Raw genomic sequence first — 57,671 nt, 5'->3', positions numbered from 1 at the left:
TCATTTAGGCTAAGCTTTTGAAATTATTCTTATTTCAATATAAAATAAAGTGAAACTTTAATCCATGGAATGGTTCACCCCATGGATTATTGGTTGAACCAATCGGGCATTTACGGGCAGTTATCTCCAATCTAGCTTCCGCGCATTCGCTGGATTTTAAAGTTGGAGTCTACTGCCCGTTAATGCGGGGTAAAGATACATTTGTCAAAGATTTGGAGGGTGATATAATTGGATATCCATGTATTAACAAAAGACGAAGCGGAAATTTACTTAGAACTTCGTGTAGAAGGATTAAAGCAAAACCCTGAAGCTTTTAGCTCTTCTTATGAAGATATTATTAATAAAGAGTGTGCGATTGAATATAAAGCACAAAAATTAGCACAAGATGAAAACTATACGCTAGGCGCATTCAAAGATGGAAAATTAATCGGGGTTGCAACACTGGAAACGAAACCATATGTAAAACAAGAACATAAAGCCAAAATCGGTTCTGTATATGTATCTCCAAAAGCACGCGGACTTGGAGCAGGAAAAGCACTTATTAAAGAATGTCTTGAGCTTGCTAAATCTTTAGAGGTGGAACAAGTTATGCTTGATGTTGTTGTTGGCAACGATGGAGCAAAAAAACTTTATGAATCATTAGGATTTAAAACATTCGGTGTGCAAGAACGTTCATTAAAATATAACGGACAATATTGGGACGAAGAGCATATGGTCTTATTCTTAGATGAAAATAAATAATAAAAAAACATCCTCATGCTTGGAGGATGTTTTTTTATTTTCTTGTATACCATGCCTTATGCAATAATTGAATCGCTTTCGCAATTTCTTCTTCTGATAAAATCGCGAACCCAAGTAAAACTACATTTTCAGGTGCAGTACCATCTTTATAGTACGTAGAAACAGGATATATTTTAATACTATATTTCGCAGCTTCTTGAATGAGTTCCTCTTCTCGCATTCCATTATGCACTTTTAATAAAATGTGTAATCCCGAATCTTCCCCTATCACCTCAACACAATTAGAGAAATATTTCTCTATTTCAAAGACGAGCCGATCCCTCTTTTTCCGGTAGACGACACGCATTTTATGAATATGTTTTTCCCAATAGCCTTCATTTAAAAACTTTCTAATCACTTCTTGGTCCATTCTTGAAACACTTTGTGTATAAAATAAATATTGCTGTTGATACTTTTTAATTAATTTCTTCGGCAACACCATATAGCTCATCCGTAGCGATGGCAATAATGCTTTAGATAGCGTCCCCATATAAATAACTTTCCCCTCTGTATCTAACCCTTGCAGCGCCGGTATAGGCTTTCCAGAATAGCGAAATTCACTATCATAATCATCTTCAATAATATACCTGTCTTTCGCTTTCTTCGCCCATTGTAAAAGCTGCGTCCTTCTCGTAATAGGCATAATCATTCCATACGGAAACTGATGGGAAGGTGTAACAAATACAACATTCGCATTGCTATTTTCTAAATCTGCCATACAAATGCCGTCCCTATCTAAAGACAACATTTGAACATTCTCTTCTCCCTGTTCAAAAACGACCATTTTCCTATGATACCCTGGGTTTTCCACTGCATAATTGCTTCCCTTTAGCAATTGAAACAATAGTTTCACTAATATTTGTGTTCCCGCTCCTAATACAATTTGACTAGCTGAGCAACGTACACCTCTAGATTCATACAAATAGTTCGCAATTTCCTCCCTTAAGCTCAATTCCCCTTGAGGGTGTCCAAGAAAAAGCAACTCATTATTATGTGGCTGCCATACATCATTAATAAGCTTGCGGTACGTAGTGAACGGAAAAGTATTCGTATCAACCCCTGTTTGTGTGAAATCAAATGTATAGTTCTCCTCCCGAAACGATACTTCTTCTACTTTCGCTTCGCTTCCTTCTACATCAATCATTTGTTCAACTTTACATACAAAATAACCTTTTCTCGATGCCGACTCAATATAACCTTCTGCAAGTAATTGCTCGTAAGCCGCTTCTACTGTATTCTTACTCACTTGTAAATAGCTCGCCAGTTTTCTTTTTGCAGGTAATTTTGTAAAAGCCGGAATCGTTCCATCTTTAATTTCTTTTTTTATATACTCATACAATTGCACGTATAACGCTATTTTACTTTGCGTATTTAAATTAGGCGTTAATTCTAACATAACATCTGACCCCTTAATAAAACTGAAATCTGATACTTTTTACAGTGCCAGATTATATATATAATTCCTTTTATCATGTCACACATAAAAAATCAAATACTCGAGAGGAGATGCATGATTATGAACAATAGTAGACGGATTGGACTCATTATGATTATTACAGGAGCTACCTTATGGGGGTTATCTGGCCCGATGATTCAGTGGCTATTTCAACATACTAACGTATCATCAATTGATTTTTTAACAATTCGATTACTGCTTGCAGGAATATTTATTTTATCTTTTTTACGGATAAAGAAACAAAACATTTTTCAAATTTGGAAACACACTAGACATTCTATACAACTTATTATTTTCTCTATTCTCGGCATGCTCGGTGCACAATACGCCTTTATCGAAACAGTTCATATTAGTAATGCGGTCACAGCAACATTATTTCAATTTCTAGGTCCTGTTCTCATTACCATTTATGTCGCATTTGAACAACGAAAATTCCCTGCTTCTATGCAACTACTCGCAATTATAACTGCACTAACGGGAACGTACTTTATTATTACAAACGGTTCAATTGAAAATATTGTTTTATCGAAAGAAGCCATTATTTTTGGCCTATTAACAGCAATTGGATTTGCATTTTATACTCTCCATCCAGCTTCTCTTATTAAAGAATGCGGAACAACCATAGTAATTGGCTGGGGGATGTTAATTGGAGGAATTGCACTGCTTATTTGTAATCGTTCGTTTGAATGGGATCAGCTTTCACAAACTTTTACACTAAAAACTTTTTCTATGCTTATTCTTATCATCATAAGTGGCACCCTTTCTTTCCTCCTTTATATCGGTAGTCTGAAATATTTAGCAGCAACAGAAACGAGCATTTTATCTAGCATTGAACCACTTGTAGCAGCTATCGTTTCAATCGCTTGGCTAAATGAATCATTTGGAGCGTATCAATTACTAGGCGGCGTATGTATCGTTCTTTCTGTTATTTTTTTGACGATGCCACAAAAAGAACGAGAACCAGCCTTTTCAACTGAACAAATATAAAAAATGTCAAAAGAGGTCGTACAAAAATTACGACCTCTTTTTATACTTTAAAGGAATTGTCCCTCTTTCTGGCAAATACAATTACACTAACAGTAAAAATTAGGAGTGTGACACCATGAAAAAAATTGGAACTATGCTACTTTTCTCCTTTCTCATCGCTGGATGCTCGCAATTGCAGCCTGATTCAGAAGCACCTAAAAAAGAAGCTATCGCCACGTCATCCACCCAAGTTAATGCACCTTCCTTCTTTCATCTTAGCGTTTTAAAAGATGTAAATTGGGAAGAAACACCCTCCTTCATACAAGAAAAAACACCTTTAAAAGGTATCGAAGAAAAAATCGCAATGGCTGATAGCCCTATTATCGCAAATGAAAAAAATGAAATGATGTGGTACTTTTTAGATCCTGAAATGCCAACTGGAAAACTATCTATTATTGCACTAAAACAAGGATCAGTAACCCCAACACCCGTACTCTTTCAACAAGAAACTTCTAGACCAACTTGGACTACTTCAAATACAATTGATTCTACTACAACCGAACTCCCACTCACTATGTCACTACCTTCATCTGGATTATGGGTATTAAATATATACGTGAATAAAAAATATTATGATCAGTTTGTAATTACTGCTGAGTAAAGTGACAAAGCTAAAACACTTCCTTACAACAATGTAATTTCTACGTCATGTACTTCGATAGTTGAAGTAACTCTCTTCTCTTATACTTAAAATAAGAAATGACACGAGGAGAGATAAGAGATGAAAAAAATGATAGAAGTGATCGTAGCAGTAACTGAGGTTTTAGTAAATGGTAAACAAGTTGCAATGGAATTAAATAAATAGTGAAGAAACATAAATAAATAATTTTACACTTCTTCATTATTTTGATTTCTTATCTCAAAAAAGCAGTGCCTTTTAGGCACTGCTTTTAGCTATTAATAACTTGGTATTTTCGTAATTTGCGCCACACCTGAATCAATGGCTGCTTTCGCTACAGCTTCCGCAACACTTGGAACAACTCTTTTATCTAATGGATTCGGGATTACATAATTCGCATTACGTTCTTCGTCCGTAATGATGTTAGCGATCCCATATGCTGCCGCTAATTTCATTTCTTCTGTAATATCAGTCGCGCGCACATCTAACGCACCGCGGAATATTCCAGGAAACGCCAATACATTATTTACTTGATTCGCATAATCCGAGCGCCCAGTTCCTACTACAGCTGCTCCAGCCTCTAACGCATCCTCAGGGAATATTTCTGGAATTGGATTTGCCATTGCAAACACAATTGCTTTCTCATTCATCATCTGTACAAGTTCTTTCGTTAATACGTTAGGGGCAGATACACCGATAAAGATATCAGCCTGATAAATCGCTTCTTTTAATGTTCCACGCACATGTTCTCGATTTGTCTTTTTTGAAACTTCAATTTGCGCTTCGTTCATCCATGCTTCACCTTCACAAACAATACCTTCTAAGCTAACTAATGTAATGTGCTTTGCACCAGCCTTTAATAATAATTTTCCAATTGCAATTCCTGCCGAACCAGCACCGTTAATAACAATTTTCACATGATCCATTTGTTTGCTAACAACTTTTAATGCATTAATAACAGCTGCTAAGACGACGATAGCTGTTCCATGTTGATCATCATGGAATACAGGAATATTCGTTTCTTCTTTTAATCGTTTTTCAATTTCAAAACAACGCGGTGCTGCAATATCTTCTAAATTGATCCCTGCAAATGTAGGCTCTAAATTTTTCACAAGGGTAACGATTTCATCCACATCAGTCGTACCTAAACATAACGGGAAAGCATCTACATTCGCAAATTTTTTAAATAATATACTTTTTCCTTCCATAACAGGCATAGCCGCTTTTGGTCCAATGTTTCCTAAACCAAGTACCGCTGTTCCGTCTGAGACAACTGCCACCATATTTCCACGTGCTGTATAGTCATACACTGTTTCTTCATCTGCTGCGATTGCTTTGCAAGACTCCGCTACACCTGGTGTATATGTCAGACTTAAATCATCCGCTGAATTTACTTCTACTTTACTTGTAATCTCAATTTTTCCTACTAATTCTTTATGCAATAACAATGATCTCTCATTAATTTGATTTTCTAACATACTTATAATCTCCCCTTAATTTGACAAGCTAGCTATATTTATATAGCTAGCTTGTTTGATCATGAAAACATTTTTAATAAAATTGTCGCTGTTACAACCATTGCTGCCCCGCCTAAACGAGTCGAAATTTGCGCGAACGGCATTAATTCCATTCGATTTGAAGCTGATAAAATAGCAACATCTCCAGTTCCGCCTAAACCGCTATGACATCCAGTTACAATTGCTGATTCAACTGGATACATTTTCATCACTTTCCCTACAAGAAAACCTGACGCTACCATTGTAAGAACAACCGATGCGCACACGACAACATATCCTACTGAAAGAACTGCTGCTACGTCTTTTAGTGGAATATATAGCAATCCTAGTCCAACCATTAACGGCCAAGTTAAATTCTTCGAAATAAATTTATATAAATGGAATGCTCCTTGCTCCATTTTTGCGGGCATTAATTTAAAGTATTTCACAAGTGCTGCTGAGAAAATCATAATGATTGCCCCAGGGATACCGATGAACTTAGAAGCAAATCCTCCGAAGATGAAGAACGTACACGCGATTAATAAACCTGCTCCCATTAATGAGAAGTCAATTGGCTTCTCTGTATTTTGTTCTTTTAATAACTCGGCTTGATTATCTGTTTTTACTAATACACCGTTACCACTAAGCTCCGGTTTCTTCTCACCTAAACGCTTCATATACCCTGCACTCACAATAGCGAACATATTTCCAATAATAGCCGCTGGAATAAGCTGTGATACAAATGTTGCTGATGATTCGTTTAAAATATCACTATAAGCTAGCGATAATGGTAAAATCCCTTCCCCGATACCACCACTCACAATTGGTACGATGATAAAGAAGAATGTCTGCTTCATTTCAAATCCAAATAATGAACCGACCAATAATCCTACCGCTACAGAAGCTAACGTTCCTACCACTAAAGGAATAAACATGCGAACGAAACCTTGTACTAACACTTTACGGTTCATTCCTAAAATACTTCCGACTACTAAACAAGAAATATATAAATATAAAAAGTTCGATTTTTTCATTAACATAGTCGCAGCTTCCATTGAAGCTGGATTCATCCAGTTAAAAAATACAAGTAATGATGGAATAAATAACGAAAGTATTGCTGGACCACCGATATTTTTTAAAATTGGAATTCTCATCCCAATGTCGCCTAAGAAAATACCCATGATCATAATAACTGCAAATCCACCAATCATATCTGCTGGCAATTTATTATATACAGATGCCCCATAAATAATAGCAGCCAATACTACATATAACGGTAAAGGTATAACACCGATTTTCACATTCATAATTTTAGAAGCGAAAGATTCTCTTTGTACTTCATTTCCTTCAGAAAATGATACCGCTTCCACATTCTTTTGAATTCCCATATGGCACCCCCTTATTTTCTTAATAACAATATTAAAACGCTTTCAATAGTAAAAATAGTTTTTGTAAGTTTTGTAATTGATTTTGTAATTAAAAAAAGTATAAGCGACTTATAATAAGTCGCTTATACGTAAAACTCTATTTTCTTTTGATCAACACATCTTAGTTTACTTACAGGTCTCCCCACATGTTGGTACATCATTTCGTTTTCTAACACTCCAATGTCAGTTAAAAACATTACATATTTCCGAATAGAAACTCTTGAAATCCCAACTAATTGTGACATTTCATCTGTTGTAAACGCTCGTCCATTCAGCGACTCGATCTTCTGCCAAATTAATTGCAACGTTTGCTTCGTTAATCCTTTCGGAAGCTCTTTAGTAACAGTAGGCTCTCTTTTTTCCTTTTGCAAAATTAACGAATCTAATTCCGATTGACTAATTTTTTGTTGTTCTTTCATGAAAGTAAGTTTTTCTCGATATATAGTTAATGCTTCTTTGAATCGTTCAAATGTAAATGGTTTAATTAAATAATCTACTACGCCATATTGTAATGCTTTTTTAATACTCCCCATATCATGTACAGCTGAAATCATCATAATATCGATTTCTTTTTCTTGATTCCGAATATACATTAAAAGCTCAAATCCAGTCTCTTCAGGCATAAAAATATCAAGTAATACTAAATCTACTCTTGATTCCTCTAATACTTCTATCGCCGATTTTACCGAATTAACTGCTTGAACAAGTTCAAACCCTCCTACTTGCTCTAAATAATGCGTATTTAACATTGCTACCATCGGGTCATCTTCTACAATTAAAACTTTAATCATATTTGCCTCTCATCCCTACCTTTAGGTATTTCAATTGTTATCTTTGTTCCCTTTCCTACTAATGAATGCATATGAATTTCCCCATTTATTCGCTGTATACTTTCTTTTACAAGATACAAACCATAACCACGGTTATCTCCCTTTGTGGAATAACCTTTCGTAAATAATGCCTCTATTTCTTTTTCTTGTATACCTTTTCCCGTATCTTGCACTGTAATAATTAATGTATTCCCATATCGTATCTCAACTTCAACTTGCTTCTTTTCACAATTCGTCACTGCCTCTAATGCATTATCAATTAAATTTCCGACAATCGTAATTAGTTCATGAGTAATACTTTCATCATCTATTTCTGGCATGTAAGAATCTTCACTTATAATTAATTTTATATTTTTCTCTCTAGCATAGCTCAGTTTTCCGAGTAAAAAACCAGCAAATACTGGACTTTTTATTCTTTTCATAATCCCACCAATTTCATATTGATGCTCTGATACCATACCACTTATATACTTTTGTAATTCTTCATACTGTTTCATATGTGTAAGCCCTAATACGACATGCATTTTATTCATAAATTCATGCGATTGTGCCCGTAATGCTTCTGCATATAACCTAATACCAGTTAATTCTTCTGCTAATTTTCTAATCTCTGTTTTATCACGAAATGTTGCAATCGCGCCAACTATTTCTCCTTTTACATATAAAGGAACACGATTCGTTACAATCGTAATTCCATAAATATTTTGTTCTTCGTTTAATTGTACCTCTCCAGTTTGTAATACTTCCTTTATACGCGAATTAGGCATATACAACTCAACGTCTTTACCGATAAAATCTTCTTCAAGTCCACTTTTCTTAAACAATCGTTTTGCCTCATTATTTATTAAAGTTACATTGGCCTCTTTATCTACAGCAATAATACCTTCCTTTACAGATTGTAGCATCGTATTTCTTTCTTCAAGAATTTTCGCTATCCTGTGAGGTTCAAGACCAAATAAACTTTTCTTTATATGTCTAGCTAGCAATATTGCTCCTATCATTCCGACTAGTACCCCAACTCCAACTCCAATATAAATGATATGTCTACTTTCCTTAACTCTCTCTTTTACATTATCTGCTGAAATACCAACGGCCACCGCTCCAAGTTGTTCACCTGTTTCAGAAAATATAGGTACAAACACTCGCATTGAAATACCCAAAGTTCCTTCTGCCAGCGATACATGTTCCTTTCCTTTCAATGCAGGCCCTTCATCTCCCCCAATAAAATGATGACCTATTTTTTGAGGATTTGGATGTGACTTTCTTATTCCATTCATGTCCATAACTACAATAAATTGAACACCTGTGTTTTTTAATATTCTATTTGTATACGTTTGGATTGCAGCAGTATCTGTTTTCCCAATTAAACCATCAATTACAATTGAATCATTCGCCACAATGTGTGCAATTGTTTTTGCTTTCTCTGCTTGGCTATCCTCCGTTGTCCGTTCTACATTGTGACTAATTAATATATCTGTCACAAGTAAAGAAAAAATTACAACTGTACAAACTAACAATGTAATCGTTTTCCATAAATTCCATAGTCTTTTTCTTTTTTTCATCCCGTTAATGACTCCCCTAATTGCTGAATAGAAAAATAAGTAAGGTGATATTATTCTCACCTTACTTATCTGCTGTTATTATACTTTAAATTTACTAGTCATCGCTTGTAGTTCTTCGGCCATCTCAGCTAAGTTTTGTGAAGCTGAACTAATTTCTTCCATTGAATTCACTTGTTCTTCTGTTGAAGCAGCAACACTTTGCATACTAGCTGTATTTTCTTCTGCAGCCGCTGCAATTTCATCAATAGCATTTGTCACTTCATTTGCATCTCCAGCAATTCTCTTCGTTGTTTCTACCATTTCATTCACTTGAGAAACAATATGTGTAGTAGAACTTAAAATTTCCGTAAAACTTACTTTCGTTTTTGTTACAACATCAAGACCTTGTTGAACTTCCTCATTCACATTATCCATCGCTTTAACAGTATGTTCAATATCAGCCTTAATTTCTGCAATTAAATTCGCAATCTCTCCAGATGATTCTCCTGATTGCTCCGCTAATTTTCTAACCTCATCTGCTACAATAGCAAACCCTCGGCCCTGTTCACCTGCTCTTGCTGCTTCAATAGCCGCATTTAAAGCTAAAAGGTTCGTTTGAGTAGCGATATTTTGAATTGCTTCAGAAATAGCTCCTACCTGCTTTGATTTCTCATCAAGAAGTTTAATAATGGCATCTGACTCGGATACCGACCTAGAAATAGACTGCATTTGTTTTGCTGTTTGTTCAACCAATTCCTCCCCTTCTTCAGCTCTTTCTCTCGCATGCAATGAGGAGATAGAAATTGATTCTGCACTTCCAGTTACATCTTGAATTGCTGTATTTACTTGTTGTAATGTAGCCGCACCTTCTTCAACACCTTGACTTTGTGATTCAGCCCCACCTGATACTTGTTCCATTGCAATTGTAATTTGATCTGTCGCATCATTTGCTTGCTGTACGCTCGCTGTTAACTCTTCAGCCGATGCCGCCACATGTTCTGCTGAAAAACTAATTTGAGTAACCACATCTTGTAAAGAGGCAGACATTTCATTAAAGGAATTCCCTAATTTCCCTATGTCATCCTTGGAATAGATTGTAATTTTCTCTGTTAAATCTCCCTTACTAATTTTATGTGCCGAGTCAGCTATTTTTCTTAATGGTCTTGTAATAGACTTTGTAATGAAATAAATTAATACACTACCAAATACAATAGCGATAGCAATAACAATAAAAGTCTTATAAAATACTGGATTCGCAGCTTGGGTAATTTCTTCATCAAACATAACTCCAACTACTTTCCAGCCCGTTTTCTCATTTGTTGCAAAGATTAAATTCTTTTTATCATCTTGTTCTGTATAAGAGACATTTCCTTGTTTTTCTTCATAAATCGGTTTAATCCAAGGGTCAGTAACTTTTGCACCTGGTTTTCTAGATGGATGACTAACAATTTGCTTATTTTGATCTAAAATAACTGCATAACCTTTTTCACCAATGTTAATCATTTTGGAAATTTTCAAGATGTTATCTAAATTCAAGTTAATTCCTATAACACCTTTACCATCTTTTACTTCTTTTGCAATTGTCACTACCATATTTTTTGTAGATGCTGATTGATATGGTGCAGTAACAATTACTTTCCCTTTATTTTCATGTGCTTCTTTATACCAAGATCTATCTGTTGGATTATACCCATCATCCATTTTGATAAATGGTTCTCTTATAAACTTTCCTGTCTGCGTTCCAATATAAATACCTTCTACTTCTGGATGAAGTTTTATATATTGCGCTAACTTCGTTCTTACTATTTCTTCTTGTCCGTTTGGATATGTATCCTCTGTTAAGATGTCTGCAAAGTATGCTGCATCAACAAATTTCTCTTCTATATTTTGAGAAATAACAGTATTTAAAATCGAAATATTTTCCTTTGCTTTACCTGTGATTTGTTGTTCAAAATTTGTTTTGGCAGTTTGATATGAAACACCACCGATAATAAGTCCTGGTATAGTTAAAATTAGAAAGAATGAAATGATTAATTTTTTCTTGATACTCATACATTTAACCCAGCTAAATATTTTTTGCATAATAAGCCTCCTTTATGGAATGTGAATACTTGTGTAATTTTATACAAGTAACATATATAAAACAATATATAATGATAACATGTAATTTTTTTGTCAATTATGCATTTTTACATATTCACTACTTCTAAAGATGTAATCATAAAAAATAAGAGAACTTCAGCTTATTATATATGCTGAAGTTCTCTTATTTCGTAACAAAAAGCCCCCATAAAAACTCCTCTTACAATTCCTTACATCCCTTTCCTTACTAATTGCTTTTCACATAACTAATCGCCTGACTCCCCATTTGCACCCATGCCTGTTCAAAGTTTTCTCTCGGTACTTTTACATCTAAACTATCACTTAGAGGATCTCGAATGTATACAAATTCCTTATCATATCCAATAAGTACTACACAATGTTCATTATACGTAATAGAAACATCTCCAGTATTTGTTTCCCATGTAGTAAATTCATCTTCATCTAATGGCGCAAATGTTGCATTTGTAATCATAACTACCGGTTGTCCTGATTTTACACTCTTATAAAGTTCTCCTATACTCTTCCCCGTTAAGTCCACAGCTTTATTAGGTAAATACTGTTTCGCTAATTGAAATAGCGGTCCATGATATACACCATATCCAGATTCAGAAAAGGTATAAATATTCCCTACAAATCCTTCATTTGGGTTCCCACGTATACCATCGTTCATAAAATCAACTTTCTTTATTTCGTTTGCTAATTTCATCTTATCCACTGTAATACCTGCGTATTGTAACATCATCGCTAAGCTCGTCACTTCACAGCCTCTATCTAACTCTGGTAACTGCTGAATGAAAGGTACATTTGATAAGATGACCTTTTCATCACGATCAAACTCCACTTGTTTTCCGCTTCGTATATGGAAGAATGTTAACTTCTCCACATACTTTGTAATTCCATTTGTATATACGTTCCATACTGCTATAGCTAGTAATGCTATGCATATATACCACTTAAACCTTCGTATCACTCTCACGCCCTTCTTAGTTCGTTAAATAAGAATAAAACGCGTCAGCATCCGTGCGAATTACCGGTACAAAATTTAGTTCTTTTCCTTTTTCAGGCTGATCTTTTTTTATTTTTTCTGCTAGTTCTTGAGTGTTCATATTCGTTTTATCCATATTAAGCTCATCTGCCATTTGTAACACCTTTTGTTCATTAATTTCGCTTAATACTTGATATATATCTTTACCATACAAATCGATATGATATTCTTTTGCTTCTTCCTGTACTTTTTGTTCATACACTTCTTGTGCTAACATTTCTATTTCTTTTCCTTTTTGGGAAATCCCTAACTTCCTTGCTTCCTCTCTTACTTTCGTTCCATAGATTTCTTCCTCAATGTCCTCTATTTCTTTTCCATTTGTCGAAATACCTAATTTATCCGCTTCATCGTTAATTTTAATCGTATTAATTTGATTAATTAAATTTACAATCGTTGTATTCTCTATAGATATGCCTAACTTTAACGCTTCTTGCTTTATTTTTGTTTCATAGATTTCTTCTGAAAGAGTTCCAACGTCTTTTCCTTCAATCGAAATTCCTAACTGTTCTGCTTCCCTTCCTACTTCTGTTTCATGGATTTCTTTTTCTAGCGTAATTTGTTCTTTCCCTTCCGTTTCAATCCCTAAATTCTCCGCCTTTTCTTCTGTATGCACCGCATGTATCTTCCCATTGTTTAATTGTTCTTTGCTACGCTGCGTGTAATCTGTCTTTCCTTTTGATGTTTCAGAAGGAGAGGCACCCCCTAATATACTTAAACTCATTACTCCAATAGTGAATACCATCATCATTTTCTTTTTCAAAATTAATTCCTCCCTCTTACACTTTCTTTTCCATCATTCCCTATTCATACTCGAAATAACATTATGATCGATGTAATCTACTCAAATACCTTTTTATAATCGCTTCTTTATAGGGCGAACTTTCCGTATACAATACATGTTAAAAATAGTTTCTTAACTTTCCCTTAAAAAAAGACGACCTTGTAAAAACAAGATCGTCTTCTTACTTATATTTTTTGGTTTTTAGGGAAAATCACTTCAAAACAAGTAGCATCTCCCCATTTGCTCTCTACTGATATTTTTCCGTAATGTTTTTCTACAATCCAATTTGCGATTGAAAGACCTAATCCAGCTCCTTCTGACGTACTTCTCGCTTTATCCCCTTGATAAAAACGATTAAATAGTTTGGGGATATCCTCATCTTTCACTCCTATCCCATCATCTTTCACTCGTATACGAATTGAACTGTTCATTTGCGTACAATCGATTTGAATATGACCACCTTCATTCGTATACTTCATCGCATTATCTAACAGTATGACCATCATTTGATGAATCCGCTCTCTATCACCCATAAAAGATACGCCACGTTCTACTTTTAATATCATTTCTTTTTTTTGATAAGAAGCAATCTCCTTATATGGAGCTACTATTTCTTCTAACAATTTATCGAGTTCAAATGTTTTCTTATCCATCTCAATTTGATTAGAATCAGAACGCGCTAGCAATAATAAATTACTAACGAGTTTTGATAACCGCCTACATTCTTTTGAAATTGTAGAAATATCCATCGCTTTTTCTTCTATCGTAGCGGATGGTGACTGGAATAAAACATCTGTTTTTGATTGAATAACTGCAAGCGGTGTCCTTAGTTCATGTGATGCATCAGAAACGAATTGCTGCTGTTTTTCCCATGAATTTTGAATGGGTACGAGTGCCCTGCCAGCTAAGAAAAAGCCAATTCCTATTGCACATAAACTTCCTACGCTACAACCTATCACAAGAATTAAAAATAAAGTATGTAACATTTCTTTTTCAGCTGTTATATCCCTTGCAATTTGAACTATTTTTGCATCTTTCTGAAATGCAAATATTCTAAAATATTGTCCTTGTACTTCTATATCTTGTAAAGTTCCTAATTTCTTTGGAGAAAATTTTTCCAAATTATCTTCAAAGATAAAACGACGTTTGCCGTTTTCAATATCTATCTCCACCGTATTTCCAAGCCAAGTTAACTCCATTATCCTTGGATCCCCAATTGGAGGATATCCCCTAATTTTTTTAGGTAGTTTTTTATCATCTTCATTCTTTCTATGTTGAACGGCTTTTTCTATCGATTCATTTACTCCACTATAAATACGCTTATATGTGTACGAATAAATGATACTACCTAATACACCTATCAAAATGATAAATACTAATGAATTCAATATAGTCAATCGAACGCGCGTCTTCTGAAACATACTCCCCTTTTTCATTGTTCTTTTAATATATATCCAATACCTCGAACGGTTTGAATATCTTTCTGATAACCGAATGGCTCTAATTTTTTACGTAAATGATGTACATACACTTCTACAATTGCCACTGTCGTATCTGAATCAAATCCCCAAACACGATCAAAAATTTGTTCACGCATTAAAATTTTTCCGCTATTTTGAACGAGGTACTCTAGAAGCTCATATTGTTTTAATGTTAACTTCATACTTTGTCCATCTACTTGAACATCTTTATCTTTTCCGAACAGTTCAATCCCTTTATAGCGAATAGTCTGCTTTGTTGTTAAACTACCGCTTCGTCGTAATAAAGCACGAATTCTCGCTTTTAACTCTGGAGCCTGAAATGGCTTAACGATATAGTCATCCCCGCCAAAATCCAACCCTTTCACGCGATCTTCTAAAGAATCTCTCGCTGTTAAAAACAGGACTGGTGTTTCAATCTTTTCATCACGTATTTTTTGAATTACTTCAAAACCGTCCATTTCTGGCATCATCACATCAAGCAAAATAGCGTCATATATATTTTGTAATGCTAGAAATAATCCATCTTCTCCATTCAATGCTGTATCTACTTCAAATTCGTCGTGTAATATTTGGACAATAGATTCTAATAAAGAAGCATTATCTTCTACTACGAGTAAGCGCATATTCTCACCTTCCACCATATTGTTCAATTCTATTTATAATTACATTTTAACGTTTTTCTCGCCATAAAATTTGGAAGACTTATTATACAAGCTCTTCCTTAAATTTAGCTTAATAAAAAATTGAAAGAAATAAGATTCCTCTTATCTCTTTCAATTTTTTACTACGTATACCTTTTTGCTCGGCAATTCTAAACAATTTAGCTGGCCGCCATATACAGCACCGCCATCAATTCCTATAATACGATTGCTCCCAAAATATACGCCACAATTCTCACTACCATGAAGCGTTTTTGTTTCCGTATGACCAAATATAACAACCTTTTCACCACTATACCCACTATGAAACTCATTACGAATCCACATTAACGTATATGGTTCACATTCCGAAACATGCTTCAATGGCTCAACACCAGCATGTACAAATATATATTCTTCTGTTTCAACGTAATGATCTAATTCTTGAATAAACTTTACATGTTCATCTAATACACGAGATTGTAAAATCGGTTTTTGGAAATTCCCCTCATTAACCACAATATCTTCTTCTACAAATCCATAGCTGTATAACGTCTTATCTCCACCATTCCTTTTTACCCAATGGTTCCATGAACGTTCCTCATCTGTCGTTAACGCCTTAATCATCATCTCTTCATGATTGCCCTTTAGAACGAAGGCTCCATCTTCTTTTAACTCTTTTACTTTTTCAATTACTGCACGCGCATTTGGACCACGATCCACATAATCTCCTAGTAAAATTAATTGATCCTGCCTTACATCGTATTGAGCCTCTACCAATAACTGTTCGAACTTTTCTATTTCTCCATGAATATCACTAATAACAAGAATTCTTTTCATATTATCCCCTTCTTTCTCAACCACTCTCTTTCTAATTATATTTCAAAACAACAGAATCCTTTGAACTTATATTCAAAATCACATTTATTACAAATACAACGATTATCCTTACAACAATGTAAGTCTCTTGTCATCCAATTCGATAGTTGCAATTGCTATATTTCCTTATACTAAAAGTAAGAAATGAAACAAAAAAACAAGGAGAGATGAGAAATGAAAAAAGTGATGGAAGTTATGGTAGCAGTGGCAGAGGTTTTCGTAAATGGCAAACAAGTTGCAATGGAGTTAAACAAATAATGAAAAGGACAAGATTCATTCTAGACCCTTTACTCATATAAAAGAGATAAGACTTCTTCATTTTTTTGATCCCTTATCTCCTAAAGAAAGCCGTATCCTTTTTCGGATACGGCTTTCTCTTATTTTTGACTCGTACGAGCTGAAATACTAATTGCTCTATCTGTCGCTTTGGCAGCTTCATCTAACGCTTCTTTACTATTCTTTCCGTCATACATTGCTTCTAATGCTTTTACAACTGCATCTCGTGATTCTGGGAATACGCTAATTAAAGCACCTTGTGTTGCTGGAGATTGTTTCGTCGCTTGCAATTGATCTACTGTTACTTTTAACTGTGGATATTTTTCATATTGCTCTTTTACTAATGGTTCATTATATGCATCTGGATTAATAGAGAAATAACCTGTTGCAGTATGCCATTTTGCTTGTACGTCTGGCTTCGTTAAATATTTCATAAAGTCCCAAGCACCTTGTTGTGTTTCTTCTGAAACCATATTCGTCATCCATAATGATGCTCCACCAATAACAACACCATTTTGTTTCGAATCCTCTGGATATGGAATATATGACACGCCTACATTAAACTTAGATGCATCAATTAAGTCGCGAACACCAGCTGAAGAATCTAAATACATAGCAACTTGTCCAGACTGGAACGCGGCACGAATATCATCCCAACTTGCTCCATACTTTCCTAGTGCACCAGCTTTATTTAACTCATCTAGCATCCCAAATACTTTCTGTCCTTCTTTACCGTTAAATACAGCTTTCTTTGCAGCATCTTTACGACCATTTTCATTATCTACATATAAAGCGCCTTGTGTCGCTAACAATTCTTCAAAGAACCAACCATAATTCAGCATTGAAAATCCATATTGTTTTACATTTCCGCCTTCTTTAATCGTTAACTTTTTCGCTGCTTGTTGCAATTCCGCATATGTTTTTGGAGCTTTCTCTGGATCTAAGCCCGCCTTTGCGAAAGCATCTTTATTATAAATTAATACTGGTGTAGATGAATTAAATGGCATAGAATACATTTTTCCATCAACTGAATAATAATTTGTAATTGCTTTTTCCAGCTTTGAAGTATCGTACTTATCTTTTTTTATCCAACTATCAATTGGCGTAATCTTTTTACTATCAATCATATATTTTGTTGTAATTTCACTCGACTGAACAAGAGCTGGCGCTTCTTTCGTAGCAGACATCGTTTTAAATTTCGTTAAAGACTCTTCATATGTCCCTTGGAACTCTGCCTTTATCTCATATTTATTTTGTGACTTATTATAGTCTGCAACAAGCCCATCTAGTACACCTTGTGTTTTTCCACCCATCGCATGCCAAAAACGAATTACAGTTTTATCACCATTTTTTTCAACTGGTGCTACTTTTGCCTGTGCTTCAGGTTTTCCCTCTGTTTTACTATTTGAACAAGCAGCACTAGATAATGCCATTGTTGCTACCATTAATAGAGCAGCACCTTTTTTAACTAGACTCATTTTAATCTCACCTTCTCTTAGTTATTTAATTGCACCTTTTGTTAATCCTTGTTGTAATTGCTTTTGTCCTAAAAATAATAGAATCAATGTTGGTATAACGATAACCGTAACGCCAGCCATTACGCTTCCCCAATCAGTTGCAACTTCTTGAGATTGAAGCTGCTTCACACCAATTTGAACTGTTCTTACCTTTTCATCAGTGGTCACTAAAAGTGGCCATAAGTACATATTCCATGTTGTTAAAAAACTATATACGCCAAGCGTAATAAAACTCGTTTTACAATACGGAATTACAACGCTGAACAAAAATCTTACATTTCCAATCCCTTCAATAAAAGCAGCTTCTTTCAGTTCATTCGGAAGTGTCATAAAATGTTGGCGTAACAAGAAAATACCGAAAGCTGTTGCAAAAAACGGCACTGTCATCCCAGCGAAACTATTGATCCAGCCAAAGTTTTGAATCGTTAAAAAGTTAGGTACCATCGTCGCTTCCCACGGAATAAGCATCGTTGAAATAAACAGGAAAAAAATAAGATTTCTTCCCTTAAACTGAAGAAAGACAAAAGCATACGCTGCTAAGCTTGACACGATAAGTTGTCCAATCATAACAACTATCGATACAACTAAGCTGTTATATAAATATGTAAAAAGTGGTACTTTCTGAAAAATATTAATGAAATTATCAAAAGTAAATTGAGTTGGAAATATCCTTCTCATTTGAATATCGTCTGGTGTCATAAAGCTTATTAAAAACGCATACAGCACAGGAAAAAATACCATTACTGCACTAATTATGAGCAGCATGTATAGCAGGAAATTTTGTTTCCACTGTTTAACGATCATTTATAATGCACCTTTCTCTCAGCAAACTTAAATTGAAGTAATGTAGCAATGAAAATGAAAACAAATAGTACCATCGCTTGTGCACTTGCTGTCCCAAATTGATGATTCACAAATGCCTCTTTATAAATCGAATATACAATTAAATTTGTTGCATCATTCGGTCCACCGTGCGTTAAAATATCAATCTGTCCAAAGCTTTGGAACGCACTAATTAACGTTACTGTCACGATAAAGAATAAAGTTGGTGATAGCATCGGTAATGTAACACGACGAAGCTTATATAAATAGCTAGCACCATCTATAGATGCACTCTCATATAAAGACGTATCAATATTTTGTAAACCACCTAATATAACTAAAAATGCAAATCCTGTATTCACCCAAACCGTTGTAACTGATACAGAGAATAGTGCCCAGTCCGGACTCGTTAACCATGCAATTGCAGGAAGATTCATAGAAGCTAATATATTATTGAATAACCCGACACTTGGATGAAATAAAAATAACCAAATCACTGCACTAGCAGCTACTGATATTCCCATTGTCGAAGAAAACAGAACTCGAAATAACCCAATACCTCTTACCTTTCCGTTTGCAATCAATGCAAGAAATAAAGCGAGTATAATACTCGTAGGCACTGTATATACAACAAATAATAAAGTTGACTTTATGCTTTTGTAGAAAGCAGGATCAGAAAATAAGTATTGATAATTTTCTAAGCCAACGAAAAGATTAGCTTCTCCGTGTATATCTGTTAAATAAAAGCTATAGTAAATCGTCCTAAATAATGGATAAAAAAGAAAAATCGAGAACAATAAAATAGATGGCGCTAAAAATAATAATCCTATTCTTAAATCTTTCGTTCTACTCCATAAATTCTTGTTTTTTGCCACCTTTGCTTGGGCTGGTAACTTGCCTACTTCAATCATTATTTCGCCACCACTTTCAACTCTTCTTCAGCTACCACTTTTAATCGTTCATTCGTATTTTGATGAAAGAAGCATAACTTATCTTGTGAGAATAATAATTTTACTTTGTCACCTTTGTTCAGGATTAGCTGTCCAATGACTTTTGCACTCCAAGTTGTTCCATTTATTGCGAAGTTTAATATAGATTCGTTGCCTAATACTTCTACAGATTGTAGCGTAACTTCTTGTCCTTCCTCAGACAGGGCAATATGATCAGGACGCATGCCTATGCGAATTATTCCTTCTGGTAATTGCTTTAACTGTCCAATAGATAACGGAATTTGCAATTGCCCTATATGTAATACACCTTTTTCTTTGTTTACTTCTCCATCATTTATATTCATCGAAGGAGACCCTATAAAACTTGCAACAAATTCATTTGCTGGTTCGTTATAGATGTCAAGCGGTGTTCCAACTTGCTGTATGCTTCCTTTATTTAAAACCATGATGCGATCTCCCATAGTCATCGCCTCTATTTGATCATGAGTAACGTAAATCATTGTAATTCCTAAACGCTGCTGAATTTCTCTAATTTCAATTCTCATTTGCGCACGTAATTTCGCGTCTAAATTCGAAAGTGGTTCATCCATTAAACAAATCGGTGCTTGGCTCACAATCGCTCTAGCAAGCGCAACACGCTGTCTTTGTCCACCTGATAATTGACCTGGTTTCATTTTCACATACTCTTTCAGCCCTACCATTTCAATAGCTTCCATTAATCTCTTTTGCCGCTCTTCTTTTTGTACTTTCCTTACCTTAAGTCCAAATAAAATATTTTCTTCTACAGATAAGTGTGGGTATAGTGCATAATTTTGAAATACCATTGATAGATTACGATCTTTCGGCTCTAAATCATTTGCAACACGTTCATTAATAATTAAATCCCCCGAAGAAATTTCTTCTAGGCCAGCGATCATTCGTAATAATGTGCTTTTCCCACATCCTGAAGGCCCAACTAAAACAAAAAACTCACCCTTTTTAATATGAACCGATACACCCTTAACCACTGTCTCTTCTGCATTTTTATATACCTTTGAAACATTTTTCAATTCAATCACAAAGTTGCACTCCTTTTTTCTTCTTGTATCCATACTTCATAATGACTCGTTGAAATTGCACTTGCGCCTGCACGAATAGCAATTTCCGCATCTTCTCGTGTTTGAATCAGTCCGCCTGCAATGATAGGAAATTCTATTTCCTCTGCTAACTGCTTAATAATGGAAGGCATAATACCAGGCATAATCTCTACTGCATTCGGTTTAGTCGTTTTACAATTTTCAATTGATTTTGTAAGAGATAAAGTATCGACAATAAAAATACGTTGGATCGTTTTTAATCCAATTTTATTGGCATTTCGAATTGTCGATCCTTTTGTTGAAATAATGCCTTGTGCTCCGATAACGTCTTGAATATACAAAAGCGCTTCCTCTGTATTCGTATTTAAACCTTGTATAAAATCACAATGAAGAAAGACATCATGTCCATGTTTCTGTAATTCATATACACGCTCTGGTAACTCCAGCATTGAACCCGTCATAAGAAAAACTGTTTTCGGTAATTTTTTGTATGTGTTGTATCCTGTCCAATCTTTTATCATCGCAATATAAGGTTCTTCAAACATTCATTCCACCTAGCTTTTCTGTTTTTATCCAAACTAAAAACACCTACTTACATAGAACACCTTTCTCCTTATTTGAACTCTAGGGAATAGAGCACACCTAAGAAAGTGGCACGTTATATGTAAGCGGGTGTTCTCAAATGTTCTCTACCCTAGTTATTTTGTTACCTTTACTATAGTATGCATTTATTAAGTCAGTTTTGATAGATTGTTAATTAGCTGTTAATCGAATGTTAATATTCACCTATTCCTTTTTACACTAATCATTACATAGGAATAGTACAAACAAACTCCCAACTACCTTTCATATTCTATAATTAAGGTTGTTTAATTTTCTTATCACTTTTTGAATTAAAGTTATTTTCAGAAGTATGTTTCTTTTCTTATTAATATTGTCCATAATGCAACAATACCTGCACTATTACCTTAAAACTCCTTATCTATCCCTCTCTTCAAATGATTTTTCCCAAAACAAAAATCCCATTCAAATACACATTACTGAATCCATCATGCTAACTGATTTCTTCATTCTGTCTATCTAAATGGGATTATTTTTCGTTTTTTATTCTACTGGTTGTTGTGGCTGTACTACTTCATTCGCTCCAGCTGCCCTCAACATATTTGCAATATCTTTAAAACCTCTTTTTTCAGCATATTGCAGTGGCGTAATATTTTCCTTATTGGCCATATTTACATCTGCCCCGTGGTCAATAAGCATTTGAATTACTTTCTTATGGTTTTCACTACCATTTCCTAATACGATTGCTTCTACTAAAGCTGTTCCACCACGAGCATTTTTATAATTCACATCAATATCTGTATGCTCTAACAATTCTTTTACGACCTCTACATGGCCACGCTCAGATGCAGAAATGAGTGCTGTTCCACCTGATTTAGTCGTTTCTTTCGTATTAACTCCTGCATTAATTAGTAGCTTTACAATGTCTGTATATCCTTCTCTACTTGCATAAAGAAATGGATTACTTTGTTTCTCATCTTTACTTTCAATATTAGCACCTGCACCAATTAATGCTTTCACTGTCTCTACATGATTTTGATACGTTGCTGCAAGGATAGGTGTTTCTCCGTTGTCACCTTCTACGTTTATATTAGCCCCATCTTGAATCAGCTTCATAGCTGTTTCTGTGTCTCCAAGGGTCGCAGAAAGTAGTAACTGTTTGTCCATTAAATTTATACTTTTTTCTTCTTTAGATTCTTCCTGTTCTTTATGCTGTTCTTTTTTCTTTTCGTTTTTCACATGAACCGGTTTCGATTCTGGCTCCTCTTGCTTATCGCAAGCCACTACCGTCATTAAAAGTCCTAATAACATACATAATAAAATTTTTTGTTTTCTCACAACTACAGCTCCTATGAAAGATAATGTTTTCTTAACCATTCCTCCATCACATACAATAACTCTTCTTGAGTACATTTATCCATAAGCCCTTTATATTCCTTCTTTAATCGGATTATCTAAACTTATACCTAAGTTTCTCAACTTATATTAGCGAAGCAATTAGTTTAGCACGATTTTACCGCATTTGTATACATTTCTAAAAAGTACATAAAGTGAAACTTTAATCAGTGGGAGGGTTCACCCCACTGATTATTAGTTGAACCAATCGGGTATTTACGGGCTGTTGATCTCCCACCTAACTTCTTTGCTCCTGCCTAATTCTGAGGTGGGAGTTTTACTGCCCGTTAATACGGGGTAAATGATTGCTTTAGGTTACTATATTCCATTGTAACCGTTCTTCTAAAAATTTTACACCTTTTCTATATTTGCACCTGAATAATACTAGAAAAAGACAACTATGCAGTTGTCTTTTTCTAGTATTAATGATGCCCACCGTGATTTCCCTTTTTCGGGTTCCCCATCATTTCTTTATTCATTTCCCATTTATGCTCTGCTAACTCTTTATACGAGAGAACTTTCCCCTTATAGTTAGATACAAAGCTCTCTGCATCTTTTTTGTTTTTAAATGAAATGACATTATAAGCCATTGGTGTTGTAATTGTTTTATCATATACATAAGTAGCGTCTTCTAACGAAACCCAATCTTTCGAATCATAATCTCGAACAAATTTTTCTTTTGTCTTTTCGCCCGGATTAATCTCCATCCATTTATACATACAACCAATATCATCAAACTTTAACGCTTTTCCATTTTCTAAAATAATTTCCGTTGCAAATTGATTATCCATTACCCCAATTTGGCAAATATCACACTTATCATGTTTCTCATCGATTGCTACTGCCTCTGCTTGTTTCTTACCACATCCTACTATTGTAAAGACAAAGAATAAGCATATAGCAAGTGTCACATACTTTGTTCTCATTTTACTTCCTCCCTAACCGTATCTTCCACAAGGAGCATATCAAAAAGTTGTGTGAGATTTGTGAAAAAATAATGTACTTTTTGTAATATAAAGGCCAAAAAAGATGTGTAGCCATTTCTACACACCTCTCATCATTCACAACCTGTAATTAATAAATCATCTTCCAACCTAACTAATAATGTACCTGTATAAATTTGCTGCCCAACAACTACATTTACTAATCTTATATTTCCACTAATGCCGACTGCAACCTTTTCAAGCTCACCGTTAGTTTTTCGGATCATCATTAATTTTTCCCACTCATATACGTAAGAAGATTCATTAACAAAAATCTCTTCTACTTTTCCTTCATAAGAACTACAAATCTCTTCCATTCTTGTTTTCATATAAAACCTACTCCCTATTTCACACTTCAATATTTTCATCTTATTCTACCATTCTTACGGAGAGCAGCTTACTTTTTAAAAATTCAAATTAACTACCGTGAACAAAATGACCAAAATAAAAATTATGCTTCTAATGATGTTATTTTTCAAATTATTTACCATTTGGATGGATACTTTTATGATAAACAAAAAATCTTTTTCTGAATTTTCATTCCATTTTGAAAGCGCAATCATTTTTTGAGGGGGAGATTACATGTTAGCACTACTTGGATTTGCGATGGTATTTGTCTTTATGTTTTTAATTATGACGAAACGTATGTCTGCACTAGTCGCATTAATATTAATTCCAATTACTTTCGCATTAATTGGTGGTTTTTATGCAAATATGGGACCTATGATGTTAGAAGGAATTCAAAAACTAGCACCTACTGGTATTATGCTTATGTTCGCTATTTTGTATTTTGGAATTATGATTGATAGCGGTTTATTTGATCCTGTCATTAGTCGGATTTTGAAATTTGTAAAAGGAGACCCTTTAAAAATTGTTGTTGGTACAGCAATTCTTACGATTATCGTTTCATTAGATGGAGATGGAACAACAACGTATATGATTACTGTTTCCGCAATGTACCCACTATATAAACGCCTTGGAATGAATCCACTTATATTAGCTGGGGTTGTTATGTTAGGTGCAGGGGTGACAAATCTTACACCGTGGGGCGGACCGACAGCTCGTGTTATGAGTGCACTTGGACTAGATGCATCAGAGCTCTTTACACCACTTATACCAGGAATGATTGCTGGTGCACTTTGGGTCGTTTTCGTTGCTTACTATCTTGGAAAAAAAGAAAGAAAGCGTTTAGGAATTATGGATATACAATATTTAAAACAAATGCAAACAACAGATGAGCAAGCTGCAACAGTAGAAGCTGCTGTTCATAAGCGCCCTAAACTTCTCTGGATTAACTTTTTATTAACTGCTACTTTACTTGTCTGTCTCATACTAGAAGTTATGCCGTTACCTGTTTTATTTACAATCGCTTTCGCTATTGCTGTTATGATTAACTATCCGAACTTAGAGCAACAGAAAGAACGTATTGCTTCTCACGCAGGAAACGTATTAGCGGTTGTTTCTCTCGTATTTGCCGCTGGGATTTTCACTGGGATTTTATCAGGAACAAAAATGGTAGATGCAATGGCTAAAAGTGTAGTAACTCTTATACCAGACGCTCTTGGACCACAACTACCAATTATTACAGCTCTTCTTAGTATGCCATTCACATTTTTCATGTCCAACGATGCTTTTTATTTCGGCGTATTACCTATTTTAACGAAAGCTGCCGCTGCTTACGGAATTAGTGCAGCCGAAATGGGACGCGCTTCATTACTCGGGCAACCTGTTCACTTATTAAGCCCTCTTGTCGCATCCACTTATTTATTAGTCGGAATGGCCAAAGTTGATTTTGGTGAACATCAACGCTTCACTTTATTGTGGGCAGTTGGAACGACAATGGTGATGTTGATTACTGGGATAGTAATTGGGATTATTCCAATATAAGACAAAAAGAGAGTAGAGGACATATATCCTCTACTCTCTTTTTTATTATGAAGAAACAAGAAAATACCGTCTCTCCGGTCTCCCTACACTCCCATATGTAAGTTCCGCATGTACTTTCTTTCCTGATATTAAATACTCTAAATAACGCCTCGCTGTCGACCTACTTACTCCTACCATCGCACTTAACATTTCTGCTGTAATTCCTTCTTCATTCACTGTTAACATATGCTTTTTTATTTTTGCTAAAGTTAAAGGGTCTATACCTTTCGGAGCATATTCTATTTCATTTCCCTTTACCCCTCTTTGAGACCATAAATGTTCAATTTGTTCTATAGATAACTGATTATTTTTCTTTAACTGTACAAGCTTTTTTTGGTAATTTTCCAAACTTGCCTTAAATCGATCAAACATAAGTGGCTTTACGATATAATCTGTTACTCCGCCCCGCAGGGCGTGCCTCACTACATCTGTTTCCGATGCAGCTGTAATCATAATAATATCTGTATCATGTAAATGATGCCTAATATACGTAACAAGTTCCGTACCTTGCATATCAGGTAAGTACACGTCTAATAAAACGAGCTGTGGTTTCACAAGATCTAACCATTCTTTCGCTTGTTCCCCAGTCGTTGCTGTTCCAATTACTTTAAACCCCTCAACCTTTTCAGTAAAACGACGATGAATGTCCGCAATTCGAATATCATCCTCTACAATCAATACTTCAATCTCCTCACCCATTACAATTCGCCTCTCTCTTTTGGTAATGCGATAATAAATAATGCGCCACCTAAATCCCCTTTTTCGATTGCAATACTTCCATTTAAATCTTCTACTAACTCTTTCACTTTTGCTAACCCATATCCTCGCTTCCCGCCTTCTTTCGTCGAGAAGCCTTTATAGAATATGCTAGTAATGACTTCATCATGAATTCCTTGCCCCGAATCTTCCACTTCAATGACTATTTCTTCTCCGATATCAGTTACAAACATTCTTACTTTCTTATCATGTTCTTCATTTCTTTCAATCGCTTCAAATGCATTTGTAATTAAATTCCCTAAAATAGAAACGACATAATTACTCTCAATGTGCGGGCTTAATTTGTCTAAGCTACTTTCTCTATCTAGCATAAAATCAATCTTCAACTCTCTTGCTCTATTATAGAATCCAATTAAAATCCCACCTAACCACGGATTTTGAATTCGCTTCATAATAAATTGAACAAAATCTTGATAGACCGCCGTTTCCTTATGAATAAGCTCTAAAGCATCTTCATATGATTCTAACTGGATAAGGCCTGAGAGCGTATACAATAAGTTATTATATTCATGCGTTTGCGCTCGTAATGCCTCTGTATATTGCTTTGTCTGAGATAATTCTGCTGTTAACTGATCCATTTCAGATTTCAAACGTAAGCTCGATACAACACCCGTTACTTTATTCTTTACTTTAATAGGTAGACGGTTCGCAATAACAGCCTGCCCTTTTATATTTAATTGACGATCAAACTGTTCTTCCCCAGTTTGAAGTACATCTAGTATCGTTGAATTAGGAATTACATCTAAAATAAATTCTCCAATAATATTTCGTTGTTCATCTAATGAAAGAATGTCATAAGCTGCTTGATTGACTAATCTAATCATCCCATTTTGATCAATGACAATAATCCCTTCACGTACAGATTGAATCACTGTACTATGCTCTTCATATAAAGATGAAATTTCTTCTGGCTCCATACCAAACATCATTCTTTTTATACTGCCTGCTAAATATATAGAACCAATTATCCCAATTAAAAGACCTGCTATTGTAATCCAAAATACACGCTTTCCATACACTTCTACTGCACCATGAATATCATCCATTGAAAATCCAACAGACACCACGCCAATAATTTCATTTTCCTGATTACGGATTGGAACTTTTCCGCGTAATGAAGGGCCTAATGATCCAGTTGCTCTCGAAACATAAGATTTCCCTTCTAATAGAACCCCTTCGTTATCTCCACCAACCATTGCTTCTCCTATTTTATCTCGCTTAGGATGTGCATATCGAATCCCCTCTTTATTTCCAACTACAATAAAATCAGCATCTGTATCAATTCGAATTTTTTCTGCAATCGGCTGAATGATAGAAGCTGGATTTTCTTTTTGAAAAGCTTCCTTTATTTCAGGTATAGCAGCAACTGTTTTCGCAACATGCAAAGCCCGTTTCCCAATTTGCTCTTCTACCGTTTCAGATAATATGTAATAAAATAAGTAACTCGTTAACAGAAGTACAACTAAAATTAGTGTACTAATAGTTAATGTAATTCTCGGTTGTAGTTTTAATTTTTTTAATTTCAAAACCATTCCCCTAACATGATTAAAGATAGAATTTAAAGAATATACAGTCTCTTTAATTATACTTAATCATAACATGGTTACTCTATATTTCTTTTTCTATTCATAAAAAAGAAACGAAGTAAAATTATTACCTCGTTTCTTAGCATTCGTTATTACACTTTAAACTTACCAATCATCTCTTGTAATTCTTCTGCCATTTGTGATAAATGGACTGCTGCTGCATTTATTTCATCTACTGAAGCTAATTGTTCTTCAGAGGAACCAGCAATATTTTGAACGCTTGCTGCATTTTCTTCAATCGTAGCTGCAATTTCATTAATAGATGCACTTACTTGTCTTGCATCTACCGTCATTTGCTTCGCTACATCTACCATGTTATCAATTTGTACAACTGTATCATCTGTAGATTTCAATATTTCAGCAAAGCTTTGCTTCGTTTCATTTGCAACTACAAGCCCTGATTGTACTTCTGTTCCAACTTGCTTCATAGAACTTACCGTTTCTTTTATATCAAATTGGATCTCTTTCACTAGTTTTCCAATTTCCGTAGAAGACTGTCCTGATTGCTCAGCTAATTTTCGCACTTCATCTGCTACAATTGCAAATCCTCTTCCTTGCTCTCCAGCTCTCGCAGCCTCAATTGCCGCATTTAATGCTAATAAATTTGTCTGCTCTGCAATGTGTTGAATCACCTCAAGAATTGCTCCAATTTGTTTTGATTTATCATCTAACAAAACAATAACTTTATCTGATTGTGAAACAGACTCATGGATTAATTGCATTTGATTCACAGTTTGTTCAACTAACTTCCCACCATCTTCAGCCTTTTTCTTCGTATACATAGATGCTGTGGATACTAATGAAGAACTATCTGCAACACGCTGAATTCCTTCTGTAACTTCTTCTAATAATGTTGCGCCTTCTTCAACTTCTTTCGTTTGTATTTCAGCCCCACTCGACACTTGCTCTATTGCTTGTGTAATTTGTTCCGTCGCTTCACTTGTCTGCTTCATACTAGCTGTTAATTCTTCTGAAGATGCCGCCACGTGACTTGCTGAAGTATTTATATTGGAAATGACCTGATGTAATGATGCCGCCATCTCATTAAAACTTTCTCCTAGCTGTCCAATTTCATCTTTAGAATGAACTGTAATTGTTTCTGTTAAATCGCCTTCACTAATCTTTTTCGATGATATAACAAGTTGTTTTAACGGACTAATGATAGAAGCAATTATGAAGTAAATTAAAATCCCACCAATTATTAATGAAATACCAATAACAGTTAGCGTTTTATAGAAAATAGGATTAGCTGCTTCAATAATTTCTTTTGAAGGCATAATTCCTGCTATTTTCCATCCAGTCTGCTTATTTGTTATAAAGGTAACATTACGATCATCACCATCGAGTTTGAATTTAAAATCGCCTGTTTCCTGTTTGTACAATTCCTTCTCAAGTTTTTCTTCTATTTTGTCACCCGGTTTCATCGTCGGATGTGCTATTACATGTTTAGATTGGTCGAAGATTGCTACATATCCTTTTTTACCGATATTGACCATTTTTGAAGTATTTACAATATCATTAATAATTAAATCAATACCGAGAACACCGCTTTTATCCTCATTCTGTTTTGCTATTGTAATAACAATATTCCCTGTTGTACTTGACTTATATGGAGCTGTGATAACCACTTCTCCGCTTTTTTTCGCTGCTTCTTTATACCAATCTCTTTCGGTAGGATTATACCCATCCGGCATTTGAATAGACGGTGATTGAATAAATTGTCCCGTACTAGATCCTGTATAAATTGCTTCTATTTCTGGATGTAATTTATTATATTCTTCTAATTTATTTTGCACATTTTGAAGCTGATCAGTTCCGTAACTTACTCCGTTAAATAACTTTGTAAAATATACTGCGTCTACCTTTTTACTGTCTATCTCTTTGTTAATAACATTATTTAAAATCTTTACGTTATCTTCCGCTGATTGTAAAATTGTTTCATTAAAATTTGTCTTCGCTTGTTGATAAGACGTCCAACCAATTACAATACTTGGAAGAATTAAAACAATAACAAATGATACAAGTAACTTTGCTTTTAAACTACTTCTCCTTAATTTCCCTTGAAGCATATTTCTACCCCTCCATACCGTTTTAAATGTAATTACCTTACATTTAATTTCTTTATATAAATTATACGATTAAAATGCATCAACTCTTTACCTCTTTTTCTATTAAAGAATTAATACATACCCTTTTCATTCTATATAAATTAAATAATTAAAACAATATATTAAAATGTACATTATTCGAATAATTCACAGAAGAACCTCTAGTATCTCACTTACTAGAGGTTCCACCCACTATACTATTCTTTATCTTTTTCTACTTCGTTTTTCTCATCTTCTACTACAGATACAACAGGTTTATCGTTCGATAATTGTTGTACTGCTCCTTTTCCAGCAAACCCTTCTAATAACTCTTTTAAATCAATACCAGAAGAAGCTTTTAATGTTTCTTGCATCGTTGCCATTAAATCAGTCGCATAGCCTGCAACTTTTCCAGCGCCGCTATTTTTACCACCGCCGCCTGTATCGACAACTGTAATTTTATCAATATTGCTAAGTGGACTTGCAACTTCCTTCGCATAACTTGGAAGCATTTTAAGTACCATATCCATAATTGCCGCTTGGCCATATAATTCAAATGCCTCTGCAATTTTTTGTTTCGCTTCTGCTTCTGCTAAACCTTTTAACCTAATAACATCTGCTTCCGCCGTACCTTGTGCTTTTTGTACTTCCGCTTTTGCTTGACCTTGCGCTTTTTCGATTTCCGCCTTCGCTAAACCTTCCACACGTACTTCTTCCGCACGCGCTCTCGCTTCAGCCTCAATCTTATATTGATCCGCATCTGCCTTTTTAATTTGTTTTACTTTTTCTGCTTCCGCTGATTGCTCAACAGCATAGCGATCTGCATCTGCTTTTTTCTTTACTTCTGCATCGTATTGCTTTTCACGACGCGCAATCTCTTTTTCTTCTAATTCAATTTGTTTCTCACGCTCAATGATTTTAACGCGCATTTGCTCTTCTGTAACACCTTGTTGCGCTTTCGCTTGTTGTAGTTCGTAAGAAAGATCCGCATCTGCACGAGCTTGTTCTTGCTCTCTCTTATAAGATTGTACTTTTAATTCTTTATGTTTTTCAGCTTCAGCGATTTGGGCATCACGTTGGTATTCAGCTTCTTTCGCTTCTTTCTCAGCACGAGCTTTTTCAATACGAGCTTCCTTTTCACGCTCTGCATTTGCAATTGTTGCATCACGCTTAACCGTCGCAATTTGTGGCTGACCAAGTGCATCTAAGTAACCGTTCTTATCCATGATTTCTTTAATGGTAAAGGAAACGATGCGAAGCCCCATTTTCTTTAAATCTGTAGAAGCTACTTCATGCACTTTTTGAGCAAATTGCTCTCTATTGCTATACGCATCTTCTACTGTCATAGAGGATAAAATCGCACGTAAATGACCTTCTAAAACCTCTTTTGCTTCTACCTTTAACTCTTCTGTTTCTTTTCCTAAATATTGCTCAGCTGCTGTAGATACTTCTTCAATTGTAGAACCTACTTTAATAATAGAAACACCATTTACTGTAACTGGAACACCTTGCTTCGTATACGTATCGCGTGTACCCACTTCTAACTTATAATTTAGTAGGCTTAAAGGTTCTGCTCTTTGCATAATTGGAACTACGAATGTACCGCCACCACGAATAATCTTAATCTTCTTTCCATCATCAGTGGTAACTACATTTTTCCCACCACCAAGCCAGTTCCCTGTAACAATTAACGCTTCATCTGGTCCAACTGTTCGATACTTCGTAATGAATACTAAAATGAGTAGAATTAAAATTGCGAGTAAAACTCCACCAATAATTAATGGAATCGTCATGTAAATTCCCCCTTATAATTTTGGTTTTTTTAAAGAATAAGCGATGTTTTGTACAAGCAAAACACCATCTTGGACTCCCTCGATAATAACTTCAGTTCCTTGTGAAATATCTTTTTTTCCAATTGTTTTAGCTGGAATTGCATTACTTCCAAATTGGGAGGATATTAATACTTCACCAAATCCTTCTGTAGGAATTGTCGTAATGACTTCTCCCTTGCAACCAATGAATTCATCCATACGTTGCACAGTATTTTGTTCAGCCTCTGCAATCGGCTTTAAAATTAATATTTTCATTATGAATACACCAATAAAGGATATAGCAAATGCAGCCACGAAAATAAGAATACTATTAAAGGAAAATAAATATTCTCCTATATAACTAAGTCCACATAACATAGCGAAAAAACTAAGTAATAAAGTAACAACGGATACCGATCCGCCTCCAAAACTAAATATGGATTCAAATATATCCCCAAAAAAGATATAAATCACAGTGAGTATAGTAGCAATAATAAATCCATATAAATAAATTGTCTCAAGTGGATAACCAAACAAAACCATTTCTTATCCCCCTCTCTTAAACAATCCCTTTTTTGTTATGTGTATGCCCCACCTCTTCCAAAGATTATTGTTCTTAATTTTCAGTTATTTGTCTTTTAAAGAAAAGCCTGCAATACAGGCCTCTAAAAAAGAACAGGAGAAACCCATTGTGACAGGCTCCTCCTAGAAAATAACCGATATATTATATATCTATATAATATACTATTTTCCACAAAAAGTAAAGTTAAACATACATTGGAAAAGCACTTATTTTATTGATAATTCGTATGTTCCATCGCCATTATCATATTTATATACATACAAGTAATACTTACCTGGTTTTGCATTAAAGTTTGCATCTATATGATTTCCATTTGCTTGACCGTAAGCAGCATAATTTTGCATATCTGATTCATGGTGAAGTACCCATGTCATCCCGATTCCATACTCATTTAAAACGGAAATATCGATATCTTTCGCTGATGCTACATTAAATGTATAAACATCAGTGTGGTCCCCGCCAATAAGACTACCTTTTATCGTACTATTTAGCCCGATACGATTTGCTTCCTCTGGGCGATTATTTGGTTCTGATTCTGTTAAACTTCCATCTTTAACCGTAACCGTTGTTTCGCTTTTGCTCTCTTTTCCTTTATCATCTTTTACTATTAACGCTACTTTATATGAACCTTCTCTTTCATATACATGTACCGGATTTACTTCTGCACTTGTGCTTCCGTCTCCAAAGTCCCATAAATAAGAAACGATTTTTCCATCTTCATCTTTTGAGCCGTCGCTTTTAAATTGAATACCTTCTTTTACAAGTCCATTATAAGGGCCATTTATATTAACCGTTGGAGCTTTATTTTCTCCGTCATCTTTTGCGATACCGTGGAAGACTACATCATATTCAAATTGATTTGAGCTATTTACACGATAATTGACGAAATATGCTGTAACAGTTTTGTAGCCACTCCATTCTTTTTGCGCAAGTTGTTCCAAAGCTTCATTTACTTTCTTACTCATTGCGTTCCAATCTTCTGACTCACCTTTTGTTACACTACCTGTATACGTACCTTCTAATGTAAATGTATTAAAGAATTGGGAGCTATGTTTTGTCATTTTTGCATCTTTCATCGGCAACGTTTCAGTCATTTCTTTCTCTACTGCTGTTAATGATTTTGGGGCATGTTCAGCTAAATAATCATCTGCTACTGCCGGTACATTATATTTATCTTGATTATCGATTAGCTGCTGCATATACTCTTGATACTCTTTATTTAACTTAGGATCTTTACTTAGATTTTCACGATATGCATCATAATTTTTTACGTCATTCGCACGAATCAAATCTTGAATTTTATCAAATGTTTCAAACTGATGCGTATATAAGTAAGACTGCAATGCGAACGAGTAATTATAGAAATCCCAAGAACCGTATTTAGCAAATAATGTACGCTCTGCTGTATAACGACTTGCAGGATCAGATGATAATCCACTAATGATGCTCTTTCTCGGTACTACATTATTTGTTCGAGTAGACCCTGCGAAAAACTCTGCATTTCCTTCTTGGAACCAAGTTAACCTTTCATTTTGATACATATCTCCTCTTCCGAATAAACCTGGCACTTCATATCTCCCTTGAAGATAATGGGTAAACTCATGGCGGAATAATTCTTCTAAACTATAAATACTTTGTTCTGGCGTGCGTTCATATGTAAAGAATGTTCCTGTTTCTTCAATATAAATTCCACCGTTGTTCGTTTCATATCCATACAGTTGTCTATTTAATTGGTACTCTTCTGGACTGTTATAAATTACGATCGTTAATATATCATCTGCATTGCCCGGCTCTAACGCTTTATCATTCCCAATTACACGATGATACTGCGCTTTTACTTCCTTTGCAGCCCAGTATAGTCTCTTAATTTTTTCTTCCGATACTTTATCTCCTGTTTTAAATACGATAGATCCATCATCAAATGTATACGTTTTTGGTAAGTACTGCTCTTTTCCTTCTTTACGTATTTTCTCTAAATCTACTGTATTCCCGCTATAATCTTTTCCGTTATAATTTGTTGTAATTTGTTCTACTGCGACAAAATACGGTTCACTTAAACGTGGATACATATGCATTGCCTGTGTCACAACTTCTAATCCTTTATTTGGATTGCTATGAAACTTCCCTAAACGACTAGCAAAGTAAATTCCATTATTAACGAGCCACTTATTTTCTGGTGTTACTTCATTTAGAAGAGCAATACGATTTATTTCATTAATAAACCCATCTACTTTTCCATACCACATCGTTTCATTCGCTTCTTTACGAGCCTCAATTAAGTAAGACTGTATATCATAGTCAATCCCTTGCATAATATCGTATACAGCTTGTCCTTTCATACGATCGTCTACATACGTATGAAGATTATCATTATATTGTTTTAAAATATTAGCTGCGTATTGAACCGTTTCAACATCACTTGAAGCGTTACTAATCAATTTTCCGTATGCAGATACGACTGTATCTTGCTCATCTGTACCTAGCTTAAAGTTTGGGTTATTCGCAATTGCTTTTAAAGCAGGTAAACATTTGTCCTGGAAGCTTCTTTCATTTAATTCACTTAATTCATTATTATAAAATGCCAAATAAAAAGCTGAACGTAACACTTCCGTAAACGTTTGAATTCCTTTTGAATCATCTTTCGTAAATGTACTACCTCGATGAGCTAATTCATCTATAACGACTTGCATTTTCCCTTTATCTTTATAAAAGGACTTTGCATCTTCATTAAACTGGAATAAGTCTGTAATTTGATGCCACTTAATACTGCCTAACGTTTCAACTAATTCTTGATCATTCATCTTGTTTAAATCAGCCATTGAATAGCTTTCTTTAACTTGCTTTACTGTCGCTTTGTTCGTAATAGATGCTGGTCGCTGTGAAAAGTCTCCTACTTTTAACCGTTCTTCAAACGATAATGTTTCCTCCGCTTTAGAAACGTGTCCAATCTCATCTACTGGTTTTTCAATTCCAACTGGTTTCGAATGCAATACATTATGTGGCACCTTTTCTTCTGCTGATGCATGAGTTTGAATTGCCCCCAGCGATAGAGCCATTGTACTAATACTAAGCATTACTTTATTAATTTTTGATTTCTTGTTCATATCCTTGCCCCCTATTCAAATATTCCATTCACGAATTTAACATAAAATCTAGATACAACAATATAAAATGCAATATTTCATATTATTTCTTCTTACATTTTGTACATATCGTGAACAATCTCCCCACTATCTAGCCGCCAATAGTTATGAATCTTTAGCGATTAAACAGTCCTTTTACACATGTTAAAAATCGAATTTTTTGACAATTAACCCTTTAATTGTTATGATTAATATAATTGTTAACTTTATTAAACAAGGGTGGGATTCTATGATAAAAAAAGAGAACAGTGTATTTTATATCTCCATCTTGCTAACAACATTATTCATCATATGGGGAATTACCCCGGCAAGTTGGATACAAGGCTATGATTTACAAAGCGTTACATCTTCCTTAAATTCATTTATCCTCAATAAATTTGGATGGTTTTACTCTCTACTTATGACCGCAATGATTATTTTAGCCGCTTATTTAGCATTTTCTAAGTACGGTTCTATTCGTCTTGGTAAGGATGGAGAAAAACCAAAGTATAGTTATCCATCTTGGCTATCCATGTTATTTGGGGCAGGAATGGGAATTGGACTCCTCTTTTATGGAATCGCTGAACCGATTTCACACTTTACAGATCCACTAACAGGAAAAGCAGGTACAGAGGAAAGCGCCAAGCTCGCTATGCAATATTCATTTTTCCACTGGGGTCTCTTTCCATGGTCACTATACGCAATGGTTGCTTTAACAATTGCATATTTCACATTCCGCAAACAAAAAGGTAGCACAATTGGGGCTACAGTTACTCCATTATTTAATCGATCGAAAAATTCTCCTATCGGAAAAACAGTTGATATTTTAGCTGTTTTAGCCACTGTATTCGGTATTGTGCCATCTGTTGGGATTGGTGCTCAACAAATCGCCGGAGGATTAAGCTATTTATTCCCTTCTATTCATAACACTTTACTTACACAGCTCATACTTATCGCCATCTTCGCTGTTTTATATTTAACAAGTGCACAAACAGGCTTAGATCGTGGGATTAAATATTTGAGTAACTTAAATTTCTCTCTTGCAGGTATATTACTCGTCTCCTTTTTACTTTTAGGACCAACTGTATTTATTATGAAATATTTCACATCTACACTCGGTTCTTATATTGGAGCTTTACCTAGTATGGGATTAAATTTAGGAGCATTTAATGAAAAATCTTCTTCTTGGATAGAAAACTGGACTATTTTCTATTGGGGATGGTGGATCTCTTGGTCTCCATTCGTCGGTACATTCATCGCCCGTATTTCTAAAGGACGCACAATAAAAGAATTTATTTTTGGAGTTGTATTAGTCCCAACTCTCATCTGCACATTTTGGTTTGCAGTCTTTGGCGGTACCGCTATCCATATGGAAATGTTCCAATCGCTTGGTATAGCTGATGAAATCGCAAAAAATGGTACAGAGATTGGATTATTTGCTGTTATTTCACATCTACCGTTCTCTACATTTTTAACAATTATCGGGTTAATTTTAGTAGCCACATTTTTCGTTACTTCTGCTGACTCGGCAACATTTGTCGTTTCTATGCAAACGAGTAACGGAAGCTTATCACCAAAAAATAGTTTAAAACTTATATGGGGATTAACAATCGCGATCATTGCAGCTATTTTATTACAAGCTGGAGGATTAAATGCACTGCAAATTGCAGCGATCATCGCAGCACTACCATTTTCTATCGTAGTCGTCCTTATGATTACTTCACTCTTTAAAGAGCTACGAAAAGAAGACGTTAATTTGCAAACGAAAGAAGTTCCGAAAAAAATAAAAAAGGTTATGTAACGATTGGCACCTCTTCTTTTAGAAGAGGTGTTTTCTACATTCATTTCATTTATTTTCCTAAAACAAATAAAACCTACTTGTTTTATAGGGATTATATGTTATTATAAAGGAAATAAATTGAATCTTTTTACATTTATTTACTAACCATTAATCTTTTTTTCTTGATATCTAAATGAAGGGAGGTTGTCCATGTGGAGATAGACATTGATTTTATGAAGGAGCAAATTCCACTATTTGTAGATAGTGCACTATTAACTTTAAAAATCGCATGCTTCGCCATTATCATTTCATTATTTATTGCGAGTATAAATGGTTTAATTCTGTTCTTTCGAATTCATATTATACATAAAGTTGTTCGCGCTTATGTGGAAGTAGCCCGAAATACACCTTTACTCATTCAATTATTTTTCTTATATTTCGGTTTACCATCATTAGGTATTAAATTATCTAATTTTTCAATCGCATTACTTGCAATGTGTTTTTTAGGTGGTGGATATATGACAGAGGTCATTCGATCTGGTCTTGATTCAATATCCAAAAGCCAAGTGGAATCAGGATATGCCATTGGATTAAATAAATGGCAACTATTTAGATTTGTAGTTTTACCACAAGCTGCAACTATTTCTGCACCAGCCCTATTTGCTAATTTTATCTTTCTATTAAAAGAAACATCTATCGTTTCTGCGATCGCTGTTCCTGAATTGTTGTATACAACAACGAATTTGATTTCAATTTATTACAAAACATCTGAGATGCTCATTATGTTAACAGCTTCCTATATCTTTCTTTTTGTACCACTATCATTTCTACTATCTTGGTTAGAAAGGAGAAATCGTTATGGGCAATTCGGGCATTAATCTACTAATAGAATCGCTTCCGCAATTGCTAAAGGGACTAGAACAAACATTATTAATTGCATGTTTTACAATCATCATTAGTACAATTGGCGGCATTCTATTTGGAATCATTCGTACATCAAAGATTACTATTTTGAGGTTCATTTCAAGAACTTATATTGAATTATTTCGTTCTATCCCAATCCTTGTTTGGTTATTTCTTTTCTTTTTCGGTCTTCCAATCGCTCTAGGGATAGATGTTTCTAGTACAGTAGCTGCTATTACAGCTCTATCATTATGGGGAATTACAGAAATAGGCGAAATTGTAAGAGGTGCACTTCAGTCCTTACCAAAGGGACAAGTAGAAGCTGGCAAATCTATCGGAATGAATAAGAAACAATTATATCAATATGTACTCATTCCTCAAGCAATACGGCGAATGATTCCAGCTACAATAAACATCTTCATTCGTATTATTCAAACGACATCTTTGACCGTTTTAATTGGTGTAACTGAAGTCATAAAAGCTGGCCAACAAATTGTAGAGCGAACAGGAGAAGCATTTCTCATATATGGTTGCTTATTTATTTTTTATTTCTTACTTTGCTATCCATTATCTGTTTGGTCAAGAAAACTAGAAACAAGATGGATATAGACAATTCAATAGTTTGAGAGGAGAAGAAATATGACTGCTCCATTGTTACAATTGCAAAACATCTATAAGTCATACGGTGAGAACCATGTTTTAAGAGACGTAAGCTTACAAGTATTTTCCGGAGAAGTCATCGTTATTTTAGGACCAAGTGGTTGCGGAAAAAGTACATTATTGAGGTGCTTAAATGGACTTGAGAATATCCAAAACGGGCAAATGCTTTTTCATGAAGCCCCCCTTCCGAAAAATGATGTTAACTGGCAAAAACTTCGTCAAAAAATCGGAATGGTTTTTCAAAGTTATCATTTATTTCCGCACATGACTGTTTTAGAAAACATTTTACTCGGTCCTCTAAAAGTACAAAAACGAAATAAAAGTGAAGTATTAAAGCAAGCGGAACAATTATTACTAAAAGTAGGATTACTAGAGAAAAAAGACGCCTATCCAAGAGAGTTATCTGGCGGACAACAACAGCGTATTGCAATTGTTCGCACTCTCTGTATGAATCCTGAAGTCATTTTATTTGATGAAGTAACAGCTGCATTAGATCCTGAAATGGTCAAAGAAGTATTAGAAGTCATTATGAACTTAGCTAAACAAGGTATGACAATGTTAATCGTCACTCATGAAATGGGATTCGCAAAAGCTGTTGCCGATCGAATTATTTTCATGGATAAAGGAGAAATTTGTGAAACAGGAGATCCAACTACTTTTTTCACATCTCCACAAACAGAGCGTGCGCAACATTTCTTAAATCAATTTTTCTATATTGAAACGGTGAAAGGAAGAGATATTATATGAAAAAATTACTAACATTTATTATGATCGGACTGCTTTCTATTTTAGTCGTTGCATGTGGTTCAAATGAAAAGAAAACAGAAAAAACCTCGGCAAAACCAAGTGGGAAAATTGAACAAATAAAAGAGCGCGGTGAACTAGTCGTTGCTGTTTTTACAGATAAACCACCATTCGGTTACGTTGACAAAGATGGTAAAAACGTTGGATTTGAAATTGATATGGCAAAACGTTTTGCGAAAGACTTATTAGGTGATGAATCAAAAGTGAAATTTGTTCCCGTTGAAGCAGCAAGTCGCATTCCATATTTACAATCTGATAAAGTAGATTTCGTATTAGCAAATATGACTGCAACAGATGAGCGAAAAAAGGTAGTTGATTTTACAAATCCACATTTAAAAGTAGCTGTACAAGTGCTTGTTAAAGATGGTAGTCCTATTCAATCAGTAAAAGATTTAGAAGGTAAAAAAGTAATTGTAACAAAGGGTACAACTGCAGATATTTATTTAACAAAGAATATGAAAAACGTAGAATTGATTAAATTTGATAAAAATACAGAAGCGTTACAAGCACTAAAAGATGGCCGTGCTGATGCATATGCTCAAGACAATCTTGTCCTTCTATCTTGGGCAAACAAAAACCCTGGATTCCACTTATTAAAAGATAAATTAGGTGGAGATGACTTAATTGCTATAGCAGTGAAGAAAGGTAACAAAGAAGTGCATGATTGGGTAAATAAAGAGCTTGAAAAACTAGGAAAAGAAAACTTCCTACATACACTATATGACAAACATCTAAAAGAAGAATTCGGTCCTCAAATTAGTCCTGAATCCGTTATTACTGAGGGCGGCAAAGTAAATTAAATAAAACCCATTCGTATGAAATATACTCTTCATACGAATGGGTTTTTACTCTATTATATAGTGTTGTAAACATAAATAATCATCTTACGTTATAATAAGATAAAACGTTTTTATTTCTTAAATAATCTCTTTCTAAATACAAACATACTCAGCGCTGAAAGAACTAACGCTACGCCTGAAAGTAATGTTGATGTATTCTCTTGTCCACCTGTTGCTCCTAATGATTTCTTGCTTTCTTCTTGTTTATTAACAGCTGGTTTACTTTCTTTCATTTTTTGATTCTCTACTACTTTTTCTTTCACAACTTGATTATTCACGTTTTGTTCTTGAACTACTGCTGATTGATTTACTGCATCTTTTGAACCTTCAATTCCTGGTGTTGGCTCTTTTGACTCTTCTTTCGGACCTTCAACTTCTTTTCCTGGTTCTTTTACTCCTTCTTTTGATTCTTCAACTTCTTTTGTTGGTTCTTTTGCTTCTTCTTTCGATTCTTCAACTTCTTTTCCTGGTTCTTTTACTTCTTCTTTTACTTCTTCTTTTGATTCTTCAACTTCTTTTGTTGGTTCTTTTACCTCTTCTTTTGATTCTTCAACTTCTTTTGTTGGTTCTTTTGCCTCTTCTTTTGATTCTTCAACTTCTTTTGACGGTTCTTTCGGCTCTTCTTTCGCTACTATATTTTGCATAACTGTACCACTGTATAATAGAGTTAGACCGTGGTAATTTCCATTTAATGAGAATGTATAAACTTTTTCTCCTGGAGTTTTCCATACGACTATTCCTCTATCAGTGACGATACCATCTGTACTCTTCAGTTCAATATCTTCAAAGATTTCTCCCTCTAAATCGTAGATAGGAATTTGGATTTCTTGATTCATTTGTCCATCTTCTAAAACAATTTTTTGGTTTTTAATATCAACTGTTATCCATTGAGCCAATTGAATAATCGGTCTTACATCACGGATCTCATTTCCAGCTAATTTCAAGCTAAGTAAATCGAGCATAGAAGATAAAGTAGAGATATCTTTAATCTTATTATCAGATAAATTTAACCACTGTAAGTTTTTCAAGTTCGCTAATGGAGAAATATCTCGTATTTTATTGCTCATTATTTCAAGCTTATTCAATTTACTAACTTTGCTAATCTCATCTAAATTATTGATTTCATTATTATTTACTAACAATGTATCTAGATTTTGCAATTGATGAATTCCAACAAGAGCAGCATGATCAAGTTTATTATTTGATAGATCTAGATTTTGCAATTTCTGAATCTTAAATAGTTCTGGAACATTTTTTATACTGTTATTGCTAACATTTAATTTTTCAAGATTCTCTAATGACTGAAGTGGTTTCATATCTTCAATTTGATTATTGGATAAATCCACTAACTTCAAACCTCTCAAACTTGAGATAAATTCCACATTTTTTATATTAACATTTTTTAATGTCAATTCCTCCATATTTGTCATGAGTTCTAATCCAGAAAAATCTGTTATGCCCTCTTTTTCCCCATCTGTAATTTTTAAAGTCTTAACTTTTAATAAATCTTCTTTCGTTATAGGGGTATTTACATTTTTACGTTCAAAATTATGTTTGTTCATGTATTGCCTTAATTTCATATCTTGAATTACGTTAGAACTCTCTTCTCGTTTTTCAACGATATTTTGTATTACCCTTCCTTGGAACCTTATCTTACTTTCACCAGCATCCATCTTAAATTCATACATTTTTTCTCCAAGACTATTCCACTTTATTAATCCATTTGTAATACTTCCGCCTTCACTCTTCCACTCAATATTTTGAAGTGCTGTCCCATTTACATCATATACAGGAATTTTCACTTCTTCATTTATATATGCTTCATCTAAAAAGATTTTTTGTCTTTGAACATCAATCTTAATTCGTTTTCCTAATTCTTGAATAGGTCTTATATCACGAATCTCATTTGTCGCAAGTTTTAATTCATATAAATTATTCAAATTACTAAGTGATGATACATCCGAAACATAGTTTTCCTCTAAATTAAGTGCTTGTAAACTAGTTAGGTTAGATAATGATGTAATATCTTTAATATCATTTTTTTGAAGATCAAGTTCCACGAGGCTACTCATCTCACTAATCGGTTCAATATTTACAAGCCCGTTACTTCCTATCCCTAATGTCCCTAATTTATTCAATTGCTCAATGCCTGTAAGATCAGTAATTTTATTATTGCTTACATATAACTTTCTTAAAGAAGAAACATTATATAAAGGCTTTATATCACTAATTTTATTACCTGATAAGTTAACGGTTCTAACCTTTTTAAGTTGACTTAGTGGATTAATATCAACAATTCTATTATTTTGTAACTCTAGTATATCCAGTCTTTCTAAGTTTACAAGCGGCTCAACATTTTCTATTTTATTAAAAGATAGATCAACTACTTTTAAACGTTTTAGTTGTGAAATAGGAGCTATATTTCTTACATCAGACCCTTGTATCGTTAGTCTTTCTAGATTTTCCATATACTCTAATCCTTTTAGACTCTCAATTCCTTGACCTGCATATATATTTAACTCTTTAATTTCTTTTAAATCTTCTTCAAATATAGGTTCATTTACATCTTTTCTATTTAATACGTTTTTGTTAATTACTTGCTGTAATCGTTTATCACGTATGATATTTTGTGTATCTTCAATTTGTTCTTCTTCTTCCTCTTCTATATCGCTTTCTACAAATGTGCGCATATTCACTTCAAACTGAATTTTGAATTCCTTATCGTACCCTAAAGTGGGAATTAAAATATGCATTTGCATATTATATCTTTTTCCTAACTCACCTACTTCAAATTGTATAACTTTCGTTCCATGTTTTCTTTTATCTTCTGAAAGCACCTTTACATCATGGAATACACCTGGCTCTTTACTATCTTCGACTTTCAGATAGTCAAAGAAATCACTATCTTTTAATGTTGCTGTAATAATTCTTTTTCCATTTTCAATCGTCAGCTTTGGATCTTTTATATATACAGTTGCATATGACTCTTCATTTGAGTTATCTTTATACGCCTTAATTATCGCATCAAAAACATACTTCTTTGAACTTTGTGCAGTCATATTTTCTGTACCAGCAGTAGCTGCTACGGCAGGTGTAGCATAAACAGCAAATGGCAACGATAATGTCGCAGCCACTAACATCGCATTTATATGTTTTCTTTTATTTTTCTTCAACTTTACATCTCCTCCAAAGTATATAATTCAAAATGTAATCATTTCTCGAATAAATGATAATGATTTTCATTATCATTGTCAACTAAAAAAATAAAAAGTTTACAAAAAAATAACCCCTCAAAAAGGGGTTATGCCATTTTCTCTCCTGATTCTTCTCTAAAAAAGCTCTTCATCGCGTGAAATACATCTGCTTTTTGCTTTAAAATATAATATCTGAAATTCTCATCTTTAATATTTTTATAGGCTGACATAAGTGTACTGTGGCGGTTGTACTGGTTCACTTCCCCATACCCAAACATGTTACACTTCTTCATTAACTCTTCAACAAGTTTTACACATCTAGCATTATCTGATGTTAAATTATCACCGTCTGAAAAATGGAATGGATAAATATTATAGCGGTCTGGTGAATATTTATTATCGATTAGCTCAAGTGCTTTTTTGTATACAGAAGAACAAATTGTTCCGCCACTTTCTCCTTTTGAGAAAAACTCTTCCTCTGGAACTACTTTTGCCTCCGTATGATGGGCAATAAATTCAATATCTACTGTTTCATACTTTGTGCGTAGAAATCTCGTCATCCAGAAAAAGAAGCTCCGTGCCATATATTTCTCCCATATTCCCATCGATCCACTCGTATCCATCATCGCTAATACAACAGCTTTTGAATCTGGCTTTAATACTTCATTCCAAGTGCGGAATTTTAAATCTTCTTGGTGAATCGGATGAAAAGATGCTTTACCACGCATCGCATTTCGTTTATATGCGGATATCATCGTTCTTTTCTTATCGATGTTGCCCCATAATCCCGTTTTTCTAATATCATTAAATTCAACATGTTCAATCTTGTTTTCATCCATTTCTTTTCTCTTTAAATTAGGTAATTCTAATTCTTTGAAAAATGCTTGCTCTAATTCCAAAATAGAGACTTCAGCTTCATAATAATCTTCTCCAGCCGCATCCCCTGCTCCTTGCCCTTTTCCTGGTCCTTTTTGCTTTTGACCACCTGATCCATCTCTCGCAACGACATCACCAACTTTGCTGTCACCATTTCCTTGCCCAACGTGTTTGTTTTTATCATAATTGTACCTAATCTTATATTCATCTAAAGAACGAATCGGTATTTTTACAACATCCTTACCATTAGACATAACAATGCTTTCTTCTGTTACAAGATCGGGTAAATTATTCTTAATTGCCTCTTGTACTTTCTCTTGATGGCGTTGTTGGTCGTCATATCCTTTGCGATGGAGGGACCAGTTTTCCTGTGAAATCGTATAATTTGGTTGGTTTTCTTCACCCATTTCTTTCCCTCCTTACTGTAATTGTCTTCCTATATGAACAGCAAGCTAGAAATTTTGTTTTATACTGTACCAGCTAGAATGAAAGGTCACTGCCCATCGAAAATCATCCCATAAACATATATAACGTTTTTCATATAATACTCCGAGCATCCTAAACAAAATTTTGCCACTCACATACTAGAAAAGAATCATTCAGCCTTTGATAAGAAAGAAACACAATGCATAGTTGCACACATTTACACTTTGCAACATATTGTATTGTGTTGGCTTTTTTCGTATGAATGGTTGGTTACTCTATCATATGCATATTGTAAAAATAATTGACAATAAATTCATAAAATTGCATCTTAATTTATTACATTTGGACAAGGTATGACACTTTACACATATGACTGGATAATAAAACGCTGTCCCGCAAAATACAAGAGACAGCGTTTTGTTATCAAACTATCGATTTAGCAGGCTACCTACATAGCGTAATAATTCATTTGCTGAAGAAGAATTATAGCCGTGCTCATCAATTAAACGTGCAACAACATCATTAATTTTCTTCAGCTGATTTTCGTCTGGTGTTTTCGTTGATGTTGTAATTTTCACTATATCTTTTAAATCAGCAAATAGCTTCTTCTGAATCGCTTCACGAAGACGTTCGTGCGAATTATAGTCGAAGCGTTTTCCTTTACGTGCATAAGCAGAGATGCGAATTAATATTTCTTCCCGGAATGCTTTTTTAGCATTTTCTGAAATTCCAATTTGCTCCTCAATCGAGCGCATTAACTTTTCATCTGGGCTCATTTCTTCACCTGTTAACGGATCACGTAATTTCGACTTATTGCAGTACGCCTCAACGTTGTCTAAGTAATTATCCATAAGTGTCTTAGCGGATTCTTCATACGAATAAACAAACGCTTTTTGTACTTCTTTTTTAGCAATTTCATCATATTCTTTTCTTGCTAATGAAATGAAGTTCATATAGCGCTCTCGGTCTTCATTACTAATCGATGGATGCTGATCCAATCCATCTTTTAAAGATCTAAGCACATCTAGAGCATTAATAGATGGTACTTCTTTTCGAATAATTGTAGAAGAAATGCGGTTAATAACGTAACGAGGATCAATACCTTTCATACCTTCATCTTGATATTCGCGTTGCAACTCCTCTACATCAATCGCATTATAACCTTCTACCGTTTCTCCATCATACAAACGCATCTTTTTAATTAAATCAATATCTGGACGCTTCGGATCTTTTAAACGAGTTAAAATCGTAAACATTGCTGCAACCCGAAGTGTATGCGGTGCAATGTGCACATCGGACACGTCACTTTCACGAATCATTTTTTCATAAATATGTTCTTCTTCACTCACTCGTAAATTATATGGAACTGGCATTACAATAATTCTTGAGTGCAATGCTTCATTTTTCTTATTTGCTATGAAAGAGCGATACTCTGTTTCATTCGTATGCGCTACAATTAATTCATCTGCTGAAATAAGTGCAAATCTTCCCGCTTTAAAATTCCCTTCTTGTGTAAGCGATAATAAGTGCCATAAGAACTTCTCGTCGCATTTTAACATCTCTTGGAATTCCATCATCCCACGGTTTGCCTTATTCAATTCTCCATCGAAGCGATACGCTCGTGGATCTGATTCTGAACCATATTCTGCAATTGTAGAAAAGTCCAAGCTACCTGTTAAATCTGCAATATCTTGTGATTTAGGATCAGAAGGGCTAAATGTACCAATACCAGTTCGGCGATCTTCAGAGAAGAAAATACGCTCCACAACTACATCTTCAATTCTCCCACCATATTCTTGCTCTAGGCGCATAACGTTGAGTGGTGATAAATTCCCTTCAATTCTTACTCCATACTCATCAAAGAAATCATCTCGTAAATGATGCGGAATTAAATGAAGTGGATCTTCATGCATTGGGCACCCTTTAATTGCAAAAATTGCTCCTCGATCTGTTCTTGAATATGTTTCTAATCCTCGTTTCAACATCGTAACTAATGTTGATTTACCTCCACTAACAGGACCCATTAATAATAAAATACGTTTTCTAACATCTAATCGTTTTGCAGACGGATGAAAATATTCCTCTACAAGACGTTCTAAAGCATCCTCTAACCCAAATAGCTGATTACTAAAGAAGTTATACTTTCTTCTACCATCAACTTCTTCAATTCCAGCATCTTTTATCATATTGTAAATGCGAGAGTGTGCTGTTTGAGCCACCCATGGTCTTTCCTTCACAAGCTCCAAATACTCCGCAAACGTACCTTCCCATTGTAAGCGTTCTTCTGCTTCTCGATGCTGTTCAATTTTTTTTAGAATATCCATTATAGCTCCTCCCCCATCTCCTTGTTCAATCGGATTATTATAAAAGGTATGCTAGGATGTCCTTAAACATTCTTTAAATCAAAATGAAATATACAGTAGTGTTATAAAATTCTCTCCAAAATTCAAAGAAAATTCTGTATAATATAGGTATTAAAGTTTTTACACCTCTATTCACTTTAAATAAATTCTTTTCTTCCAAGAACATTACATACATTTCGATTCATATTTCAGATTCGTAAACTGAAAAAATAGGAGGGATATTAGTATGAAATTATTATTAATTTTAGGTGTATCACTCACATTTCTTACAGCTATTTTTACATCTGGTTACAATGATAAACCCGGTACACATAAAAAGTGATGTGCTTCTTAGCACATCACTTTTTTTATCAATTATTTATAATACACATTTTCCACATCATATTTTGATAAAGGGCGGCTATAATAATAACCTTGTACAAACTTCACATTCTTTTCCTTCAAAAATTGTATTTGTTCCGCTTTTTCTACCCCTTCTGCAATTACATTCAATTCCAACGTATGAGCTAGATGAATAATTGCAGCCGTAATATTCGTATCGCGTTCATCTACATGTATACCTTCCATAAAAGAACGATCAATTTTCAAAGTATCAATTGGATACGTTTTTAAATAACTCAAAGATGAATACCCTGTACCAAAATCATCTAAATGAATCTTTAAATTTTGTTCTTTTAATTGTAGCAATACTCTTTTCGATATATCTTTATGTATAAGGGCTCCTTCTGTAACCTCTATCGCTAATAAATGAGCTGGTACATTGTACTTATGTAAAGCTCGTGTAATCATCTCTATTAATGTAATAGAGCGAAAATGCCTGGCTGAAATATTAACTGCAATTGGGACAACTTCATATCCTTTATTTAACCATTCGCGTATTTGTCGACACACTTCATTTACTACCCATTCATCAAGCTTAATAATAAATCCTGTTCTTTCTGCTAGCGGAATAAATTGATTGGGAGAGACAAATCCTAATTCTTTATTCTCCCACCTTATTAAAGCCTCCATACTAGCTATTTTTTTCGTTTCAATATTCATTTGCGGCTGATAATATAAGAAGAATTCATTTTTTTCTATAGCACGATGTAATTGGTTTTCTATTATAAATCTTTGTTCACGCTCACAATCTAACCCACTGCAATAAAAATGATAATGTCCTTTTCCTTTTTCTTTTGCTTTTTCCAAAGCAGCATCAACTCTTTGGAATAATATCTTTTCATCTTCTCCATCTGTTGGAGCCATTACAATTCCGATTGAAGCACTTAAATACACGTCCTCTTCTTCGATTACAAAATGTTCACTAATCCTTTTCAGTATGTTTTTGGAAACTCCCTCTACACGTTCTTTCGTTATATTTTCTATTAACATAACAAATTGATCATCGTGTTCTCTAAATAAGTGCATACCAGCTATTTCAAAACTGCTTAAACATTCTGTAACTTTTTGTAATACTTTATCTCCTTCTTTATGGCCAAAAGTATCATTAATAAGATGAAATTCATCTAAATCTATAAAAACAAGCGCAAACTCTGTATTATCATTCAACAAAGTATTTAACTTATTTGCACATGAAATTCTATTCATTAATCCTGTTAACTGGTCATAGTAAGCTAAATATTCCGTTCTCATCTCATTTAATACTTGCCTTGTAACATCTCTCGTAACAATATATACTCCAACAATTTCACCATTTACAATAATCGGAATCGTCCTCAGAGAAATATATAGCTCGTACCCTTCTTTATGAACATACTTCTTTGAAACAATTTGCTTCGCTTTTCCTTGCATGGATCCTTTAAATATAATTTGAAAATCTTTTTCATATTCTTTATTAATAAATTCAAAGATAAATTTATTATTTAATTCTTCATATCGATATCCAAATATTTCATACGTTGCTGGATTCGCGTATGTAATTCTACCTATAGAATCTATAGATATAATGGAGTCATTATTATATTCTAGTAATGACTTAAATAACATTTGTTTTTCCTCTATTTCAATCTTCTCCTCAATTTGAGCTGTAATATCCCTCGTAATACAAATAATAAACTGGCATACCCCTTCTTCATCAAATACAGGATTAAGTGAAGATTCATAATGTAAATTACCAGTTGGTAAACTAACTACATCACAAAAGGTATGTGCTTTTGCTTCACTCGCTACTTTTGCATATTGCACTTGCAATATTTCCGCCGTATCTTTCGGCAATACTTCAGAAAACGTTTTTCCATAACATTCTTCGCTTAGCTTTGCATAATCCATACCTATCTTATTTACATAAATATATGTAAAGGTTTCATCATCCATAACTTTCACAATAAATACTAAATCTTGAATAGCATGTAATAATCCTCTTCTTATTAAATCCATATCTATCATACTTAAAAAGGTATTTTGATTACGATATTGTTCCTTCATATTTATCTCAACCCGTCTAATCTATTTTTATTCATATATCACCATTCTATATGACTATGTACCCTTTTTTAAATGTATGATTCCATATTTACTTTTATTTTTAGAAAAAAAGCCGCCATATGGCGACTTTTAATAAACAATTTCTAAATCTAATCCTGGATAATTTTGTTGACGGAACGCTTCATAAATTAAAATAGCTGCTGTATTTGATAAATTTAATGAACGCACTTTATCAGTCATTGGAATACGTAAACAATGATCGAAATTTTCTTCGATTACATTAGCTGGTAAACCGTTCGTTTCTCTTCCAAATACAAAGTAGTAATCCTTCTCACGTTTACTATAATCAAACGCTGTATGAGCTTTCTCGCCATACTTTGTTAAATAGAAGAACTCACCGTCTTTATTTTTCTCATAAAACTCTTCAATTGAATCATAATACGTAATTTTCACGTGCTGCCAATAATCTAATCCTGCACGCTTTAACATTTTATCATCCGTTGAAAATCCAAGCGGTCTAATCAAATGTAATTCTGTTCCAGTTGCTGCACAAGTACGAGCAATATTTCCTGTATTTGCTGGAATTTCTGGTTGATATAAAACAACATGTACTCCCACGCGATATTCACCTCTGTTTTTTGTCTACTACGTATTATACCACTTGAGCGAAAAATCTCTACCCATTAATAATATGAAAGAATTTATATTTCATTTGTGGTGTATATTTACTAGAATCTTCATAGTTCCAATAACGCCGACGGCTATTCGCTGAATGTGCATTTACAAGTGGCATACCATCTGCGTCTTTTGCTACTACAATCGTCGTATGATTCCACCTACCATCATCCTCGAAATCATAAGCGATGACATCACCAAGAATAAGGTCCTCTGGCCTTTCTACAGCTTCAGCTCGAAGTCCTGATGTAGCACCTGACAAATACCAATAAAAAGAGTGTGCAACAGCCCAGCTCCAACTCCACTGATTCTCCCTTTGCCACCATCCTTTGCGAATATTAGGATATCCATTCATTGGTACTTCTCCAGTATGAAGACATTGAGAAATAAAATTCGTACAATTATCAGGGAAATTACGATATGCAGGGTTTCGATCATCCCACCAACGCTCTGCATATTTAACTGCCTCTAAACGGTTGTACTGATAGGAACCGTACTTCTCTTTTGTAACTTCCCTTTCTAATGTCTCACTCATTCCAACTGCTTCTGGCACTTCAATAGCATAATCACCTATTATCCGGCTATTATTTAAACAAACTCTTCGTTTTAATTGTTCCTCTTCAATATAAAATAATTCTTTATGCTTAATTAAATATTTAAAATGTATTTGATAATCAATTTCTTGATGATTGCTATTATTTAATTGCCTCATAAAAGAAACATCCGCAGTTGCTTTTACTATCTCTGCATTACGCTTTTGAAATAATTGTTTCTTTCTCTTTGCTATTTGTAATAAATCTTCAGCAATACCATCTACATTTGTTCGTTTCTCTGTTATATATGCTAAAAAGTGTTGGACTTGCTTTTCAATATTTATTTTTACAACCATTTCGTCTCCCTCCCATATTACAATATGAAAAAGGGAGATATTATCTACTCTTTTTTCTGCGCTAACAGTTCAAGTCCGCGATTCATTTCATGAAGAACCTCTTCGTCTTTCTCACGTTGCATCGCTTTTTCAATAGCTTCGCCCACGCCGTCTCCACCAATTTTCCCAAGCGCCCACGCTGCCGTCCCGCGAAGCACTGGTCTTGGATCATCTTTCATAACACCTATTAAATCTGGAATTGCTGATGCTTCTTTAAAATGTGCAAGTGCCAAAATCGCATTTCGTTGCAACGGTTTTTTACCTCTCCATGAACCAGACATAATTCCATATTTCTCTTTAAAATCACGATTGCTAATTGTTAAAAGCGGTGTTAATAACGGTTTAACTAACTCAGGATCTGGTTCCATCTCAGGGTGATTATGAAAATCCATTCCTTTATTTTTCGGACAAACTGTCTGACACGTATCACATCCATAAATACGATTACCTATTTTGTCGCGATACTCTTCTGGTAAGAATCCTTTCGTCTGTGTTAAAAATGCTATACACTTCTTCGAATCTAACTGTCCTCCTTGTATTAAAGCACCTGTAGGACAAATATCAATACACTTTGTACAGCTCCCGCATTGATCTTCTATCGGCTGATCTGGTGGGAATGGAACGTTTGTAATCATTTCTCCTAAATACACATACGAACCAAATTCAGGTGTAATAATAGAGCAGTTCTTACCGCTCCATCCAATACCAGCACGCTCTGAAACAGCTCGATCACTTAATTCACCCGTATCAACCATTGACTTAACTTCTATATCGGGAAGTTTTTCGATTAAATATGCTTCTAATTTCTGCAAACGATCTCGTAAAACTAGATGATAATCTTGTCCCCAAGAAGCACGACAAAAAATCCCACGGCGTTCTCCACGCTTACTTAATGGTGCATTTTTTAATTTTGAAGGATACGCTAATGCAATCGCAATAATTGATTTTGCACCAGGTAATAGAAGCTGTGGGTTCGTTCTCTTTTCTATATCAGGCTCTTCAAATCCAGATTGATAATTTAATTGTTGCTGCTGGATTAACCGCTGCTTTAATTCTTCAAATGGTGAAGCACTAGCAAAGCCTATTTTATCTATACCAATCGTTTTACTATACGCAATAACATCTTGCTTTAATTGTTCAAAATCCATTCCTAATCGCCCTCCTCAGATGAATCCATCCTTTATGTAACGATCTATTAGTTAGCAATTCACTTTTGGAATACTATTCTTTACTTCTATTTTCGCATACAATGATGTTTTTAAAACATTAAAAAACGCAATGCCTCGTTTATCTCGGAAACGAAACACTGCGTTGATCACAATTTATAGAAAAACATTTAATAAAATTTGGAGCGGGTGAAGAGAATCGAACTCTCGACCAGAGCTTGGAAGGCTCTTGTTTTACCACTAAACTACACCCGCAAATATGAAATACATATAAGATATTAGAATAACTTATGTAAAGTAGTATAGCATGTACAAAAAGCGGAAGCAAGAATTTTATCGAAAAAAGTCGAAAAAGTGATGAGAGGACTCATCACTTTTTCAATTCTTTATCAATTGCCGCCTTCATACTATCAAAATCAGGATTTGCAAGATTTCCATTCACATATACCGAAGGAGCACCTTGAACTTTTAATTTTTGAGCACGATCTGAATCTTTACGTACTTTTTCTTTTATTTCTTTACTGTGTAAATCTTTCTTAAATTGCGCTACATCAACTTTCGGAAGCTTCTCTTTCACAATATTAAGAAGCAATTCTTCTGTAATCCATTCTTCCGTATCTTTCTTTTGACTTTGATAAATCTCATCATAGAAAGTCCAGAATGAATCTTTATCTTGTTTATAAATTGCTTCACCAGCTGCTGCACCTAAATCAGAGTCTTTTCCGATAAATGGGAAATTAATAAAGTATAACTGCACTTTTCCTTTATCGATATACTCTTCTTTTAATCGTGGTAATACTGTTACATCCCAAGTACGACAAGCAGGACATTTGAAGTCTCCAAATTCAACTACCTTAACTGGGGCATCATCTTTCCCTAAAGATTGTTGTGTGGAATAAGCAAACATCTCATTCCCTTTATCCTTTTTGTCATTTATGATGCTATACGCAATTGTTCCGATTACAATCAATACTGCAATAGAAAAAACTATACCAAGGGCCATGAGTTTATTTGATTTCATATACATTCCTCTTTAAATTCATATTCTGTATACAGCATTGTACACAATACACATAATATCAACACTTATATACATCACGCAATGAACACGCTCACATAAATTACAAAAACACAATAATTGTGACGATATTGTGTCACAATTTGTCACAATTTATTCAAAAAAAGAAGCTCCTATGTAGGAACTTCCTTTAGCTTACTGCTTTTTCACGAGCACTATTTAACATTGACTGCTCTGTTTTTATATCATGCCGAATTACTAACTTCTCACTAACTGCTTGCACATACTCATCATGATTGATATAGCCTTCTTTCTCCATCAATCTCAAAACGACATTTCGTCTCTCTACGGCCTTATCATAATTTTGTGCAGGTGAGTAATAAGCAGGTGCCTTTACTACAGCAGCCATCATTGCACTTTCAGCCAACGTTAATTGGCTTACCTTTTTACCGAAGTATAGGTTTGCTGCTTTTTCAATTCCCCATGCTCCTTCTCCGTAATAAATATTGCTTACATACAATTTTAAAATTTCATCCTTCGTAAATGTACGTTCAATTTTTTTCGTATAGAAAATCTCTTTCCACTTACGAGAAAATGTACGTTCATTCGTTAAAAAAGCATTTTTAGATAACTGTTGTGTAATTGTACTTCCACCTTGCACAACACCACCAGCTTTTATATTTTCAACAGACGCTCTGACAATCGCTATATAATCTAAACCGTTATGATGATAAAACCTTTTATCTTCTGTCGCAATAAATGCATGTGTCAATGATTCTGGCACCTCTAACTTAGCCGGCACATGTAATTTACTAATATCACTTTGCTCGATCATCACATTTCCAACGAATAATAACGTAAAACTTAACAATAATAATAAAATAATGGCTTTATAAAAAAACTTAGTCATTGGATTTAATGCAACTTTTTGATGATAGTTCACCCTAGATAATACTCGTTCTTTCATCTTAAACACCTCTTTTCCACACAGCGTATAACTCTTACTTTAAGAATACCTTGTTGTAAAAAAATATCCCATCGATTTCTCTTACACGTACCTTACATCATTGTAAGGTATAAATTGAAACTTTCATCAGACCCCCACCAATCTGGCTGCCCGGCAAATAGCGGGATAAAAAAGTATTGTATCACAGTCCTTTTTTATCTACTATTCATCTGAAATATTGAATATAGATTATGCTAAATCAATAGCAGATTAGATCTTAAGGTTATTATACTTTCTCTATTAAAGCACCCTATTTTCATTATATCATCTACCAATATATATACTTTTGAGTATCTAGTAATCTAAATGTACATAATATATCATATATTGTACAGAACAAACGTTCTTTAAATCAATACTAACGCTATTATTATTTTGACCTTTTTCTTAAACAGTATACAAAAAAGAGTAGTGATTTGACTGTATCTCAAATCGGCTACTCTTTTCTTTACAATCTTCCTATTAAGTTATACGGCTGCACTTCCCACGTTTCATACGGAATGAAATGGGTTGCTCTCATCGCATCAAGCGTTCTGGATTTCATATGAGGACGCGTTATATACTCATTTATGTTCTCTTCGTTTAAAGCTACAAATTTAGCCTCTTGTATTTCTTCATGTTGAATTTTTATTTCACCGCTTACATATGCTACTTTAAAAACGACAGCTAAAATGTTCTTGGAAGCATTATAATAAACTCCTGTAACTCCAAGCGGCTTCACAGTTAAACCCGTCTCCTCAAGCATTTCCCTACAAACAGCTTGATCGAGTGCTTCCCCTTCTTCTACCTGTCCTCCTGGTAACTCCCACGTATCAGCTCGCCAGTGTACCTTTGCTAATAACACTTCATCTTTTTCATTTGTTAAATAGCCTGCTACAGCAACGATATGTTTTGGTGTTTTTTGTTCCATGTTAAGCCTCCTAGCAATAATGAATATTTCATATATCCCTATAAGCATATTCCCTGTTTACAATAAAATACCTTTATTAAAAAAGCCCCTATTCGTTAAACGAACAGGGGCTTTTATCGTATTATTCTCCTAAGTCTACGTTGTGATAAACTTGTTGTACATCTTCTAAATCTTCTAATGCATCAACCATTTTTTCAAATTGTGCTTGTGCATCTTCAGGAAGTGTTACATCGTTTTGTGCAAGCATTGTTAATTCGGCAACTGTAAATTCTTCAACACCCGCATCTTTAAGAGCAGATTGTACTGCATGGAATTGATCTGGTTCAGCATACACGATAACAGCATCTTCTTCTTCAAGAATGTCACGTGCATCCACATCTGCTTCCATTAAAATTTCAAGAACTTCATCTGATGTTTTCCCTTCAAGGCCGATAACAGCTGTTGCATCAAACATGTAAGCTACAGAACCGTTTACACCCATGTTACCACCGTTTTTGCTAAATGCAGCTCGTACATCTGCTGCAGTACGGTTTACGTTGTTTGTAAGTGTATCTACAATTACCATAGCTCCATTTGGTCCGAACCCTTCATAACGAAGCTCGTCATAATTTTCTTCTGAACCACCTTTTGCTTTTTCAACTGCACGATCGATAATTGTTCTTGGAACATTGTATGTTTTCGCACGTTCTAATACAACTCTAAGCGCTTGGTTTGATTCCGGATCTGGCTCGCCTTGTTTTGCCGCTACATAAATTTCACGTCCAAATTTCGCGTATATACGGCTAGTATTTGCATCTTTTGATGCTTTTTTATCTTTAATATTATTCCATTTACGACCCATACTTTCCACTCTCTTTCCCGTTTTAAATCTACATAAAAATATTAATATGAAATATCATGTGTGTTCAACACATTTTTAAAAGAAATATAAAAAGTTCATTTTTGATTCATATTACAGACATAATATAAATCACTATCATTTTGTTCTTTCGACAAGTTATATTATACATGAATTCCTACGTTTATTACGAATTTTAGAAGCACATAACATAATTTAGCAAAAAAATTCTACCATTTCACCAACACACTATTTATGCTTATTTTGTAGTGTGATGAAAATATAAAAAGACTCTACACATTTGGTGTAGAGTCTTTTTATTACGCCGTTCGTGATACCGATGGTCGGGGTCGAACCGACACTCCCGAAGGAACACGATTTTGAGTCGTGCGCGTCTGCCAATTCCGCCACATCGGCACAAAAGAAAAGGCGGCAACCGGATTTGAACCGGTGATAAAGGTTTTGCAGACCTCTGCCTTACCACTTGGCTATGCCGCCATATAAAATTTTACTGGAGCGGAAGACGGGATTCGAACCCGCGACCCCAACCTTGGCAAGGTTGTATTCTACCACTGAACTACTTCCGCAAAAATGGCTGGGCTAGCTGGATTCGAACCAGCGCATGACGGAGTCAAAGTCCGTTGCCTTACCGCTTGGCTATAGCCCATCGAATTCTTACTTAATTATATGTAAGTATCCATTAGATTATTTATAATTTTTAAAATAAAAATGGGGCGACTGATGGGAATCGAACCCACGAATGCCGGAGCCACAATCCGGTGCGTTAACCACTTCGCCACAACCGCCATGTTGTGTAAATATATTTGGCAGGGGCAGTAGGAATCGAACCCACACTGGAGGTTTTGGAGACCTCAGTTCTACCTTTAAACTATGCCCCTATGTAAATGGTGGAGGGGGGCAGATTCGAACTGCCGAACCCGAAGGAGCGGATTTACAGTCCGCCGCGTTTAGCCACTTCGCTACCCCTCCGAAACTTACATGGTGCCGGCTAGAGGACTTGAACCCCCAACCTACTGATTACAAGTCAGTTGCTCTACCAATTGAGCTAAGCCGGCGTATTTTATTAAAGTAAATGGTGGCTCGGGACGGAATCGAACCGCCGACACGAGGATTTTCAGTCCTCTGCTCTACCGACTGAGCTACCGAGCCTTATTAAAATGGCGGTCCCGACCGGGGTCGAACCGGCGATCTCCTGCGTGACAGGCAGGCATGTTAACCACTACACCACGGGACCATTTGGTTGCGGGGACAGGATTTGAACCTGCG

Annotated in this window: 45 protein-coding genes, 11 tRNA genes and 2 pseudogenes; 9 read left to right on the top strand and 49 right to left on the bottom strand. The window is 34.7% G+C overall.

Features of this window, described 5'->3' with window-relative positions; translation table 11 throughout:
• The first annotated feature begins 228 nt into the window (after positions 1 to 228).
• On the top strand, positions 229 to 741 hold the full coding sequence (locus ACTFSI_RS24915; protein ID WP_000351212.1) for a GNAT family N-acetyltransferase: 513 nt from the start codon (positions 229 to 231) through the stop codon (positions 739 to 741).
• A gap of 34 nt (positions 742 to 775) precedes the next feature.
• Here the strand turns inward: ACTFSI_RS24915 and pdxR are convergent, their stop codons facing one another.
• Positions 776 to 2,176: a MocR-like pyridoxine biosynthesis transcription factor PdxR gene (gene pdxR / locus ACTFSI_RS24910; protein ID WP_044791418.1), complete on the bottom strand. Its 1,401-nt coding sequence runs from the start codon at positions 2,174 to 2,176 to the stop codon at positions 776 to 778.
• Positions 2,177 to 2,296: 120 nt separating this feature from the next.
• Between pdxR and ACTFSI_RS24905 the strand changes: the two genes are divergently transcribed.
• Both ACTFSI_RS24905 and ACTFSI_RS24900 read left to right on the top strand, forming a co-directional pair.
• Positions 2,297 to 3,223: a DMT family transporter gene (locus ACTFSI_RS24905; RefSeq protein WP_044791420.1), complete on the top strand. Its 927-nt coding sequence runs from the start codon at positions 2,297 to 2,299 to the stop codon at positions 3,221 to 3,223.
• 115 nt (positions 3,224 to 3,338) lie between these two features.
• Positions 3,339 to 3,863 carry a DUF4871 domain-containing protein gene (locus ACTFSI_RS24900; RefSeq protein WP_044791422.1) on the top strand — a complete coding sequence of 175 codons (525 nt, stop codon included), beginning with the start codon at positions 3,339 to 3,341 and terminating at the stop codon, positions 3,861 to 3,863.
• 296 nt (positions 3,864 to 4,159) lie between these two features.
• Here the strand turns inward: ACTFSI_RS24900 and ACTFSI_RS24895 are convergent, their stop codons facing one another.
• The 19 genes and pseudogenes from ACTFSI_RS24895 to ACTFSI_RS24805 form a co-directional block, all read right to left on the bottom strand.
• The gene (locus tag ACTFSI_RS24895) at positions 4,160 to 5,359 is read right to left on the bottom strand and encodes an NAD(P)-dependent malic enzyme (protein ID WP_000892418.1); all 1,200 of its coding nucleotides are present in this window, start codon (positions 5,357 to 5,359) and stop codon (positions 4,160 to 4,162) included.
• Between the two features lie 59 nt (positions 5,360 to 5,418).
• Positions 5,419 to 6,765, bottom strand: a complete 1,347-nt coding sequence (locus tag ACTFSI_RS24890; RefSeq protein ID WP_000512725.1) for a 2-hydroxycarboxylate transporter family protein — start codon at positions 6,763 to 6,765, stop codon at positions 5,419 to 5,421.
• 122 nt (positions 6,766 to 6,887) lie between these two features.
• Positions 6,888 to 7,595 (bottom strand): response regulator, encoded by a 708-nt coding sequence (locus ACTFSI_RS24885; RefSeq protein ID WP_000598678.1) that lies wholly within the window; start codon positions 7,593 to 7,595, stop codon positions 6,888 to 6,890.
• A complete protein-coding gene (locus ACTFSI_RS24880) occupies positions 7,592 to 9,196 on the bottom strand; it encodes a sensor histidine kinase (RefSeq protein ID WP_044821992.1) in 1,605 nt (534 codons plus the stop codon). Before ACTFSI_RS24880 ends, ACTFSI_RS24885 begins: the two co-directional genes overlap by 4 nt.
• Positions 9,197 to 9,274: 78 nt before the next feature.
• Positions 9,275 to 10,093: a methyl-accepting chemotaxis protein gene (locus ACTFSI_RS24875; protein ID WP_434611925.1), complete on the bottom strand. Its 819-nt coding sequence runs from the start codon at positions 10,091 to 10,093 to the stop codon at positions 9,275 to 9,277.
• A gap of 120 nt (positions 10,094 to 10,213) precedes the next feature.
• Positions 10,214 to 11,227: pseudogene (locus tag ACTFSI_RS24870) on the bottom strand (HAMP domain-containing protein); the annotation flags it as partial.
• A gap of 277 nt (positions 11,228 to 11,504) precedes the next feature.
• Complete coding sequence (locus ACTFSI_RS24865) at positions 11,505 to 12,248, bottom strand: C39 family peptidase (protein ID WP_044791425.1); 744 nt, start codon at positions 12,246 to 12,248, stop codon at positions 11,505 to 11,507.
• A 13-nt stretch (positions 12,249 to 12,261) separates the two neighbouring features.
• Positions 12,262 to 13,083, bottom strand: coding sequence for a transporter (locus tag ACTFSI_RS24860; RefSeq protein ID WP_138322500.1), 822 nt, complete (start codon positions 13,081 to 13,083; stop codon positions 12,262 to 12,264).
• A gap of 206 nt (positions 13,084 to 13,289) precedes the next feature.
• Positions 13,290 to 14,540 (bottom strand): sensor histidine kinase, encoded by a 1,251-nt coding sequence (locus ACTFSI_RS24855; protein ID WP_044791427.1) that lies wholly within the window; start codon positions 14,538 to 14,540, stop codon positions 13,290 to 13,292.
• Positions 14,537 to 15,208, bottom strand: a complete 672-nt coding sequence (locus ACTFSI_RS24850) for a response regulator transcription factor (protein ID WP_138322501.1) — start codon at positions 15,206 to 15,208, stop codon at positions 14,537 to 14,539. Before ACTFSI_RS24850 ends, ACTFSI_RS24855 begins: the two co-directional genes overlap by 4 nt.
• A gap of 150 nt (positions 15,209 to 15,358) precedes the next feature.
• Positions 15,359 to 16,063, bottom strand: a complete 705-nt coding sequence (locus ACTFSI_RS24845; protein ID WP_138322502.1) for a metallophosphoesterase family protein — start codon at positions 16,061 to 16,063, stop codon at positions 15,359 to 15,361.
• A 416-nt stretch (positions 16,064 to 16,479) separates the two neighbouring features.
• A complete protein-coding gene (locus tag ACTFSI_RS24840) occupies positions 16,480 to 17,856 on the bottom strand; it encodes an ABC transporter substrate-binding protein (protein ID WP_138322503.1) in 1,377 nt (458 codons plus the stop codon).
• 21 nt (positions 17,857 to 17,877) lie between these two features.
• Entirely contained in the window at positions 17,878 to 18,699 is an 822-nt protein-coding gene (locus ACTFSI_RS24835) for a carbohydrate ABC transporter permease (RefSeq protein WP_138322504.1), read from the bottom strand.
• Complete coding sequence (locus ACTFSI_RS24830; RefSeq protein WP_138322505.1) at positions 18,696 to 19,628, bottom strand: carbohydrate ABC transporter permease; 933 nt, start codon at positions 19,626 to 19,628, stop codon at positions 18,696 to 18,698. Before ACTFSI_RS24830 ends, ACTFSI_RS24835 begins: the two co-directional genes overlap by 4 nt.
• Positions 19,628 to 20,725, bottom strand: a complete 1,098-nt coding sequence (locus tag ACTFSI_RS24825; protein WP_138322506.1) for an ABC transporter ATP-binding protein — start codon at positions 20,723 to 20,725, stop codon at positions 19,628 to 19,630. The genes ACTFSI_RS24830 and ACTFSI_RS24825 overlap by 1 nt, the downstream gene beginning before the upstream one ends.
• Positions 20,722 to 21,288 (bottom strand): glycerol-3-phosphate responsive antiterminator, encoded by a 567-nt coding sequence (locus ACTFSI_RS24820; protein WP_000461369.1) that lies wholly within the window; start codon positions 21,286 to 21,288, stop codon positions 20,722 to 20,724. Before ACTFSI_RS24820 ends, ACTFSI_RS24825 begins: the two co-directional genes overlap by 4 nt.
• A 559-nt stretch (positions 21,289 to 21,847) precedes the next feature.
• Positions 21,848 to 22,717, bottom strand: coding sequence for an ankyrin repeat domain-containing protein (locus tag ACTFSI_RS24815; RefSeq protein WP_000287350.1), 870 nt, complete (start codon positions 22,715 to 22,717; stop codon positions 21,848 to 21,850).
• Between the two features lie 404 nt (positions 22,718 to 23,121).
• Complete coding sequence (locus tag ACTFSI_RS24810) at positions 23,122 to 23,625, bottom strand: nitrous oxide reductase accessory protein NosL (protein WP_044791429.1); 504 nt, start codon at positions 23,623 to 23,625, stop codon at positions 23,122 to 23,124.
• A gap of 131 nt (positions 23,626 to 23,756) precedes the next feature.
• Complete coding sequence (locus ACTFSI_RS24805; protein ID WP_000857647.1) at positions 23,757 to 24,011, bottom strand: hypothetical protein; 255 nt, start codon at positions 24,009 to 24,011, stop codon at positions 23,757 to 23,759.
• 253 nt (positions 24,012 to 24,264) lie between these two features.
• On the opposite strand from ACTFSI_RS24805, the gene ACTFSI_RS24800 reads away from it, so the two are divergent.
• The gene (locus ACTFSI_RS24800; protein WP_044791430.1) at positions 24,265 to 25,569 is read left to right on the top strand and encodes a CitMHS family transporter; all 1,305 of its coding nucleotides are present in this window, start codon (positions 24,265 to 24,267) and stop codon (positions 25,567 to 25,569) included.
• 45 nt (positions 25,570 to 25,614) lie between these two features.
• On the opposite strand, the gene ACTFSI_RS24795 is transcribed toward ACTFSI_RS24800, so the two are convergent.
• The 7 genes and pseudogenes from ACTFSI_RS24795 to colA all read right to left on the bottom strand — a co-directional run bounded on the left by ACTFSI_RS24795 (position 25,615) and on the right by colA (position 35,556).
• Complete coding sequence (locus ACTFSI_RS24795) at positions 25,615 to 26,307, bottom strand: response regulator (RefSeq protein WP_000503476.1); 693 nt, start codon at positions 26,305 to 26,307, stop codon at positions 25,615 to 25,617.
• Complete coding sequence (locus ACTFSI_RS24790) at positions 26,307 to 27,917, bottom strand: ATP-binding protein (protein ID WP_080776442.1); 1,611 nt, start codon at positions 27,915 to 27,917, stop codon at positions 26,307 to 26,309. The genes ACTFSI_RS24795 and ACTFSI_RS24790 overlap by 1 nt, the downstream gene beginning before the upstream one ends.
• 146 nt (positions 27,918 to 28,063) lie before the next feature.
• Positions 28,064 to 28,924 (bottom strand): methyl-accepting chemotaxis protein, encoded by an 861-nt coding sequence (locus ACTFSI_RS24785; protein ID WP_369805076.1) that lies wholly within the window; start codon positions 28,922 to 28,924, stop codon positions 28,064 to 28,066.
• Positions 28,925 to 29,002: 78 nt separating this feature from the next.
• A pseudogene (locus ACTFSI_RS24780) lies at positions 29,003 to 30,040 on the bottom strand (HAMP domain-containing protein); the annotation flags it as partial.
• 236 nt (positions 30,041 to 30,276) lie between these two features.
• On the bottom strand, positions 30,277 to 31,851 hold the full coding sequence (locus ACTFSI_RS24775) for a flotillin family protein (protein WP_000155015.1): 1,575 nt from the start codon (positions 31,849 to 31,851) through the stop codon (positions 30,277 to 30,279).
• Positions 31,852 to 31,863: 12 nt separating this feature from the next.
• Positions 31,864 to 32,412 carry an NfeD family protein gene (locus ACTFSI_RS24770; RefSeq protein ID WP_000242441.1) on the bottom strand — a complete coding sequence of 183 codons (549 nt, stop codon included), beginning with the start codon at positions 32,410 to 32,412 and terminating at the stop codon, positions 31,864 to 31,866.
• A gap of 246 nt (positions 32,413 to 32,658) precedes the next feature.
• A complete protein-coding gene (gene colA, locus ACTFSI_RS24765) occupies positions 32,659 to 35,556 on the bottom strand; it encodes a collagenase ColA (RefSeq protein ID WP_138322507.1) in 2,898 nt (965 codons plus the stop codon).
• 268 nt (positions 35,557 to 35,824) lie between these two features.
• On the opposite strand from colA, the gene opuD reads away from it, so the two are divergent.
• The 5 genes from opuD (at position 35,825) to ACTFSI_RS24740 (ending at position 40,521) form a co-directional block, all read left to right on the top strand.
• The gene (gene opuD, locus ACTFSI_RS24760; RefSeq protein WP_138322508.1) at positions 35,825 to 37,375 is read left to right on the top strand and encodes a glycine betaine transporter OpuD; all 1,551 of its coding nucleotides are present in this window, start codon (positions 35,825 to 35,827) and stop codon (positions 37,373 to 37,375) included.
• Between the two features lie 191 nt (positions 37,376 to 37,566).
• Positions 37,567 to 38,232, top strand: coding sequence for an amino acid ABC transporter permease (locus tag ACTFSI_RS24755; RefSeq protein ID WP_000401822.1), 666 nt, complete (start codon positions 37,567 to 37,569; stop codon positions 38,230 to 38,232).
• Positions 38,213 to 38,866 carry an amino acid ABC transporter permease gene (locus tag ACTFSI_RS24750; protein WP_138322509.1) on the top strand — a complete coding sequence of 218 codons (654 nt, stop codon included), beginning with the start codon at positions 38,213 to 38,215 and terminating at the stop codon, positions 38,864 to 38,866. Before ACTFSI_RS24755 ends, ACTFSI_RS24750 begins: the two co-directional genes overlap by 20 nt.
• A 30-nt stretch (positions 38,867 to 38,896) precedes the next feature.
• Positions 38,897 to 39,664, top strand: coding sequence for an amino acid ABC transporter ATP-binding protein (locus ACTFSI_RS24745; protein ID WP_000126487.1), 768 nt, complete (start codon positions 38,897 to 38,899; stop codon positions 39,662 to 39,664).
• Positions 39,661 to 40,521, top strand: a complete 861-nt coding sequence (locus ACTFSI_RS24740) for a transporter substrate-binding domain-containing protein (protein WP_000735562.1) — start codon at positions 39,661 to 39,663, stop codon at positions 40,519 to 40,521. The genes ACTFSI_RS24745 and ACTFSI_RS24740 overlap by 4 nt, the downstream gene beginning before the upstream one ends.
• Before the next feature lie 110 nt (positions 40,522 to 40,631).
• Here ACTFSI_RS24740 and ACTFSI_RS24735 read toward each other — a convergent pair whose 3' ends face one another.
• From ACTFSI_RS24735 to ACTFSI_RS24630, 22 genes are all read right to left on the bottom strand, one after another.
• Positions 40,632 to 43,733: a leucine-rich repeat domain-containing protein gene (locus ACTFSI_RS24735; RefSeq protein WP_440045701.1), complete on the bottom strand. Its 3,102-nt coding sequence runs from the start codon at positions 43,731 to 43,733 to the stop codon at positions 40,632 to 40,634.
• 128 nt (positions 43,734 to 43,861) lie between these two features.
• Complete coding sequence (gene yhbH / locus ACTFSI_RS24730; RefSeq protein WP_000503505.1) at positions 43,862 to 45,037, bottom strand: sporulation protein YhbH; 1,176 nt, start codon at positions 45,035 to 45,037, stop codon at positions 43,862 to 43,864.
• A gap of 447 nt (positions 45,038 to 45,484) precedes the next feature.
• Positions 45,485 to 47,380, bottom strand: coding sequence for a PrkA family serine protein kinase (locus ACTFSI_RS24725; RefSeq protein WP_000353279.1), 1,896 nt, complete (start codon positions 47,378 to 47,380; stop codon positions 45,485 to 45,487).
• Between the two features lie 393 nt (positions 47,381 to 47,773).
• Complete coding sequence (locus tag ACTFSI_RS24720; protein ID WP_000664293.1) at positions 47,774 to 49,843, bottom strand: sensor domain-containing protein; 2,070 nt, start codon at positions 49,841 to 49,843, stop codon at positions 47,774 to 47,776.
• Positions 49,844 to 49,972: 129 nt separating this feature from the next.
• Positions 49,973 to 50,461 carry a tRNA (uridine(34)/cytosine(34)/5-carboxymethylaminomethyluridine(34)-2'-O)-methyltransferase TrmL gene (trmL, locus tag ACTFSI_RS24715; protein WP_000538147.1) on the bottom strand — a complete coding sequence of 163 codons (489 nt, stop codon included), beginning with the start codon at positions 50,459 to 50,461 and terminating at the stop codon, positions 49,973 to 49,975.
• 58 nt (positions 50,462 to 50,519) lie between these two features.
• Positions 50,520 to 51,407 (bottom strand): amidase domain-containing protein, encoded by an 888-nt coding sequence (locus ACTFSI_RS24710; RefSeq protein ID WP_000260539.1) that lies wholly within the window; start codon positions 51,405 to 51,407, stop codon positions 50,520 to 50,522.
• Positions 51,408 to 51,451: 44 nt separating this feature from the next.
• Positions 51,452 to 52,594 carry a tRNA epoxyqueuosine(34) reductase QueG gene (gene queG, locus ACTFSI_RS24705; RefSeq protein WP_000345218.1) on the bottom strand — a complete coding sequence of 381 codons (1,143 nt, stop codon included), beginning with the start codon at positions 52,592 to 52,594 and terminating at the stop codon, positions 51,452 to 51,454.
• A 199-nt stretch (positions 52,595 to 52,793) separates the two neighbouring features.
• Positions 52,794 to 52,867 (bottom strand) — tRNA-Gly (locus tag ACTFSI_RS24700).
• Positions 52,868 to 52,982: 115 nt separating this feature from the next.
• Positions 52,983 to 53,633, bottom strand: a complete 651-nt coding sequence (locus tag ACTFSI_RS24695; protein WP_000841311.1) for a DsbA family protein — start codon at positions 53,631 to 53,633, stop codon at positions 52,983 to 52,985.
• A 187-nt stretch (positions 53,634 to 53,820) separates the two neighbouring features.
• A complete protein-coding gene (locus ACTFSI_RS24690) occupies positions 53,821 to 54,597 on the bottom strand; it encodes a transglycosylase domain-containing protein (protein WP_138322511.1) in 777 nt (258 codons plus the stop codon).
• 487 nt (positions 54,598 to 55,084) lie between these two features.
• Complete coding sequence (locus ACTFSI_RS24685) at positions 55,085 to 55,546, bottom strand: NUDIX hydrolase (RefSeq protein WP_000436089.1); 462 nt, start codon at positions 55,544 to 55,546, stop codon at positions 55,085 to 55,087.
• 121 nt (positions 55,547 to 55,667) lie between these two features.
• Positions 55,668 to 56,387, bottom strand: coding sequence for a YebC/PmpR family DNA-binding transcriptional regulator (locus ACTFSI_RS24680; protein WP_000532946.1), 720 nt, complete (start codon positions 56,385 to 56,387; stop codon positions 55,668 to 55,670).
• A 332-nt stretch (positions 56,388 to 56,719) separates the two neighbouring features.
• Positions 56,720 to 56,801 (bottom strand) — tRNA-Leu (locus tag ACTFSI_RS24675).
• A 10-nt stretch (positions 56,802 to 56,811) separates the two neighbouring features.
• Positions 56,812 to 56,882: transfer RNA gene (locus ACTFSI_RS24670), tRNA-Cys, on the bottom strand.
• A 14-nt stretch (positions 56,883 to 56,896) separates the two neighbouring features.
• Positions 56,897 to 56,971, bottom strand: a tRNA-Gly gene (locus ACTFSI_RS24665).
• A 5-nt stretch (positions 56,972 to 56,976) separates the two neighbouring features.
• Positions 56,977 to 57,051: transfer RNA gene (locus ACTFSI_RS24660), tRNA-Gln, on the bottom strand.
• Positions 57,052 to 57,114: 63 nt separating this feature from the next.
• A tRNA-His gene (locus ACTFSI_RS24655) sits at positions 57,115 to 57,190 on the bottom strand.
• A 19-nt stretch (positions 57,191 to 57,209) separates the two neighbouring features.
• Positions 57,210 to 57,283: transfer RNA gene (locus tag ACTFSI_RS24650), tRNA-Trp, on the bottom strand.
• Between the two features lie 7 nt (positions 57,284 to 57,290).
• Positions 57,291 to 57,374: transfer RNA gene (locus ACTFSI_RS24645), tRNA-Tyr, on the bottom strand.
• Positions 57,375 to 57,384: 10 nt separating this feature from the next.
• A tRNA-Thr gene (locus ACTFSI_RS24640) sits at positions 57,385 to 57,460 on the bottom strand.
• Between the two features lie 18 nt (positions 57,461 to 57,478).
• Positions 57,479 to 57,554 (bottom strand) — tRNA-Phe (locus tag ACTFSI_RS24635).
• Positions 57,555 to 57,563: 9 nt separating this feature from the next.
• Positions 57,564 to 57,639: transfer RNA gene (locus ACTFSI_RS24630), tRNA-Asp, on the bottom strand.
• Between the last annotated feature and the right edge of the window lie 32 nt (positions 57,640 to 57,671).

Origin of the sequence: Bacillus cereus group sp. MYBK101-2 (assembly GCF_051918845.1) — a bacterium.
Taxonomy (GTDB): domain Bacteria; phylum Bacillota; class Bacilli; order Bacillales; family Bacillaceae_G; genus Bacillus_A; species Bacillus_A paranthracis.
Note: the sequence above shows the minus strand (reverse complement) of the source record. Positions and strands in the feature narration are given on the sequence as shown.

What these genes read in the sequence shown, in the direction of transcription:
- ACTFSI_RS24850 (WP_138322501.1), bottom strand. Translation starts at nt 15,208, where the DNA reads ATGCGCTTACTCGTAGTAGAAGATAATGCTTCTTTATTAGAATCTATT.
- ACTFSI_RS24725 (WP_000353279.1), bottom strand. Translation starts at nt 47,380, where the DNA reads ATGGATATTCTAAAAAAAATTGAACAGCATCGAGAAGCAGAAGAACGC.
- ACTFSI_RS24695 (WP_000841311.1), bottom strand. Translation starts at nt 53,633, where the DNA reads ATGAAATCAAATAAACTCATGGCCCTTGGTATAGTTTTTTCTATTGCA.
- ACTFSI_RS24690 (WP_138322511.1), bottom strand. Translation starts at nt 54,597, where the DNA reads ATGAAAGAACGAGTATTATCTAGGGTGAACTATCATCAAAAAGTTGCA.
- queG (WP_000345218.1), bottom strand. Translation starts at nt 52,594, where the DNA reads ATGGATTTTGAACAATTAAAGCAAGATGTTATTGCGTATAGTAAAACG.
- ACTFSI_RS24800 (WP_044791430.1), top strand. Translation starts at nt 24,265, where the DNA reads ATGTTAGCACTACTTGGATTTGCGATGGTATTTGTCTTTATGTTTTTA.
- colA (WP_138322507.1), bottom strand. Translation starts at nt 35,556, where the DNA reads ATGAACAAGAAATCAAAAATTAATAAAGTAATGCTTAGTATTAGTACA.
- ACTFSI_RS24855 (WP_044791427.1), bottom strand. Translation starts at nt 14,540, where the DNA reads ATGAAAAAGGGGAGTATGTTTCAGAAGACGCGCGTTCGATTGACTATA.
- ACTFSI_RS24885 (WP_000598678.1), bottom strand. Translation starts at nt 7,595, where the DNA reads ATGATTAAAGTTTTAATTGTAGAAGATGACCCGATGGTAGCAATGTTA.
- ACTFSI_RS24830 (WP_138322505.1), bottom strand. Translation starts at nt 19,628, where the DNA reads ATGATTGAAGTAGGCAAGTTACCAGCCCAAGCAAAGGTGGCAAAAAAC.
- ACTFSI_RS24805 (WP_000857647.1), bottom strand. Translation starts at nt 24,011, where the DNA reads ATGAAAACAAGAATGGAAGAGATTTGTAGTTCTTATGAAGGAAAAGTA.
- ACTFSI_RS24745 (WP_000126487.1), top strand. Translation starts at nt 38,897, where the DNA reads ATGACTGCTCCATTGTTACAATTGCAAAACATCTATAAGTCATACGGT.
- ACTFSI_RS24785 (WP_369805076.1), bottom strand. Translation starts at nt 28,924, where the DNA reads ATGAAGCAGACAAGTGAAGCGACGGAACAAATTACACAAGCAATAGAG.
- ACTFSI_RS24840 (WP_138322503.1), bottom strand. Translation starts at nt 17,856, where the DNA reads ATGAGTCTAGTTAAAAAAGGTGCTGCTCTATTAATGGTAGCAACAATG.
- ACTFSI_RS24815 (WP_000287350.1), bottom strand. Translation starts at nt 22,717, where the DNA reads ATGTACTCAAGAAGAGTTATTGTATGTGATGGAGGAATGGTTAAGAAA.
- opuD (WP_138322508.1), top strand. Translation starts at nt 35,825, where the DNA reads ATGATAAAAAAAGAGAACAGTGTATTTTATATCTCCATCTTGCTAACA.
- ACTFSI_RS24750 (WP_138322509.1), top strand. Translation starts at nt 38,213, where the DNA reads ATGGGCAATTCGGGCATTAATCTACTAATAGAATCGCTTCCGCAATTG.
- ACTFSI_RS24905 (WP_044791420.1), top strand. Translation starts at nt 2,297, where the DNA reads ATGAACAATAGTAGACGGATTGGACTCATTATGATTATTACAGGAGCT.
- ACTFSI_RS24685 (WP_000436089.1), bottom strand. Translation starts at nt 55,546, where the DNA reads ATGGAACAAAAAACACCAAAACATATCGTTGCTGTAGCAGGCTATTTA.
- ACTFSI_RS24810 (WP_044791429.1), bottom strand. Translation starts at nt 23,625, where the DNA reads ATGAGAACAAAGTATGTGACACTTGCTATATGCTTATTCTTTGTCTTT.
- yhbH (WP_000503505.1), bottom strand. Translation starts at nt 45,037, where the DNA reads ATGGGTGAAGAAAACCAACCAAATTATACGATTTCACAGGAAAACTGG.
- ACTFSI_RS24790 (WP_080776442.1), bottom strand. Translation starts at nt 27,917, where the DNA reads ATGGTTTTGAAATTAAAAAAATTAAAACTACAACCGAGAATTACATTA.
- ACTFSI_RS24680 (WP_000532946.1), bottom strand. Translation starts at nt 56,387, where the DNA reads ATGGGTCGTAAATGGAATAATATTAAAGATAAAAAAGCATCAAAAGAT.
- ACTFSI_RS24775 (WP_000155015.1), bottom strand. Translation starts at nt 31,851, where the DNA reads ATGACGATTCCATTAATTATTGGTGGAGTTTTACTCGCAATTTTAATT.
- ACTFSI_RS24795 (WP_000503476.1), bottom strand. Translation starts at nt 26,307, where the DNA reads ATGGGTGAGGAGATTGAAGTATTGATTGTAGAGGATGATATTCGAATT.
- ACTFSI_RS24710 (WP_000260539.1), bottom strand. Translation starts at nt 51,407, where the DNA reads ATGGTTGTAAAAATAAATATTGAAAAGCAAGTCCAACACTTTTTAGCA.
- ACTFSI_RS24875 (WP_434611925.1), bottom strand. Translation starts at nt 10,093, where the DNA reads ATGGAACAAGTATCAGGTGGGGCTGAATCACAAAGTCAAGGTGTTGAA.
- pdxR (WP_044791418.1), bottom strand. Translation starts at nt 2,176, where the DNA reads ATGTTAGAATTAACGCCTAATTTAAATACGCAAAGTAAAATAGCGTTA.
- ACTFSI_RS24890 (WP_000512725.1), bottom strand. Translation starts at nt 6,765, where the DNA reads ATGGGAATTCAAAAGAATGTGGAAGCGGTATCATTTTCTGAAGGAAAT.
- ACTFSI_RS24900 (WP_044791422.1), top strand. Translation starts at nt 3,339, where the DNA reads ATGAAAAAAATTGGAACTATGCTACTTTTCTCCTTTCTCATCGCTGGA.
- ACTFSI_RS24895 (WP_000892418.1), bottom strand. Translation starts at nt 5,359, where the DNA reads ATGTTAGAAAATCAAATTAATGAGAGATCATTGTTATTGCATAAAGAA.
- ACTFSI_RS24835 (WP_138322504.1), bottom strand. Translation starts at nt 18,699, where the DNA reads ATGATCGTTAAACAGTGGAAACAAAATTTCCTGCTATACATGCTGCTC.
- ACTFSI_RS24845 (WP_138322502.1), bottom strand. Translation starts at nt 16,063, where the DNA reads ATGAAAAGAATTCTTGTTATTAGTGATATTCATGGAGAAATAGAAAAG.
- ACTFSI_RS24820 (WP_000461369.1), bottom strand. Translation starts at nt 21,288, where the DNA reads ATGTTTGAAGAACCTTATATTGCGATGATAAAAGATTGGACAGGATAC.
- ACTFSI_RS24770 (WP_000242441.1), bottom strand. Translation starts at nt 32,412, where the DNA reads ATGGTTTTGTTTGGTTATCCACTTGAGACAATTTATTTATATGGATTT.
- ACTFSI_RS24720 (WP_000664293.1), bottom strand. Translation starts at nt 49,843, where the DNA reads ATGAAGGAACAATATCGTAATCAAAATACCTTTTTAAGTATGATAGAT.
- ACTFSI_RS24880 (WP_044821992.1), bottom strand. Translation starts at nt 9,196, where the DNA reads ATGAAAAAAAGAAAAAGACTATGGAATTTATGGAAAACGATTACATTG.
- ACTFSI_RS24740 (WP_000735562.1), top strand. Translation starts at nt 39,661, where the DNA reads ATGAAAAAATTACTAACATTTATTATGATCGGACTGCTTTCTATTTTA.